Genomic DNA, 57,671 nt, shown 5'->3' on the forward strand with positions numbered 1-57,671 from the left:
ACAGGGGATAAATCCCCTGCTTAACACCATTAATCCCTACGGCTACCGTAGTAATCGTGCAGTTCGTTTTCCCATTCAACATCTTTCATATTGGGCCAATGGCCTTTGTCAAAACCCGGCGCCGTTTTGAGTCGCTCTAATGATATGTCCATGACAAAACATTTTTGCTCATGATTAAGTGTCAGCATCTTCCAAGGCACTGCAAACAGCTTTTCTCCAAAACCAAAATAAGTACTGAACGACAGTACCGCATACCCGACGTGGCCCGTTTCCACTTCAAGCATAATTTCTTTGATATCCCCTAAGGTTTCACCAGAATTATTAACAACATTATTGCCGATCAGTGTTTCAGCGCCCATCAGATATGGGCCGGGTCCTTGTGCCAATGATGGAGAAGCGAACTGTGGATTGTTGTAAATACCGTAAACATCGCGATCATGATAATTCATTTTGTTGACCTCTTTATTAGCGCAGCCCATGAAATTGGACAACGGAATAAGTGAAATACCAAACGTTGGTTTCGAATTGAACATGTCCGTCATTGGACATAAATTAGAGTATGCATCTCTACAATCACTCGCTCTGTTCGGCATACCGCTTATCAGGTAATGCGAATATAAACACATCGACTCGTCAGATCCCTGTAAGTGCGACACCGTACCGACATCCCATTTGCTACGGCACAGACTCATGTTACCCAGTGCAAAATTGCCCCGGTATCAGGAAGATTAGCCATGTCTATTGCGACTATTTTATTGATTATTTTAATTTTGTTATTTCTCGGCATGCTCCCCACTTGGCCCCATAGCCGAAACTGGGGTTATCGTCCTGGTGGACTTATAGGCATAGTGCTACTGGTGCTGATTATATTGCTGTTAACGGGACGCGTTAGCTAATGCCCCCATTTTTACTCTTTATCAAAAAGGATAATCTGATGAGAACAATTAAAATGTTAAGTATCTTCCTGCTGGCTCTAGGCTTAGTCGCCGTGGCCAGTTGCAGTTCTGCATACAACAAAGAAGGTACTGGCGAGTATTTAGACGACAGTGTGGTCACCACCAAAGTGAAAGCTGCCATTTTAGGTGATAAAAACTTAAGTGTGGCCGAGATTAATGTTGAAACCTTTAAAGGCGTGGTCCAGCTCAGCGGGTTTGTTAAATCGCGTGAAGATATCAATACTGCGGTAAAACTAACAAGCAAAGTCCCCGGCGTTATTTCAGTCAAAAACGATATGCAACTAAAATCTGGCGCACCTTCACCGCAACTAAAAAACTAGTCATTTAATCTCCATCATTCCGCAGCCCCGTTCTGATGCTGCGGCCCTTCTTTTTGCAGCAGATTTTCTGGTGCCAAGTCAATGCCACCACAGGTTGAACCGCTATGCCCACTCAACACCAAGACACATTAGCCCCACAAATTCAGAACCGATTAATCCGACATCTGCCAGTGGTGGAACAAGCAGATTTATTATCGCAAGCTGAATTAGTCCAACTTAACTTTGCCGACTTACTGTGCAAGCCTGGCGAGTCATATCAATATGTCTATTTTCCCTTAACGGCTTTTATTTCTTTGATTGCTAAACTCCCCAAACATCCGGCATTGGAAATGGGTTTGATTGGTTACGAAGGTATGCTTGGGGCGACAACCTTGTTGGGCACTCGGCAAGTGCCTTCAGAGGCGATAATCCAAGGTTCTGGTCAAGCTTGGCGGCTCCCCATTGAAACCTTTGAAAACTTACTCGCTCAAAATACCAATCTGAAGCAAATAGTAGAGACTTATCTATACACCTTGTTATGCCAATTATCACAAAATGCAGTCTGTGCCCATTTTCACTCCATTGAGTCTCGGCTAGCACGTTGGTTGCTAATGAGTCACGACCGAATTCAGACTGATGAGTTATATCTAACCCATCAATTTTTAGCCGACATGCTGGGTGTTAGGCGAAGCAGTATTACCGAGGCCGCAGGCAATTTACAGACCCGCGGCAGCATTTCATATAATCGTGGGCGATTACATATTCTTGATCGGCAAGCTCTACTTGCCCGATGCTGTAGCTGCTATCACTCAATGCGCACTTAAGTGCATATTTTCCGCTCAACGATTCAAAAAACCTGCCATTATGTTCGCTACCGTACATAGCATAGGTGTTTCTCGCTGTAACCTGAGTTAGCGACATCACCAAACAAGGACACGCTATCATAATGGACACACTAAAACTGAAATCTGTATCAGAGCGACCGCCACCGGAAACTCACTTCCCGCCAGAATCCAATCGGTTGTTATGTGAATTGCCAGAAGAAGTCAAACAACGTATCTTCCCGCATCTGGAACTGGTTCCATTAGAACTCGGACAAGTAGTCTGTGAAGCAGGCTCAAAGCAGCGTTATGTGTATTTCCCGCTGGACTCGATTATTTCGCTGCTATATGTGATGGAAAATGGGGCATCCGCTGAAATTGCTGTCGTTGGCAATGATGGTATGGTCGGCGTTGCCCTGTTTATGGGAGGAGAAAGCACCACGAGTCGCGCTGTTGTGCAAAGTGCTGGCGTTGCCTATCGCTTGTTTGGTCAGCGGCTTAAAGACGAATTTAACCGTCATGGCGCTCTGCTCCATCTGTTACTGCGTTACAGTCAGGTGCTACTGACCCAAATGGCCCAGACCGCGGTTTGCAATCGACACCATAGTATTGAACAGCAACTGTGTCGTTGGTTACTACTTTCGATAGATAGGCTGCCCGATGATCGCGTGCTGATGACACAGGAATTGATTGCCAATATGCTCGGCGTACGCCGTGAAGGTGTCACCGATGCGGCAGGCAAACTGCAACGCATGGGGGTAATCAATTACAGTCGTGGGAATATTGAAGTGGTCGATCGCGCGTTACTAGAACAAACCTGTTGTGAATGTTACACGGTCGTTAGACAGGAATCAGAACGGCTGATGCCACCTCAACAAGCGCAGCAAACATAAACGTACTGTGCACATAACGGATGGCTAGACCACTCGTACAACAGCCATTCTATCGTTATCCCATATGCCACTTCAGTACTAAACCCACACTGGTACTGCAGAGCATAAACAAAACAGGCAGTCATCAACCCTACACGCCAACATGGCGCAAACTGATGCAGCCTAATATCCGAAATATTACCCTTATAATCAATGCATTACTATTGACTGTATCGACCCACCCAGCAAACAAAAAACGTGCCGAGCGGCCAATATTGCCATCACTAATCCCATGCGCGCTAACGCACAGACGTTCAATATTTAGCAGGTCATGCACTCTTGCACTACACCGGGTTACTTGAGGTTTATATGAAAAAATTCACAGAACAACATAAATCCATCGATAACGATGCACAGAATTCCAACACCAACAAAGCCAATCCTCCCGTCGTAGCCCGCAACCGTCAGATGATCAAAACCACAGTTGCAGATAAAGCTAAACAAGACGTGGATACCAGTAAAAGCACACACAATAAGCGAGGTTGAAGAACTTAAATCAAACGACAAGGAAGGTAACTGGACTGAAAAAGAGCCAAATCATCACTCGTTAGACTAGGACGTGACGAACAAACAGGGAAAAGTTTCATTGATTAAGTGCAAAAACTAAACCTTGCAGTAACACACTGCGTTTAGCTCAAGCCGATGCAATCCTTACTGTGTCGGCCCTCTTTAACTCAGAGGAGTAGATCATGAATTTCCGTGGCGTCAAATTACTCACCATACCAACTGACTCAAAAATGGGGCTATTCACCAGCATATTGACTGTGCATGGTGGAATAACAAACCTAAAGACCACACTCGGTGCACTGTTTCCGAGAAAGGAATTTCAAATGAACATCAATAAAAATCAACAACCACAGCAATATCCAATCGGTCTACAGCGAGCCAAGCACTTCTTATTGGCAGGTTGTATTGCAACAGCGCTCGTGGGCTGCAGTTCAACGCCATTGACGAAGACCGCAGAAATGGAACGGGCTGAACACACCATTGCCCGCGCAGAGCAAGCAAGAGTCGGCCAATATGCCTCAAATGAACTGGCACAGGCCAGACTTAAACTTCAATCTGCAAGCAGCGCATTACTCAATATGGACACTGTCAGCGCCGATCGTTACGCCATAGAGGCGAGCCTTGAGGCCGAATTGGCCCAAGCTCGCGCTGAGCTGGCACAAGCCAATAGCGTCAATAATGAAATGAAAAACAATATCAGCATTCTGCAGCAAGAAATGTTGCGCCGTTCAGGAGGAATTCAGTAATGAAAAAACCTATCGTTTCATCGGGTCTGCCTTTACGTTTTAGCCATATACTGGCATATAGCCTACTCCTAACCACTGTAGCAGCTTGTAGCAGTACGCCCAAAATAGCTGAAGGCATCGGTGATATCCGTACAGAACTTAATAAACTGCAAGCGAATAATGAACTGGCAATTTTAGCCCCTGCTGCCATTAAACAAGCTGAAGAAGCCGTTCGCGCTGCTGAACAACCGGTAAAAGATGAGCAACAATCACAGCACCTAGTGTTTGTTGCTGATAAGAAAGTCAATATTGCCTTAGCTCAAGCGCAGAGCCGCTTTGCCGAAGATCAACACAAAGTCCTCGCCAAAAAACGCGATGACGCCAGATTGGATGCTCGCACCACAGAGGCCAATCAAGCCCATCAAGATGCGCGCCTAGCCCGTGCTGATGCTGCAGATGCGCGCCAGGAAACGACCGAACTGCAAGCCCAACTCACATTGCTGAATGCCCGTCAGTCAGAACGTGGTTGGGTCGTAACCTTAGGTGATGTTTTATTTGACACTGCCAAAGCGGATCTTAAGTCATCGACCAGTCAACATCTAACCAACCTAGCAAACTTTCTGAACAAGTATCCCGCGCGTGGTGCCATGATTGAGGGGTATACAGATAGCGTAGGCAGTGAACAATACAATCTGGGTTTATCGCAGCAAAGAGCTGATAGTGTTAGCCATTTTTTACAGGGAAAAGGGATCCAATCCAATCGGCTCAGTAGCCTAGGTAAAGGTGAAAGCTCACCTATTGCCAACAATGAGTCCGCCAGTGGCCGCCAGCAAAATCGTCGGGTTGAAGTCATCCTCACCGACACCGCACAGGCTCCACAGTAGCTATCACTTAATCATATTAAGATTTCAGCGTGATCCTTGCTGACATTTGAATCGAGTCTCATCGCTAATAAGATGAACAGCGCAGAAATTAAGGAGATCAGTAAAAAGCAAAAAGCCACATCTTTCGATGGGGCTTTTGCAATTTGGCGGAGCGGACGGGACTCGAACCCGCGACCCCCGGCGTGACAGGCCGGTATTCTAACCAACTGAACTACCGCTCCAAATTCTTCCATATCCAAATATTTGACAGGTATCTAACCCACTAACCCCAGCGTGACAGGCCGCTGATGTTAAAACGATAGTCTAACCAACTGAACTACCGCTCCAAATTTTTCCATATCCAAGTATTTCACAGGTATCTAACCCGCTAACCCCAGCGTGACAGGCCGCTGATGTTAAAACAGAACGATAATTCAACACACTTATCAAGGCTCTGCTTAAGATGCGAAGAATAATACGGTTGAGCCCTGCAGGCGTCAACCGTTTTTTTACTTCGATTTATCATTTGATTAAAAAAAAGCCAAGTCAATTGCAAACCTTGATTTATATCCCAAATATCGCTGCAACGTTCCAGTTCAAAGTCATAAATCAAACACATTAAGCAACGCTTGGCTAACGGTCTTTATCTGCCTCATCTGGCATAGTGAGATCGATTTCATCTAATGAAGGCGCTGCGGGTGGATTTGCAGATGCTTCATTCAATAAACGTAACTCCGCGGCAGCTAAGGCCTGCGCCAAACTTTGGCGCTTACGCCACACAATTAATCCCACCACGCCTAAGACTAATAAGATAGCGTTGACTGTAATGATCCAGAACATCGCATCTTTCTTCGCAAGCTCTTCTTCCTCTGCCGCTTTTTGTGCAGCAACAGCAGCCAACTCTTCGGCACTTGGTGGTGGTTCTGGTGGTTCAATTAAGTTAAAGAAAAGCTCAGGTAAATCCAGCACGATTTCACGACCAGTGACAGTCGTCGTAGCCACAAAACCTTTAATTCGATAACTACCAAACTCTGTCACTGTAGGTAAATCTAATTCAGAGTCAGGCTCAGTGAGACCATTAACAACCAAAGGCAGTTGCAAGCCAGCAGGACCGACTAACTCAAAGGAAAAATGCGTCTCAGCCAGCTGCAACACTGTCTTATCCACGTGTAACATGACTTTCCATTGCCCTGTTAGCGGATCGTCAGGGGTAATAACTTCTAGATTAATTGGCCGAGGTGACAATTTAAACGGGAATGAAACCTGCCGTTCAAACACATTATTACGTGCCTGCACGACAAACTCATAATCACCCCAAGGCTGCTTTATATTGATATTGCTGGTAAATACACCATCGTCGGGTTTTTCATCGTAATCTTCACCATTGTCTTTATAGGAACCAACAATAATGTCACCCGCGGCAAAGTTTTCATCGCCCGCCTTATGTTTACTCACAAAATGTGCCGTCCATTCGACTAAATAATCTAACCCAGGCATACGCACACGCTGCTCGTCACCCATTAACTGCGCGACAATTTTAACTTGCTCACCTTGGAAGATTGGCTGTGGTAAAGGCTGGACTTCGATTTCGAGTTTTGAGAGCTTTTTAAGGGTTGAACCTGAGACAACCTTGCCCACCAACTGCCAAGGTCCGGGCTGTGGTGACTCAATGTAAATAATATCGCCCGTTATACCATCAACCCACTTAACGGTTGCAGGATGACGATTGGCATACCATTTACTGCCATCGGGTAACACTATGACCACGGGCGCAGAGCCATATTCACGCTCCACTAATAAGGTCATATTATCGACCATATGATCAATACGAAAACGGTTTTTAAGCTCGGAAGCCGTCTCCAATCCTACAATCGGCGTAGCCTTGGGCGGCTTGACGACTTTTTTAGCGGGATCTAGGTCAGCGGCCAATACACTCGCCACACTAAATAACAGCGTAGTGGCAAGCAGGCAAAAAGCTAAAATGGGTTTATGGCGCGACATAGGCATAGTAATTCTTCTATCCTCTCCAGAGGCATTTACCTGATTTTGCGACTAAATCAAGGCGTTGTTCATGCATTGTCAGTTCATCGGCCGATGCGCCAATCACTTTAAGATTAAGTGATTGCGGATCAAAACGTTGAATCCCCCCCGCTTCCTGCCCCGCTTCTTCATTAGACAAATTAAACTTTGTCTGTCCGCCAGTCATGATCAGATAAACATCTGCGAGGATCTCGGCATCGAGTAATGCGCCGTGGTACTCGCGGCGAGAGGTATCGACGCCGTAACGCTTACAGAGCGCGTCGAGATTGTTTTTCTGGCCGGGATGTAAAAACTTAGCAATCTCTAAGGTATCGAGGATCTGACAAATATCAGCGGTTTTCGGACCACGCGGCTGCAGCAGTGAAAACTCATGATCCATGAAGTTCACGTCGAAGCTCGCGTTATGGGCGACGATTTCAGCGCCGTCGATAAAGTTGATAAACTCTTGAGCAATTTGATGGAAACGCGGCTCTTTAGCAACGCGCTCATCGGTAATACCGTGAACGGCGATGGCTTCGGGATCAATTGCTTGACCTGGATTGATATATTGGTGGTAATAACGCCCCGTCAAACGACGGTTCACCACTTCCACACAACCAATCTCGATGATCCTATGGCCTAAATAGATGGCGCCGCTGCCCTGGTTCATACCTGTGGTTTCGGTATCTAAAATAACCTGACGGCTAGCATTAGAGATAATATTCATGTTTTTATGCGCTTCTTATGACAATTTTTAGTTATACTCGGCCGAAATTCCCGGCTATGGTAACAATTTGATGACTGAACTAAAACTGATCCACATCTTCACCGACGGCTCTTGCTTAGGCAATCCCGGTCCTGGCGGCTATGGCATTGTAATGAATTATAAAGGCCATACAAAGGAGATGTCCGACGGTTTTGCGCTCACGACCAATAATCGCATGGAATTGTTAGCCCCAATCATAGCGTTAGAAAGCTTGAAAGAGCCTTGCCAAGTCGTGCTCACCAGCGACAGCCAATATATGCGCCAAGGCATAATGACATGGATCCATGGCTGGAAGAAAAAAGGTTGGATGACATCAAACCGTACCCCAGTCAAAAACGTTGACCTATGGAAACGATTAGATAAAGCCTCACAGATGCACACTATCGACTGGCAATGGGTTAAAGGTCATGCAGGCCACGCCGAAAACGAACGTTGCGATGTGTTAGCTCGCACCGCAGCAGAATCTAAACCAACCCAACCCGATTTAGGTTATCAGCCTTAACCCTGTGCCACTCAGTGTAAACTCGCTAAGTGCGAAAAAGTAAGTTCGATGCAATCACGCCTAAGTTAAGCACTTGGGCGTGATGATTTATTTCACTACTCATCTCACTGTCAGCTCACTATTTATGAGCCATTGCTATCAAACGGTTTATTTCAGTTCCACACCTGCAATATTGAAAAAATTCTCACAAAACAGCACAAAAGCTTGACCTAGGGATGTCGCCTGACGGCTCTTATGGGTGATGCGATAAAACTGCCGCTCGAGTACGAGTCCCTCAATCGTGACTAACGCCAATTCTTTACGACTGATTTCTTTCTCCAGCGCCAGCTCAGATAACACCCCAAGCCCAGCACCTTGTTTCACGGCCAATTTAATCGCATCCGGCGTAGTAAAGCAGAATTTAGCCTCTGGCTGCATATCCAACTCATTGGCGGCATTTACAAAATATTCGCGAGTGCCCGATCCTTCCTCACGTAGCACCCAAGACAGGCCTTTAACCGCCGCAGGTTTAACCACTTTCCCCGCCAGAGGATGCGCCGGATGACAAAACACCAGCAGCCTATCCTTATGCCATGCCTCGACACTCAAACGATTGTCAGTGCAATGGCCTTCAATAAAACCCATTTCAGAGCGGAACTGCGCAACCGCTTGGATCACATCTTGAGTATTAGTAATCGCCACATCCACATGGGTTTGAGTATGTTGCTGACAAAATGCCACGGCGGCTTTCGCCATTAGATAATTGCCGATTGTCGAACTGGCACTGATGCTTAAACGCCCAACCAGATCACCACCATGATAAGTAAATGCCTGCTCAATTTGTTCAACACGGTGTAATAGATCCGTTGCCAATGGCAGCAGTAAATTACCCTGGGAGTTAAGCTGTAATCGATTGCCAATACGTTCAAATAGGCGGGCATTTAGCTGCTTTTCTAATTCAGCCAAGGCCATAGATGTCGCCGGTGGTGATAAATTCACTTGTTCAGCCGCCTTCGCGACTTGGCCGCTACGTGCCACAGCCTCAAATACTGCCAGTTGTCTTAAGGTTATCCGCATATAAAAACCTGTACTTAAAATGGAAATGGCTTATCAGTTTTCCGAATGCTCTGATAAATGCCCCGAACGACCCGCGGTCGGCGCCGTGGTCCAATTTGTCTGCCGCACCTTACGTTTATCGCGAATAGGTGTGAGTGGCGACTCGAGTTTACGTGCCACAATCAAATACAAACTGCCCGCGCTAGGAAGCCATGACGCTAAACTCTGTTGAAAAAATCTACCTTGGGTAAACTCGCCCATTAATGGGTGATAGACCAAACGCTCATCCCCCACCACTTGATAACCTAATAAACCTAACCAATCTCGCACCCTCGAAGGCATAAAAAAACGGCCATTCCAAGGAAGACAATCCTGATATTTAGGCCATAACTTACCCAAAAATACCGGACTCAAGGGATTAAAACCGACGATAAAAAGATAGCCTCCGGCGATGAGTACCCTATCGGTTTCGCGAAGAATACGGTAAGGATCGGGTTCAAATTCGAGCAATAGACTCATTACCACCGCATCTATCGCCGCATTCTGCAGGGGTAAATGGCAAAAATCGCCTTCAATAGAGGCGCCTTTAGATGGCGAGAGTGAAAAATGATGGGCGACTGGCGATGCCATGCTCGACAATTCGGCACTCAAAGGCCCTAACTTTAATAAATGATAACCAAAGACTCTTGGCCACCAATCTTCAAGCTGTTTAGCGACGGCTTGCTGTAGTGCCTCACCATTGGGTAGGTCACTCCATTGTTCGGGCTTGAGCTCAGTACTAAAATGCGACACAGAGTTCCTCCGTTAGTTGGGTAGACAAGTATCCAATTGGGTCAAAGATGACCAACATTCTGCCACAGGGCAAAAGCGGCAAAGGTCGCCAAGGGCCGTTCACTCATGGATAATACCTTCATCTTCAAATTGAAATACAGACATAGGCAGTTCTATGCTCACTATAACAGCGATCAAAGCCTTTAATGACAATTATATCTGGGTGTTACAACAACAGCCCCATACTCAGGTTTATGTTGTCGATCCCGGCGATGCAAGTGTGGTCATTGACTACCTGCAAGCCAATCAACTCACGCTAGCGGGTATTTTACTGACCCACCACCACAATGACCATACGGGTGGCGTAGCAGCGCTTCAAGCCTATAGTCATAATAGACTCACGGTTTATGGCCCAGATAATGAGAAGATCGAAGGCATAACACATCCACTGCACGCAAAATCCAAGCCCAAATTCACACTGAAGTATCTCAGCGCTGATCTGCAAGTCCTAGATGTACCAGGCCACACAGCAGGACATATAGCCTACATTGTTGAAGATGCCTTATTTTGCGGTGACACCCTGTTTAGCGGCGGCTGCGGACGCTTATTTGAAGGCACGCCAGCGCAAATGCTCAACTCACTACAGCAACTTGCCCAGCTTCCCGCCGACACTCGGGTTTATTGTGCCCATGAGTACACACTTTCAAACCTCAAATTTGCCCTCGCGGTCAATCCCAACAATCGCGAGCTCCAAGACTATAACGAACGCGCGATGCAGTTACGTCGCCAAGACAAAGCGACTGTTCCCTCCACCATCGCTTTAGAGCGTGCCATCAATCCCTTTTTACGCCCAAGCGACACTGAAATTGTCGATAACATAAAACAGCATTTTAGCGGTCTAAATCACGCAAATTTAGACGAACTCAGCGGTTTTACCTTACTCAGACAGTGGAAAGATAATTTTTGATCACAAAAGCAATATTATAGATTGAAATTCAAACAGTTTTTCTCATTTTTGATGATGTAAGTCAAAAATGGCCTTACATTATGTACGATAATTAAGGGACAAGATCGAAAAGATCCCATAGAATGGCTCGTTTTGCGTGAAAACTTTGCGCGCTGCGTCGTCTTTATCTTCATATAAAACATACTGTTACTATAAAGAAAAGCGATGCACTAACAGAGGACTACCGTTTTCAATGAGAGTATCACTTTATGTTGTTGTAGGGGGATTTGCCCTACTCACAGGCTGTCAAACATTAGACAACCATGGCGTTAACCAAACAGAAGTTGAAGCCGTCACAACCGAAAATACAGTCCCAGAATATTACCTCGCAACCGAGGCTCCATCGGCGCAAATTACCGATGTGTGGGAGCGAATTCGTCAGGGCATGCAGTTACCGGTTCCAGATCAAAAATTGGTGAATCAATACCGTGATTGGTACATCAAAAATCCACAGCATCTGGCGATCATCTCGGAACGTGCTGCACCTTATATGTACATGATTGTAGAAGAACTTGAAAAGCGTCATCTTCCTATTGAGATAGCTTTGTTACCCATAATTGAAAGCGCCTTTGATCCATCCGCATCATCGACTGGCGCGGCATCGGGTCTGTGGCAATTTACCACACCTATGGCCAGTCATTTCGGTTTAGAAATGAACTGGTGGTATGACGGTCGCCGTGATGTCCCCGCATCAACGACTGCGGCGCTCGATATGCTGGAATACCTCTACGATAAAACCAATAACAATTGGCTTTATGCTATTGCTGCCTATAACTCGGGTGAATCACGGGTGCTCAATGCAATCAAACGTAACGAGAAAAAAGGCTTAAAAACGGATTTTTGGTCATTGGATTTGCCCAGAGAGACGGAGCGCTATGTGCCGCAACTGCTCGCACTGGCAGAAGTCATTAAACACGCTGATGAATATGGTATTTCTTTAGCGCCAATTGACAACAATCCCACTATTGAAGTGGTTGATATTGATAGCCAAATTGATTTAGCCATGGCGGCAGGTTTTGCCAATATGACCACGCTTGAGTTACAAAAACTCAACCCAGGTTATAACCGCTGGGCTACGTCGCCACTTGGTCCGCACACCTTAGTGCTACCAATTGATAAATCGGAAGAATTTAAAAAAGCGCTCGCTGAAACAGAAACCGAAGATAGGATCAGCTGGTTACGTTACACGATCAAATCTGGCGATAGCATTGGCAAGATTGCTACGCAGCACCATACGACCGTTGCCGCTATTCGCGCCGCCAACGGCATGAAAAGCAACACAATCGTCGCAGGCAAGCATTTGATTATTCCTGTCGATGCGCAAGACAAGCAGCTTTATGCCCTGTCAACTCAGCAGCAATTGCCGAAAAAATCACATGCTGCAGTTGAATCAACAAAAATTGCTTATCAGGTTAAGTCAGGAGACACACTCTCAGAAATAGCCCAAGCCCATAAAGTGACGGTGAAACAACTCAGCACTTGGAACAAATTGGCTAAGAATAGCAAGCTACAAAACGGTCAGAAGTTAGTGATCTTAGCACCAAAGGAGCTTGAGCAAACCGCACAAATTCGTACTGTTAGTTACAAGGTAAAATCCGGTGATTCACTTGCCCGTATCGCCAATAAATTTAACGTAACTGTTGCCGAGCTACTCGAGTGGAATAGCCTAGCGCAATCACAGTATTTACAACCAGGCCAAGTGATCAAATTAGTGGTTGATGAAACTAAGTTGAGTGCGTAGGGACTAAACTGGCACATAGTTCGAACGGATTAGTGCTATAAATCCTAAGCAAAATTGAGCCATAGATAACAAAAAGGCAGCAACCCTATCGGATTGCTGCCTTTTTCTATTATGAGAGGCGACGTTATTCCATCGTCAATAATAAAACAACAGGCGCCATAACAACGGCATCAGACTCTAATGCTTTAGCGGCAAAATGCGCTTCTAAGCGAGCACCATCTGCAGGTATTCCTGCAAATGCTTTAGGCGGAATACTAAATGAAGTCGTGATCACTTTCCCTGCCGCCAATTGGCTATCACGTAATGCTTGGGTAAACATCATATCATCCGACCAAGCCCACAGACGTTTGCCCTCTTGCGTTACCAACCACAAATCCGCCGTCATCCCAGAGTTATAACGTAGGCCGACTGCATAGGTTTGTGGATTTGTCACAGTCAATGTCGCCTTAACCGGCTGCTTAAAATCGATAAAAGGTTCTAGAGTTAATTCGCCGCGAAGCAAGCCTTGTGCCTTTTCTGCCATCACAGGTTCAGCCTTTAATGTCGGAGTGCTTTTAAGCCCAGAAACATCGAGCGCCAGATCGGCAGCGCGAATAATCTCAGGCTGAACGGCCGCAGCTGTTGTAGTCTCCCCCTTGGTTGACTGACTCGTGTCAGCGGCTTCGGGCGCCGAGCACCCAACAAGTTGCCCGCCGACAAAAGCACTCGCGCAAACAAGTAATGCGTAACGCGTTGAAGCAACCATTAAAAACCGCCTAGTTTTTTCAATAAGGAGTCTTTTAATTTTTCCTTAGCTTTGTCGGTTTCTTCCTTTAGCTGATTATTCAGTAAGGCTTTAGTATCCAAAGCATATTCAGGTTTTTGGAAAGTGCCTGTAATCGCCAACGGAATGTCAACTCCAGCCAGCGCATCTTTGTCGCTACCACCCTGACCCTTCAATGAATTCACTAGGCTAGCGGTTAGTCTGTAGTCCAAGGCTTCAGTCAATAAATTCGCAGTGCCTTTACCATCCAAACGCAGTAAAGGCGAAGACAAGGCAAGATCTGGATTCGTGGCAACGCCATTATCCAACGAGAAACTGCCCGTCAGACTCGAGAAGTCAGTTTTGCGCTCCGCCTTCGTTTCTGGCGATAAGTCGCCCTTTAACTTAGCTTGTGCGCTGCGGATCATCTGTGGAATATTTACCCCGTATAGAGCACCGTCATTAATATCAAAATGACCATTCGCTAACAAGTTTTTCTTTAACTGCTCAGGGATCAAACTCTTACCTTTCCCCTTCACATCAAAGTTGGCTGTACCGGCCAATAAATCCACATCCGCCGCATCTTTCAGCAAAGGACGAATTTGTACGCCCGTCACTTGTTTATCAAATTGATAACTCGCCACTGCTTGACGAGCATCAACCTGAGCGCTCACCAGCAACTGACCTTGATATAAATCCGCATTCAATTTCGTCAGATCTAACACGCCATTTTTAATGCCCACATCCATTAACCAATTTTGAGTCGACAGATTCGCGACCTTAATAGACTTAACAGTCAACTTGAGTTTTACATCAAGCTGCTTAAGGGCTGAGAGATCAGGCTCAACTGCCTGAGTGTTTGCTGCTGGCGCTTGTTCAGCGGTGGCGGTGGCCTCTGTTTTAGGTAACAGCGTATCTAAATCAATATCGCCGACTTGAAAATCAGCATTGATTTGCGGAATTTTTGTGGCGTAATTCACGCCAACTTTACCCGCAGCGGTAATGCTCGCCGCGGTAAGCTGCGCAATATCGACGGACAATTGCTGTTTATCAAGGGCGATTTGAGTTGCTAAGCTGACAGATGTTTCGAGTTTCTTGTTCGGAATACTCTCACCTTCCACCACAGTATCAATTTTCAGCCCATTGATAACGAGTTGTTTAAAGTCTCGACTGAGTTTTAGTTCACCTTTAGCTTCGCTACTTATCGTCATATCCGGCATAGTTGCACTGAATTCAAAGGCGATAGGCGCAAATTTATCTAAGGAAAACTCACCTAGGGTGAAGCTACTTAAGGTAAAGACTTGAGTCTGCTTATTAGCTTCGTCAATCAAATTAATTTGGGTATTGGTGATAGAAATGCCACCAATATTAATGTCGTTAAGTTTGGCATTCGATGAAGATTCGGCGGCAGCTGGAGACGCAGTTTTTGGGCTATTATCGCCGCTCAACCCATCGAAACTGCTAGTGCCATTTTTACGGGTGACTAAATTGATCGTTGCGCCATCGAGACTCAATTCTGCAATTTCAATTTTCTGACTAAACAATGGCATTAGCGCCACTTCAGCAACGGCTTTTTTGACTTCTAACATAGCCTTAGGCGTAAAGCCTTCAGGGTTAGATAAAGACACCCCTCCTAAATTAATACCTATGACAGGGAAAAATGTCCAAGATAAATCGTCAGTAATGACTAATTCACGACCCGTTTGTTTTTTTACGGCATCGACTATTTCAGGTTTAAAATCATTAGGGTCGAAAAAGACGGTGAGATAAACGGTAACTAAAAGAATGAGCGTCACCATTAAGGCTAAGAGCCACTTAATGAATTTCATATAAATATCCTTATCAAAAACAACTTGAATTTATAGCAACTAATGCATTTAGAAATGTTAATTTAAAAATGCAAAGTTCAACATTTCATCACTTACTGCAATACCATTTTCATCAGCATAGAGCATCATACCGGGCTTAACCGTCACGCCCCCCATATCGACAGCCACATTAATTTGGCCTTGACCTAACTTTTCGGTTTTTATCGGCATAGCCCCTAAGGCAAAGACACCTAAGCTGAAAGTATTTAATCTCGCCACATCGCGAACACAACCATTAATCACTATCCCTTGCCAACCATTATCTAAGGCGCTCTGCGCTATGAGGTCACCTAATAGTGCGCGGCGCAGAGAACCGCCGCCATCGACAACGAGCACTTTTCCATGCCCATCCTGTGCAAGTATCTCTTTTACCTTTGAATTATCCTCGAAGCACTTTACTGTGACTATCTCGCCCCAGAAGAGCCGTTTACCACCAAAGGGTTTAAATGCAAGGGGAAGTAACTGTAATTTAGACGGATAGTGGTCGAATAAATCTGGTAGTAGATCAAGCATTTGAATCTCCATGATAGTCTATAACTTTAGACTACTCATTATTGTAGACCCCGACAAGGTCAAAGCAAAAATCAGCGGAATTTTTTATTTCATTTTAACGTGCAAAGGCTTGGTGTATATTGGCATAAGCATTATAATCTGCGATAGTTAACGTCCTATGACACTCTTTAAAGTTTCATACATTTGTTCCCACACCTCTTTGTTATAAAGCGAAAACCAAATGACAACTGATCTTGATTTACAGAGCGCAATCGCAGCTCTTGATGAGTATGGATATGATAAGAAAGTCTCAACGGATCTTGAGCAAGCACGTAACAAGCAACAAATGGGTAAATATATTAAATCTCTCGACTATAGTTTACGTCGATTATTGATATTACAAGAAACCGTTAATGAGTTAGTTGAAGAAAAGAAACATCAATTAGCTCAGCAAGAGAATATTCAAACCTACAAAACAAAAATCATTAACTTGTCGAGAGAATTTAACATTTCTTACGATGAAGTATTAGCGCTGATGGCATCATCTAAATCTAAGAAGTAAGTTTATCGCCATTGTGCTCTATCACCACGCAGTTAAATTGTTTGATTAGCATCTGCATATGCCATATAACGAAATATATACTTTTTCGGTTATATGGCAGAATTTTCGGCTTATCATTATTCGCACAGTGTTAACGGTTTCATTTCATAAGTAACAATGCCAACTTATGTTAAGCTCACACTATACCTGTCTAGCGATTTAGCATAAAAAAGCAGAGCCTGAGCTCTGCTGATTTATATTAATATGCGAACTTATTTGCTCTGCATTAATTGGCGTATATATTTCACTGGTGCACTACCATAACTCAAGAATGTTTCGTGGAAGGTTTTAAGGTCAAAATCTTTACCTTGCGATTTTTTGTATTCTTCACGGAAATCATAGATTTCTCGATAACCTGAATAGTAACTCGTCAATTGTACTTGACTAAGAGTCGCACGGCGCCACTTGCCTTCAGCTTCAGCTTGCTGTTGGAAGGCTTCATTCATCATCAGGGCAATAGCTTGGTCTTCGGTCATGCCTTTCACATGAATACTGTAATCTAAAATCGTGTTAGAGATAACACGTAAATTCCACTTGTAGTACATCAACCACATTTCAGGCTCAAAATTGCCATAGCCTTCTTCTAACATCATACGCTCGGTATAAACCGCCCAACCTTCAACCATAGCGCCATTGCCAAATAAACTTTTCACTAAACTCGGAGATTGATTAGAGTAAACGAGTTGAGTATAGTGCCCTGGGATGGCTTCATGAATATTGAGGATTTGCAGGATCCAGTGATTATATTCACGTAAGTAACTCTCGGCAGACTCATCACTCATGCCATCGAGCGGCGTCACGTTATAATAAGTATTACCTGACTTCTCATAGGGTCCAGGCGCACTAATTGATGCACCGGCATAACCACGCATATATTCGGGCGTTTCACGGACAACGAGTGGCTTTTTAGGATCCAATGTGACTAGTTTTTTCTTATTTACAAATTCAATCAGCTCTGGAATTTGCTTACGCACTTCATTCACGAATTCATCGCGCTGAACATGCTGAGTCGATAATTTATCGATTAATTGGCGAATGGCGAGCTTACTGTCAGCAGGCTTTGGCGTAGTAAAATATTTAGGCCATAACTTATCGGTAATTTTAGCCATTTCTCCTTGAACACGATCTTTATCGGCTACGGCTTTTTGATATAGCTGTTTCGCCGTCATCCCCGCTTGGATATCAAAGGCAAATTTTTGCTCATATAACGCCTCGCCAATTCTAAAACTACGTGCCCCATCTTTTTTAAGTTGAACCACTAATTTGTCTAACCAAGCGATATGGCCGTTAATCGCGGCAGTTGCCGTATCGAAACGCGTTTTAAATAACGCTTTTTCCGCATCAGTCAAACCAGAGTCCGCGACCTGTTTTAATAAGTCATCGGAAAAAACCGAAAATGCACCTTGATTCTGCAGCACTGCTAACTCAGTGTGCTCCAATGTTGGTTTGCTAATGTTCGCCTGCGCGGCAGCATAATAAGCTGGCACATTTTCTAAACGCGCTAATACCGAACGTAATCTGTCATCTAATGGAGCGAAATTTTCATTGATGATTTGGGCAAAACCGCCCGATACGTTGTAGCTTGAAGGATCCCACTGCCAGGATTTAAAACTGTCAATTTCCCATGCCATGCTACCGAGTAAATTGTCGATCAGATGGTAATCAATCAGCTCATTCGGCGTTAGCGACTTTTGCTCGAACTGAGTCAATTGCGCTTGCTGCGCTTTCACAAACGCTAAGGTCTTTGCTCGACCTGCTGCATCGGGGATTTCAAGGTAACCATCGTTAACATGCTTGCCACTGTATAAGGCCCAAGTCGGTGATAATTCCCACAATGAATCAATAAAGGATGCTGAAAATTGCTCAAATGAGTGGGCTTTAACTTCAGGTGCGACTACGGGCGCAGTTTGACTCGTATGGGATTGACAACCAGCAAGGCTGGCCAGCGATAGCACTATCGCAAGGGAAATAGCGTTTTTTTTCATTATTATGGGTCCTTTGTTAAGATTTATCAGGCATACAAAAATTACCTCAGTTAATCATATTGCCCCAATAATTGCAGCTATGTTAGCCATGAATACATGCCCGGTTACAAAATTGTAAGTTCTCAATATTTTACCGCCTATCATTCGCCTATTCGACGTATAAGCCCCTCTTTACCAAACACACACAAATAATGATAATCGCCTATTCTGTTTCACCTCCTGCTATAATATCGCCCTGCTTCACTGTTCATGCTTTAGCGTAACAGTTTGCTTATACATTATTGACCTGACCCTTTACCTGAGACATTCAATGCCATTTTCCAAACTTGGATTAAGCGATCCGATTTTAAGAGCCATCACTGAGCTCGGCTATTCACAACCTACTTCGATCCAAGAAAAAGCCATTCCGGTGATCTTGAAAGGCAAAAACCTGCTTGCTGGCGCGCAAACAGGTACAGGTAAAACCGCCAGTTTTGTGTTGCCAATACTGCAAATGTTCGCCGACATGCCGAAAATCCGTGCTAAACGCGTTCGTGCATTAATCTTAACGCCAACCCGCGAATTGGCCGTTCAGGTAGAAGACAATATTGCCAAGTACGCAAAATACCTGCCGCTGACGTCTATGGCCATGTATGGTGGCGTGGATGCCACACCGCAGAAACAGCGTCTTATTGAAGGCGTCGATATTCTGGTGGCAACACCCGGTAGATTGCTCGATATGTACACCCAAAGAGCGATTCATTTCGATGAAATCTCGGTATTAGTCCTAGATGAAGCCGATAGAATGCTCGATATGGGATTTATCGAAGACATCAATAAGATCATAGAACGTCTGCCAACAGAACGCCAAAATCTGTTGTTTTCGGCAACCTTATCTAAGCAAGTGCGCTTTTTAGCGAAAACAGCGGTTGAAAACCCTGTCGAAATTGAAATTGCCCGCGACAGCGCAAATGCACCGCAAATCGACCAATGGTTGATCACTGTCGATAAAGATAAAAAGTCGGCCCTGTTAAGCAAACTCATCACTGAACAAGCGTGGGAACAGGCACTGATCTTTATCCAGACGAAACAAGGCGCCGCCAAACTGGTTAGCCAACTCGAAAAACGTGGCATTGCCGCCGAAGCCATTCACAGCGGTCGCAGCCAAGCGGTACGCGAGCAATTATTAGTGGATTTCAAATCTGGCAAACTACGCTTTTTAGTCGCGACTGGCGTTGCTTCCCGCGGTATCGATATCGACGCCCTCACCCGTGTGGTCAATTATGATTTGCCCGATGAAGCCGATGATTATATTCACCGTATTGGCCGAACCGGTCGTGCAGGCGCCTGCGGCGAAGCCATCTCCTTTGTTTCTAAAGATGATTTTAGGAATCTATGTGCTATCGAGCGGCGTCTAGGTCACCTCATAGTGCGTAAAGAAATTGAAGGCTTTGTGCCGAACAAAGAAGTGCCTGTGTCTATTCTCGATTTTGTGCCCAAAAATACTACGCCAAAAACCTTTAAAGCCCGGGCACCTGAGGCCAGATCCTCGCGCCCCGCGAAAGAAGGCTCCTTTGAAACCACCCATGCGAAAAAGCATCGCAGCGCGAAATCAAAGCCAGAGGTTAAAGCCAATGTAACACGGCCGCAATCTATTCAGACTGACAATGGTAACGAGACAACAGGTCACAGCGCGCCCTTTAATCCGTGGAATAGCGGCCCTAAAACTAAGTAATAACTCAGTACAAGTCGTGACTTATTAGATATAAAAACTCATTAAGATAGAAGATATTAGCATGATTACATTTAGCACCAATCTAGGCGACATCACTATAGAACTCGATTTTGAACATGCGCCTGTCAGTTCAAAAAACTTTGTCCGCTATTGTGAAGAAGGCTTCTTTGAACACACGATTTTTCACCGAGTGATCAAAGGCTTTATGATCCAAGGCGGCGGGTTTACCGCAAAAATGAAGGAAAAACCAACCCACGAGCCTATCGTTAACGAAGCCAACAAAGGCCTAAGTAACACCATAGGCACAATCGCTATGGCTCGCACCGATGCGCCTCACTCGGCCACCGCGCAATTCTTCATCAACACAGCCAATAATGACTTTTTAGACCATACTGCCACCACCAATAACGGTTGGGGCTACGCGGTATTTGGTAAGGTTACGGCGGGAATGGACGTTATCCAGCAAATTGAGAAAGTCAAAACCTCCACGGTCGCTGGCCACGAAGACGTGCCCCGTGAACCTATCGTCATCGAGAAAGTAACGATTAATATCCAAAGTTAATTTTTAAAACAATAATATTTTTTCGTTAATATGATTAATCGCTCAGTTTTAGTTGAGCGATTAATCATTTCCCCAAAGTTATTTAGTTAACTTTCCCGTACTATTCAACGCAAATTCATTTTATATAAACCTAAAAACACTAAGTCCCCAATACAAAATCACTTAGTGTAAAATCAACTGATGGATTATTTAATCGTTCCCATTATTGACTTAAGACTACTAAATATAAAATTAACCTCACAATATAGGCTTCTTTCAAACAATATAGCCCTCTTTCAAACAATGTTATTCATCATAAAAGCTGAAAAAACAGCAGCACATACCTGACATCAATATCTTAGACTAGCCGCACAAGTTGATAATATTAAAACAATACACCAACCATAATCCTTATGGTAAAAAGAGGCTTAACTTGCCATCTGATATAGATAAAAAAACCATTTCTGTATCTATTATCGTTTCTTGCTAATGCTTATTATCCCTATTTATTTTTAAGCCAGAATCATTGTTAACTTAAGCTACGAACCCTATTCAGATAAGCAGAGAAAGCTTGCTATAGTGATCAGAAAATGATGTTTCTATTGGATTCTAATGAGCTATATCGTAACTTCTGTGCCTTTGTTGATGAAACCAGAACTCTCATGACAAAATTTTTGACTAGAGATAGCGTCTAAGCATTTAGGGAATTTATTTTGAATAATAGAAAAGGTAGTCTGTTTATGGTTGCTGCGATGGCAGCATTTTCTATTGAAGACATGCTGATCAAATCCGCAGCAGAAACCACCTCTATCGGCCTCATTTTAGCGCTATTTGGCCTAGGTGGAATGTTGATTTTTATACTGTTAACCTGGCGAAAGGGTGAAACTGTACTTCATCCTGCAGTCTTGTCTCCCCCCATATTGGTACGTGCACTATGTGAAATCGTCGGCCGATTCTGTTTTGCTTTAGCCATCACGTTAACGCCACTCTCAAGTGCATCCGCTATTTTGCAAGCCACACCTTTAATCGCCATGCTTGGCGCGGCATTGTTGTTCGGTGAACAAGTGGGTCACAAGAGATGGCTTGCAGTATTGATTGGTTTTATGGGCGTGCTGATGATCATTCGTCCAGGACTTGATGGTTTTGAGGCCACATCTTTATTCGCCGTTATCGCTACCTTAGGTTTTGCAGGACGCGATTTAGCAACACGCGCAGCCTCTCCCGTGTTATCTAATATGCAGCTTGGAGTGTATGGTTTTTTTGTGTTGATTCCTACAGGCTTAGCGATACTGATTTACCAAAATGAAGCAATACAGTTTAGTGCTACCGCAGCAATACAAATAATTGGAGCAATCGTCTTTGGTGTAGTTGCCTATAATGCGCTGACAATAGCTATGCGCACTGGAGATGTATCGGTGGTAAGTCCCTTTCGTTATACACGTTTACTCTTTGCCTTAGCTTTAGGAATATTTATATTTGGAGAATCCCCAGATTTGCTGACTATTCTGGGAAGCCTACTCATAGTATTAAGTGGCGGCTATACCTTAGTTCAAGCGCGTAAAAGAATGACGACGAATAACATGCATAATGCGGCAAAAACCTAAGGACTCGCAAAAAATAGCTAATCGAGTGGCAGAAATGCTTGGTTTTACCAAGGACACTGAAGGAGAACAAAACGGCAATTTTGCCCAGATGCAACAAAGGGAACCAGTAAGATACTGATTCCCTTTGCTTTAATGAGAGAGGGAGTCTACTTAGCAACGTAATATGTTGATAAAAATATATAAATATATAATTTAAAATATTAGCATTACATTTGGCATTACCTTAAGCATTACTTTATTCCATCATCATAAACTGTATGGAGAACAATAAGATACGCCTCCAAGCAGGTTCCCAATCAGCGAACAGGAATGACTTCACAACTCTTTGTATTTTAAGACAATTTACATTAGTTGATTTTTCCATTAATTCAACTAAATTTTTCAAGTTTGGACATTAATTGTAACTTTATCTCCGTTCTAATAAAGATAAATGGCATAAGAAATGACCTAAGTTTGAAAAGATGTTTGCAAAATTAATCCGCAACATTGATTCTGATAGCAAAGGAATAAAACAACAGACTAATCACCGTGACCCAGCAATTGAAAAGTGAGATATCACTTCAAACGCTAAATGAAAAACTTGACGAATACTGTAGCCGTTACTATCGATTTAGTGATTTATTTCACTGTGGTGAAACTTGGCACAAGACCAAATGTGATAACCTGCCCATGCAAACGCAAAGCTGGGAAGCCTACAAAAAGCTCGCACAAGAAATACTCGACCCTATCACAAACCACTTTGGCCCAGTACAACTCACGTTTGGATTTTGTGGGCAACAACTTAGAAGTTTAATCCGCAAAAATCCTTCCCCAAGAATAGCACCCACGTTAGACCAACATGCCGCCTATGAGCTTAATACCAAGGGCAAGCCTATCTGCCCTCGCCTTGGTGCAGCAATTGATTTACGGGTAAACAACACCTCATCGCAAGCTGTTGCAATTTGGGCCACGAGCTATTTACCCTTTGATCGACTTTATTATTATGGAAATGACAAACCCATCCACATTAGTATTGGCCCAGAAAAAAGTTCGCAAATCATTTGGTTAAATACAATTAATAACAGACGTATACCTAAAAAGCTCACCCTAGATGCGCTAATAACACTCCCCAAAAAATGAGGTGAAAATGATAACAGCAACTGCATTTTTACAGGATGTCGAAGCCTTATCTGTGGGCAAAAAGCTCCCCGAAGCCATTTACTTACATCGAGATACGCTTGCGATTGAAAACGCCCAGCTCTATCAGTTTGCCTTGGCAGTTGCAGGTGCGCTTAAAATCGATAATAACGCCTGGAACATCATCAAACTTTCAAGGCGTCAGTTTGCGCTATCACTGCTCAATTACCCCACTTTTTACACTGACGCCTATCCGGCACTCAACTCAAGTATCAGTGTTGACTTGGGTAAACTCAGTCACAGAGTGGTTGACTATAGTGATTCTGACAATCCACCCATCCTGCACCGTAAAGAACTTTTGGTGTTAGCGGATAACCCGCATTACAACACCTTTAAGATGATTACAGTTGAAGGGGAAACAGCAGGTTTATATGAAAACACGCGGCTTATTGGATTTAAAAGCTCTTGGGAAGCGCACATAACCAAACATGGTTACGTATTAATGGATGGACGATTATTTAGGGCCTCAATGTTGCCCGAAACTGATCAACACGACATCGACCGCCATAAAACCGCATTGGTACGCCATTCACTTTCGTCACCAATGAAATCATTAGCAAAACACGGATTTCTTAACGGCAATTACTCACTATTCGATTACGGCTGCGGACGAGGCGATGATCTTCGCGAGCTACAATGCCATGGTTTAGATGCATTCGGTTGGGACCCAAATCATTTTCCTGAAGGTGAAAAAACGTCAGCCGCCATAGTCAACCTCGGGTTTGTACTCAATGTGATTGAAGATAAACACGAACGCTTAGAGGCTTTACTCGGTGCCTGGGAATTAACAGAAAAACTGCTAGTTGTCAGCGTGATGCTTGCCAATGATGAGTTTATTGCTCAATTTACGCCCTACAAAGATGGCGTCATCACCAGCCGTAACACCTTCCAAAAGTACTATCAGCAAGCTGAAATAAAATCTTTTATCGAGCGCAGTTTAGATGAAAGTGCCATCGCAATCGCGCCTGGCATTTTTTACATTTTTAAAGATAAGGTTGAAGAACAACAATTTTTATCTCGCCGTTATCGCCGTAACCGACAATGGAAGCAACTCTCCAGCCCTCCGAGCATTACGCAAGGTGATAAGGCGCGTCTTTTAGTTGCCAAACACCAAGCGTTATTTGCAGCATTTTGGCAAACGGTACTCGACCTTGGCAGACTACCCCAAACGGATGAATTTGAACAACTTACCAACCTTAAAACCATTGTAGGCACGCCAGCTAAAGCCCTAAGAATTCTACTTGAGATACAAGGACAAGAAGAATACGACCAAGCAGTAGAGCAACGCACCCAAGACCTGCTGCTATTTTTTGCGATGGCCCAATTTGAAAAACGCAAACCCTATACGCAGCTACCTGAAAATATAAAGCGGGATATCAAAGTGTTTTTTGGCGAACATCAAACCGCGCTAAGGCAAGCTTCAGAGCTGTTGTTTAAAATTGCCGATACTGCAGCGATTGAACAAGCCTGTAATGAAGCACATCAGTGCTTACCCGCCTCGTTACTTAACATTGGACACTCGATAATTCTGCACAAGAGTCATATCACAGCACTCCCGTTACTCCTCAGGGTTTATGTTGGTGCAGGGCTACAGCTCTATGGTGAATTAGACGACATTGACCTGATCAAAATCCATATCACCTCAGGCAAGCTCACGCTCACAGGTTATGATGACTTTGAAAAATCAGTCCCCTTTCTAAGGGAACGCGTGAAAATAAAAATGGCCGAGCAGGAAATCGACTTTTTTGACTACATTAATGAAGCAAAGCGACCGCCTTTGTTAAATCGCTCACTCTATCTCCACCAACACAGCAATCATCTTCAAAAGCAGCAAAGCTTTGATAAACGTCTAGCAAAACTACTTGGAACAACAAACACCGAAGAAACCTTAATGACCAGAGCCGAATTTGAACAAGCACTTAGCGAAACATCTAAGCGTATTCAGGGGTTTCAAATCGTATCAACCCATGCAGTATGAGCAATTGAAAATAACAAACTCAGCGTCACTTCAATTACTTTTTAATTGCAAGGTATGTCATTAATGACATACCATTACGTCATTAATTAGTTGTATGGCATACTTCACATGATTGACTCCGACTCAGGCTATTGCTATTCATTTCCAGCTGTCAGAGGAATTCAGGCTGGCCGACCATTTTATATAGCGACTTGCCCGCTACGAATCATTCCTAAAATATTTAGCTACAACGAAGCCGACGTGCCTCCCGAGCTTCGTGCTCAGCGAACACTTAACAAAACCCGGATTCCGGAAATGGTAAAGTACTTGCTGGAGAATCCCAAAGATTACGTTTTTTCGGCACTAACGGCGTCTGTAGGCGTACATATCTCTTTTGAAGAAACCTTAACAGCCCCCAATTTAGGACAGTTAAAGATCCCCATGGATGCGCAGATCCTCATTAATGATGGTCAGCACAGACGCAAAGCCATTGAGCAGGCGCTAGAAGAAAATCCAGATCTTGGGCAAGACAACATAGCCGTATTATTTTACGTAGATGAAGGTTTGACTCGAAGTCAGCAAATGTTTGCAGACTTGAACAAATATGCAGTTAAACCCAGTCCCTCTTTAGGCACCTTGTACGACCATAGGGATGAAAGCTCCTCATTAGCCAGATACCTCGCCTCTGAGTGTTTACCTTTTAAAGGGCTAACTGAAATGGAGAAATCTAATATTTCTCCAAAGTCTAATAAGCTATTTACCCTTAGCAGTATCAAGCAAGCAACCAGAGCCTTGCTCGGTAAAGGCCCAAAAGATGGCTTTACTGAACAGGAGCAACAATTAGCCGAAGCATTTTGGTCAAACGTCAATGAACACATGAAGGACTGGCAATTGGTGCAACATAAAGACGTTTCACCAGCTCAACTTCGTCAGCAATATTTACATGCTCACGGGGTAGGTTTACATGCTATTGGTCAAATGGGTCATGCCTTATTGTGCGCGCATCCTCAAGGATGGCAATCGAAATTACCTGCATTAAAAACTATCAACTGGCAAAAAACCAATCCAGAGTGGATCAAACGCGCCATGCTTCATGGTAAACTCAGCAAAACGAACACATGTATCCAGTTAACGTGTAATGCCCTCAAGCTGCACCTTTCACTTCCTCTTACACCTGAAGAAAAAACACTGGAAAAACAGGTAAATAAATGAGCATTACAATACTCTCTGATGATCTCCCAGAGGAATACCAGAACTTTATTAGCCAAGAAACTTTCGCCAATAATAAACTGAGCCATTACATCGCAGATGTACAAAGAGTTTACCTAGCAGATAAAAGACCATGGGTTATAGGCTACAGTGGCGGCAAAGACTCATCCGCAGTAATGTCACTGGTTTATATGGCATTACAGGGCTTGGACAAAGAGCAACGGACTAAACCTATTTTTGTTGTCTCTTCAGACACTCTGGTTGAAACGCCAGTCGTAGTGAATCACATTTCCAACTCTTTAGATGCAATAGGTAAAGGTGCCAAACTTGATCAGTTGCCTATATCTGTGCACAAGGTCACGCCAAAAACAGAGGCTACTTTCTGGGTTAACCTGCTAGGCAAAGGTTATCCGGCACCGACCCGCAGTTTCCGCTGGTGTACTGAACGGATGAAAATTGATCCTGTCAGCGATTTCATCAAAGAAACCGTATCCAAATATGATGAAGTAATAGTGGTATTAGGCTCTCGTAGTCAGGAGAGCGCTTCGCGTGCACAGGTTATCGCCAAACATAAAATTGATGGCTCACGCCTAGCTCGACACACAACATTAGCCAATGCCTTCATCTATACGCCCATAGATACTTGGGGTGTGGATGATGTCTGGAAAATACTCCGCATGTGTAGTCTAGAGTCGAAGGAAACGGCCTACGGCATCAAAAATATTTGGCGCGATGATTATGAGTTAGAGTGGGAAAATCCTTGGGGCAGCAAAAACCTAACCCTCTGGAACCTTTATAAGGATTCCTCTGGCCAAGGTGAATGCCCTATGGTGATTGACGAAACAACACCTTCATGTGGAAATTCACGTTTTGGTTGCTGGACTTGTACAGTTGTCACCCGCGATAGAGCAATGGAAAGCTTAATTGCCAATGGTGAAACCTGGATGGAGCCATTGCTAAAATTCAGAGATGTGCTGGCTCACACTTCCATTCCTGAAAACAAGGATATTTACCGCAACTATAAGCGCCGAAGTGGAAAAGTAAGTTATCAATACGCTAAAGACGGTGAAGATATCACTGTCGAGCGTAAGCATGTGCCAGGGCCCTATTGGCTCAAATACAGACAAGAGTGGCTCCATCAGCTACTGCAACTAGACAAGCAATTTAGAAAAGAAGGTCGCGAGATTGAGCTTATCACCGTGCCTGAATTACATGCTATTCGGCAGCATTGGTTAAGAGATCCGAACGAGCCTGATTGGAATGATACCCTGCCACAACTTTTTAGAGATGTGTATGGCTATGATCTCGATTGGGTCATAGATGACAGCGCTTCTTTTGGAAAAGTCGAAGCCAAACTGGTTAACGATTTAAGCCAAGAATATTATGTATCATCAGAAATGGTGATGAAGTTAATCGAAATGGAAGTATCCCTCGATGGTCTCAGCCGTCGTGTAGGCGTGTTTGACAAGCTTGGAAGCATTCTCAAGCAAGACTGGGGAAGCCTAGAAAATATCAAAGTCAAACATACCAACGTACAAAGCCGCATAGAATTGGATTTGTATAAAGAGCAAATGGACGAATACAACAAAGAACTAACCGAGCTTGACCGATTGTTAAGTGAAGAGTTTTAAGGTTTTTATGATTATTACACGTTTGACACTTAACAATTTCCGAGTATTTCGTGGAACCCAGGAAATTGACCTTGCCCCCAGAAGTAAAAAAATTGGGACATCAGGCAGTGCCCAACATCATCGCCCAATAGTACTTTTTGGTGGCCTCAATGGTGCTGGTAAAACCTCAATTTTAACCGCTATTCGCTTGGCGCTATATGGACGTCAGGCCCTAGGTAAAAACATTTCAGGAACGGACTATATCCATCAGCTAAGTGAACTCATTCACAAAGCCAGTGGCCCAGGCACTCAGGCAGAACGAGCTAGCATTGAGTTGGAGTTTATTTACAACCAACAAGGCAGTGCGCACACCTACAAGATCATCCGTGGCTGGAAAAGAGGGCAAAAAGATAAATTAACACTTGAGAAGGATGGCACAGCTCTGTCAGAACTCAGTTATGACCAATGTCAGGGTTTTTTGAATGAACTTGTCCCCACAGGTATCGCCGACTTATTTTTCTTCGATGGTGAAAAAATAGCGGAACTTGCCGAAGATGAATCGGGTGAAGTTCTGCAAACCGCTGTTCGTCGTCTACTTGGCTTAGATGTTATCGGTAAACTGAAAAGTGACCTTAGTATTTTTCTAAAACGAAAAGGCGTTGAAGGTGCCACCCAAAGCGTACATGCAGAGTTAAAGTCACTTGAACACAATTGTGACGCGCATAAAGCACGTAGCGAAAAACTTCGCCACATAGCTGATCAGCTAAAAGTCCAAATCACCTCGATACAAACCGATATTTCAGCAAAAGAAGCTCAGCTTTCAAGCCAAGGCGGCGCATGGGCACATTCCCGCGAGGCAGCCCAAAGCAAAGCCGACTTTTTAATAAAAGAAAAAGCTGAGCTTGAAAAACTCATTCGCCATGAGATGGAAACGTCACTCCCCATCGCCATCGCCCCCAAAGCCGTTGCCGCTTTACTATCGAAGTTAGAGCTTGAACAAAAGAAAAAACAGCAATTGCACTTTACAGAGGAACTTAATGGTTTCCTCGACACCTTAAAAGCACGTCTGAGTTTTGACTTGAATACCACGGCTCCAGTCGCAATGGCGGCCATTCATGACTGTTTTTCTGATTACCAGTTACAGATCCCTAACGACAAATTACTGTTTGATGTTTCAGAGCGTGAATTCAGAGAGCTAGATATTAAAGTGAATAGTGAAGCCAAAGCCTCTTACCGCCGCTTTACGCAAGCTCGTACCCGCCTAAGTAAACTCGAAGAAGAACTAGCACAAACTGCGGCCAATATTGCAAGAGCGCCAGCACAGGAACAGGTAGAAGGCCTATTCAATCAAGTCCGTGAGCTCGATAAGCAAAAGCAAAAGATCGTGATGGACTACCGCAATGTGCTCAATGAAGCGAAACAAGCACTGCGTGAAGCACAGGACATAAATCGTAAGATCCAGAAACTACAAGAAAAACACACGGCGCAAAGCAATGCTACCGAGGGCGTTGAAAATGCCCAAAATACTCTGATGATGCTCGAAGCGTTTGCAACCCGCCTCACAGCACTACGCGTTAGCCAATTAGAAAAAGAGTTTCTCAGTTCTTATCAGCGCCTAGCCCGCAAAGAAGATCTGCATTACCGTGCATCGATCAACCCCACTTCATTTGATGTGGAATTGATTGATGACAATGGTAACGTTTTGAACCGTAAAGCCATGTCTGCGGGAGAAAAGCAGATTTATGCTATATCTATTCTTGAGGCCCTAGGTAAAACATCAGGTAGAAATCTGCCAGTGATTATCGATACCCCGCTAGGACGTTTGGACTCAAAGCACAGAGATAAACTGGTCGAGCACTATTTCCCAGAGGCCAGCCATCAAGTAGTTATCCTCTCTACCGACACTGAGATTGATGAGTCCTATGTCGATAGTCTTAAAGACGATATCTCACATCGATTCGAAATCAGTTTTGACAGTGTCAGCCAATCCTCAAAAGTCGTTGAGGGTTACTTCTGGGGCCAGCAAACAAAGGATGCAATTTAATGCTACCGAATCGCATGAACCTGAATCAAACCACTGAAGAGCAGTTAAAAAAACTAAAGGCCAATACAGGAGTGACCCCGAATGTCTCGGCCAGAATTGCATTTTTCTGCTCGATTGAGTCTGATTTTCGCTATGCAGGCATAGAAGCCAAACTTAATGGCAGTTTAGTGCTTGATAAAATCACTTGGCTAGGCGATACAGCTGAGCTCACGGAATTACTGCTTAAAATGTACTACCCAAACCTAGATGCTAAACAATTACAGCAAGCTTGGGCGGCACATGTTGAGGATGGAATTGCAGGGTTGAGGAATCATAAGACACTATTAGAATTTGGGAATAATTTATCGAATAAACAATTAATTGCAGGTTAGCGGCATTGTATAATCTATACGCTAAAATGCTAGTTCACTAACTAATACGTAGTATCTCAAACTAGATCTGACAATTATCCTTTTTTAGTGGCGTCTGTCAGGTTAGATTTGTTAAATCAATTGAAGCTGGCTTTGTTTACGATAAAAGCCAACAAGTGCAGTTAAACGGTACGTTAAAGCTGGAAAAAGCCACCATGCTGGTATGGCCCAACTTACGACAGAGTAGCTGTTAAAGCAGCGTTATCTAGGTTTTCACGATCATGAGCTGTTGGTTACTTGGGCAGCTCACGTTGCCGTAGCGATAATATCTGAAAATAACTTCAGTTCTAATTCTCCAAAAATTAAGGTCTAGAAATGCCTGAACAAGTTGTAAAAACAGATAGCCACTTTCATAACAATGTTATTATTGCAGATAAACATACTTCGGAGCATCAAGATTCTGCCTCGAAAGAGCTGATTATCATAAAAAGCGAGCCGCAGAGCTCAAAACCATCATCAACAATTTGGGGTACTGATATAACTGCTGTTGGTTCTTTCTTAACCGTTATCTTTTCACTAGCTGTTGCTCTCTCAACAATTAGAAAATATTCAAAAGACTCCAAGCACCAGATTCAATTATTAGAACGTGACAAGCATTTAGACAGAGTGGCAAAGGCAAAGGAAAAGATTGAAAAGTTCTATGGGCCTTTAAATTCATTACTGGAAGAGTCGAGAGTTATTTACTCCTACTTTGCGTTAGAAGAAAAGAAAGAACTTAAAGCAGAAGGTAGTTACTTTAGAACATTAAGATTTCTTACTGATAAACCGGATAATACACAGCAAGGCTTGGATAGATTCAAAAAAAGTGATCAAGAACTCTTTAAACATATACTAAGCATTTCAGATAAGGTGATAAACCTTATTGAATCTCAAAGTGGTTATGTAGATAACCCAGCTTTGCATATTCTACTTGGAAAACTTGCAGCACATTATCGAGTAATAAAAACTGCGGCTGAAGGAAAACTTCATGGCCAAAGCGAAGCTCTGGAAAGTATTGTATTCCCATTAGAAATAAATGGTGCGATTAATAGTGAAATATCAAAGCTTTTGAGGTTAATAAAAAAAACAGATGACAAAAAACCAAAGGTTTTAAAAAATAGAACTATCGCTTTTTATGATACTAACGCAACTAGTTATTTCGACTCGACTATCGCGCTAGATATGGAAGAGATCTATAAAAAAGTACGAGCTTACGTCCCAAACGGTGGCAGTGTGCTAGATGCCGGTTGTGGCGTAGGTAGAGATACTCAATACTTTATCCGAAAAGGTTTTAAAGTTTTGTCATTCGACGCTTCATCAAAAATGGTTGAACTGTGCAACCAATACCCCTTCTCATTTTGTGAACAAAAGAACTTTACTGATATTGATTACCCATCTACCTTTGATTTGATCTGGGCATGCGCTTCACTACTGCACTTGAAACCATCCGAGTTTGAGGCCGCAATATCTAGACTATTAAGTGCATTAACATCTGGTGGGCATTTTTACTTTTCACTGAAAAAGCAGATTGATAACACAAAGGCTGCAGAGCGAGACTTTTACACGTATAGCAGTGATTATATACATGAGCTACTAGTTACCAGATATAAGTTAGTCAAAATTGAAGTATGGGAATCAGGTAGTATATTGAGTAACAATGAAACTTTTGTAAATTACTTATACAAAAAGCCCTCCTTATTAGGAATTCTTTAGCATGGGGCTTATTTTCATAGTGATATTTTATAATTCATTGTTAAATAAAATAATTATGATAAAAACAAAATCCTCTAGAACAAAGCAAAGCGTCAAGTTGTTCTTTTTTAGCTTTCGTTTGAGGATAATGGCCCGCCAAGGTTAAAAGTTGTGATTCTGCGAGCGCAACTTTGTTTACGATCATAATACATAGTATCAGCTATTAGATCCCATAAAATGTAATGCCAATCTTTCCTCAATAAATCTAAGTTGGCAGTTAAATGAATACTGACAGCGTCACCGATACCTAATCCACGTCCTAACAAAACTAAAGTTGCTTTTGCAAATACCCTTTTCCCTATAGGCCGAAATAACTGATAATTATTGTTAAGCTGGTATGTAGTGGGCCCTTGTGTCAGGATTTTTGTCACCCCTATTTTAAAGACACAGGGTGCGGCAAGAGAGTACGATATGGCTCGGTATTCACCATAACGTAAGGACTCGAACCTTAAAAATTATTACCGCCACACAATTTAACGTTCGCAAAGGTTGCTCGGGAAGAAAGCATTGCGGTGCTAAACTTGTATCGTTGGCGAGATAAAGCCAGAAAAGAAGGTCATCCCGTGTGCAATGGTCTAGAGTACATTCAAATATCTACTTATAAAGATATAAGATGTACTCTAGGTCAATGAAACTTATTCACGACTATCTAGTGAAGCAACTTTTACTACCTTAGCCCCTTGCTCAACAAAACCTCCTTCGTTCATATGCAAGCCCACAGATATACATTCGCCTTTTTTTAACTTGGCGAGCTCGTCCAACCATACTTTCCGACTAGTGCCTGGTACAGCTTGTTCTAGTAATTTTGCATAAGTCTGTATTTCAGTCTCAGCTGGTGCAAAGAAGAGTTTATGTGACGCTTGAAAAAGTCTGTCTTGCTCATCTTTGGATAACATACTTAGAGTTTGAGTGGCCAGTATCAGGGAAATACCATATTTACGACCTTCTGTAAGCATTTTCCCCAACGGACTTTCTAAGCGATGATCTAAGTTCTGTACCTCGTCTAGAACAATCGGGATTGGCTTAGACTTATTGCCGTAACTACAAGCATAAGAATATAAATCCCATAAGGTGAACTCTGTAGCTAGCTGCATGATATCTCTTGATAGCGATGCAAGCTGAACAATATTGGTGCGTGATGTACCATCATTAAAGATGGTTTGCCAATTCTGAGAAGTATCATTGTTGAATAATTTCGACTTCACCATAGGTGATAGTTTGTTGGCTAACGCTTCCCCCGTTCGTCCTGCTTCTCTCAAATCATCTAGCATACAGTCGAAATCATATTGTTTTCCATGGCGATGGACACCATCTTCTAACACATTAATCAATGTGGCTAGCTGCTGCTCCCCGATAGATGAATAGACTTGATTAAAGACGGAAGCAATACGTGCCGCAACGATATGGTCTTGTTCTTCTAGTATTACACCACCAAAATCTTGTTTCTGCTTTCTGAACGGCGATATTCCTAAAGGTTTTTGTGCAAGAAAATGGGATTTGGGGTTAACGAATCCATTGAACTCACTTTCCAAATGATTGGGCAGGAAGCCATTGGTATAATCTATGACTAAAGAATTGCAATTAGCTTTAGCCATTTCCATCAATAACCCTTGAATACAATAGGTTTTTCCTTGGCCAGAGCGGCCGAAAACGATTAAATGTCTGTTTGCTAAATCCTTATTACCATATTCCCAATAAACAGGCTTTAGGTTGTCAATTGCTCGCCCAATTAGGATTCTACAATCTTCAATATTAATATTATTTGCAGAATAAGAAGTTAATTCTTGTTCAACCATTTCAATATTGCTAAGTGGCTCACTATCATTTTTATTGTGTAAGTCTGATTTCTTAATGTCACTTAATGAAAAGGTACTAAAACCATCGGTCCGATTCGTTATTGATACTTGGTCAAAACATCTCTTTAATATATGTTCATGAATACATAGTTTATTTTTTGCGAGCTCAATAGCTTCAGCTCTTGTCGATGCTATACCTAATAATTCCCTGCAAATTTCAGCAAGCCCTGAATATCCGATTTCCCGCTGAGATACCAAGTTGTGCGCAAAGAAATAACTTTTTTTATAGTTTAAAGCATGAGTTTTCAATAGTGATAGATAGAAATATTTATTATTTTCCTTGTCTAAATGTCTATTCAAATAAGACTGAATTTTTTCACCCTCTATAATCCTCGATTCACTATCTACAAAACTAAAAGCAAGTTGTAATGTTTCCTCTATATCTATTTCCGTGAATGCGTTATTGATGTGTGAATAATGAGTTTCATCAACCCTTACGATTACACCGTCGGTTAATAATTTGTCTAAGTAGAATGCGGCATGTCCTAAAGATTGGCTCCTAATTTTAGAAGCTATTTCTATTTTAGATAAAGGCGAAAGGGAATGCTCGAAAAGTTCAATCAATACTGTTTTCTGAGACGCTAAACTAAAATTAGAAGCCAGGCTAACAGTATCAGCACCTGATTTACCATTAAAAAATATTCCTTCTGGCTCACCGTAAGCTCTTACGATATGCCTTACTAAAAAATAATCATCGGACAAGTTAGCTCGTTGATAAATATCAACTGATAAGTTGACTGATTCTCTTCCTGCATGTTTGCATTCATTTAACTTTGATAGCACTACACTTAAAATCCGCATTTTATCATCTTCGTTGATATTTAAGTACTTAATATGTCGATATGTGCCTCTACCACTTTGGTATACATATTCCTTATCTACGGCTCGCATGAGATTGGGTTCAAGTCGCTTTTCAGAATATTGAGAACTCGCTATCGACTTTGCATTAGCATGGGTTTGAATATTTGCCCATACATCTCCATTAGGGAAATCTAAAATGGCGTTAGTAATGCCTGGTACTTTTGCTAACGCTAGTGGTTTTATTTGATCATTTTCGATTAGTTGCAAGACTCCGTCTTGAATCCAAGTGGATATCTGGTTCTCTGCAACTGCAAGTTCAACATTCATGTTTTCATGTAAATGCCAAGATAAGTCTTCAATACTTGCAGGTGATTTGTTCCAAGCCCAAAACTCTTCCAATTCTGTCTTATTTAGATTGGGCGTTGTTACCTTTTTAATTTCGTTTTCATTGAGACCACAACAAACTTCTAAGAATGAATAGAAACTTCTGTTTGAACCAAAGTATGATCTTAGAGATGGGAATAGTGGCGATCTTAATTCGCTCAAACTACTTTTTGTGATGGCCCAGATAACTCTCGGGGATATGCTTAACTTCGCTATAAAATTTTTCTTAGCTTTATACTCGATTTGTCTAATTCTTTCTCTAGTAATGTCATAGCTTTGCCCAATCTCTTCCAAAGTTTCACTATTACAGTTAACTCCTAATCTTCGAGATAAAATGTCATTTTCTCTCGTTTTATCTTGTAAAAAATAATTTTGAAGATCACTAATTAAGTAATTTTCTAATTCATCTAATGGCAAATCAAAATCTTCGATTGCTACTATTTCGTCCGTTGAATTTACAGAGAAATAGTTTTTCTTTAATTTCTCGATAAACTCAAGAAACTTTCTTACCTTTCCTCTTCCAAATCCATTTATATTTTCTAGGGTTGGTATATCTATTTCCAATGTTTGGTTAATACTTAAATTCTCCCCAAATTCCCTAAGTAAGGTATTAACTAAAGCCCTATATTCACTAGTAACGTTTACCAAATTTAACTTTGATGAGTCATCATTTGTTGGTGCATGTGGAATAGTATTTTCGACATTATGATTTGATAGGAGATCTTTGAGACGGTAAAAAGATAATAAATCAGAAGATTCAAAATTCTCGATTTGTTCAAGATCATTTTCAGATAAGAAAAGTACGTCTGAAACGGAAATATCACGTTGGTAGAGATTTAGTAACTTTCCAACTATATCTGTTAAATGTACAGGGTATTCAAATTCAGCTTCTGGCCCCCTTTTACTTTGCTCAAAATTTGGTTCAATTGACTCACAACTTTCTATCGATGAGGAAGTTGTAGAGCACTCATCTTCATATTCACTCTTTTTTTCCTCGACTACGAAACTCTTCAATTCACTATTAAGTAAACTAAGCTTGCTTATTTCTGGATAAGCTGATCTATCTTTAAATTTTGAGAAAAGAGCTTGTATAGACTCTTCATGAAGCATTTTCACAAAAGCTTGTGGGAGTCTAACCTTAAGTACATTTAGTTCTTCATCCAACTCACTTTCTATTCGCTGACGCTCCATACCTTCATTAAAAGCTAAGGCAATTCCTTGTGGATAGTTAGAGATGTCACAAATATTGTAATTCCCCATCAACAAAGAGTCAGAGAGCTCATGTAAGTTTGAAAAATAACTTTCTGGAAAAACATTATACAACTCAAACTTATCGACTTGAGTAAGTATTTGCTGAATAAAAAGCGAGCGATATACCTTCCCTTTGAAAGTTTTTGGCCCTAACAACCTTTTCATGTGTTCAGATAACGCTTTCGCTTGTTGTATAGCTTTAGCAAAGTCAGTACCTGTTTTTCTTGATTTAACCTCAAGAGGAAGTAATACAAGTTCCTCATCCCTAATACCTACAAATAGTATATCGTCAGAAAGAGCTCCTTTAGACTTATTATGCAATCTTGCCGAAAAATCATGATCTCTTATTTCAAGACCGAGGTTTCCAGTAACCCTCAGCATTTCTCCAACGGATAAAGGAACCCAGGTAAGATCACTTGATAAGAGCAAGCTAGATAAAAACTTATAAGCAGCAACAATTCCTTGTTTTTCTTTAATTTGTTTTTCTGTGTTATCAGTTTTTTTCTTGCCAGACTCTTTAACTATATTCAATAACCATTGCCCATTAAGTGCATTGAAGGAATTGATCAATTCATCCGACTGGCTTTGCAATAAGTCTTTGTATAATCCAACTCGTGAAGATACCGTTATCGCATCATAGGCAACTGAGTTAGTGTATTGATCTGCATAATGAATTAATATAGTTTCTTTTGTATCAAAGAATTCCAACGTAACTTTAGGGTCGATAATACAAGTCCATATGCTAGTGTCATATGACTTAGATAAATGATGTCTAAAAGTATCCTGGACAGCAAGCACAGGAACATTGCCATGGATATATTTACCCGCCTTATCTCGATAAGCTAGCAACAACTGGTTGTATAAGGAAGCTAGTCGTATTGTAAAATTGTCTACTTTTACATTTTTCAATCCAAAACCAGTATAAAAAACCTCATTTTCTAAATATGAAGCTTCACCAGATAAAATGCCGTTACAAACAATCCCAGATTTCCCTGCACTTACATTATTTGAGCGCAATGTAACTTCTTCGATATTCTTAAAAAAACTTATATGAGCATAATCGTAATTATCGAATTCTCTCACTTTATGTACTGTTAGGTTTTTCCTGACTTTGAATATTAAGTCATCCAATACGGCTTCTTTATCTGAGTCGCTCAAACGAACCAACTCTCGTAATTCTTCTATTTTCCTCGACTCAGAAAACTCTTCAAATGCTGTAGTGAAGTACTTGTCGTCATACACATTCACTCGAATTTTCTTTAGCTTTCCTTTTGCTTTTTTATAGTAATTTAATATTCCTTTAAATACTTGTGTATTTTTCTGGTTATTTATTGAATTGATGATTAGAGGAGCATCTTCACTTTGCTGAAATAACATTTCAAAACATGTTACAAAATCCTGAACTTTCTCATATACTAAGGACGAAACATAGCTATCACCTGATTCTAATTGAGGTGCTATTTCAAGCCACAATTTGTTATGACTTAATGCTTGAGTTCTCACAAAACTTGAGTGTTCATCAAATAACACAGGCAATAAACCTCCTGCATTAAATTTATCTATGGTTGTCGCTGGTATCTGGCTAAACGAGTTGCCTTCATCCGTCATTCTTAGTTTTGCAAACTCAAAAGCATACGAGAGGCATAGCGGATGAAAAGGAGTAAAAAACTCTTCATTCACTTTGCGTATAATACCTATTTCAAGTAATTTTCGAGACTTATGAGCTAATGCTCCTTGAGGAATATTTATTAATGCGTCTTGAATGCTAGCCAATATATCTTCAACAAGACTAAGTAAAGACGCTGGCCAATTAGTAATAGAAATGAGAGTCTCATGCTCAGACAACCAAGAAAATAGAGCTTTATATGCCTTAGCGATACGAGGAAAATCATCTTCAATATCAGTAACATATAAGGTATTCGAAGCATTCTCATCGAAGAATAAAACTCCCCCGTCGAGCATTTTATATTCGAAGGAGCATAACTCTTTTGCTTTTACTGATAACTCTTTTTCTCTTCCAGATATTATCACTCTAGATGTTGTTGGCTTATATTTAGGAATTCTATCCTGACTAAATATATCTAAGCCTCTTTGGCTATCAAATAAACTTGGAAGTTTAACATTTTCGACAACTTTTGAACCAGTAATAACCATGGGCAGATGATATTCACCTGAAAGTAACTCAAAATCACCAATAACTTCATTTTCATCAGTATCGCGAAAATCGATGCACTGAAGGTCATCGCAATTGATTTCAGTATCAGCACAAGAAAAGGCATGAACGATGCTGCCATTTGGATTGATAAGCATCTTACCCTGAACATTTTCAAGAATAAGCTTCCCTTTATTTCTCTTTATTTCGACTTCTAACTTTTCAAAATAATTTTTTATATAAAATCGTTCTTTTTCGACAAAGCAACAATTGAATTGAAAACACTCTCTTTGAGATGGTCGATAAAGCTTTATTTGAATAAATATAGGTTGCCCATCAAATGGGATTCGCACATTCAGTGTTGAGTGGAGTTCGTGGTTAGAAGTATTTATTTTTATTTGATTCTGTTTTAAATCGCCATGAATTATTACTTCCTCAGCTTTGAGTAAGGGTTCACCTCTTAACATTTTTATTTTTAAATCAATATCCCTCAACTCGACTTCACCGATTAAGGATATATTTTTTCTAGCAGACAAGCTTCCAGAAAGTCTCTTCCATTCTTCTAGCTTACTCCCGTTAAGCTCAATTTCTGTAACATCTAGCTTCCTGTCTTTATTTTTTTCTATTTCAGCTTCAATATTTGAAAAGGTTTCATTTTTATACTTATCTCTATTTTGACGTAGAAAGTTCTCTGCAATATAACGCTCGCTTAAGCCCACATCTTCTAACTGCCGTTGAAGTTCAGCTGGGTCATCATTAAAGTCATTAACTCTTGAGCGTATTACTCTTGATAGACTATGATTTTTATCTAACTCTTTCTTCAACTCTTTTTCATTGTGAATATCTGATAATCTTGGTTCAAGAAATAATCCATGTTCTCTCAAGTCGATCTTGTCTTTATCAATCGAATAATAAAGAGGTTGATATCCAAATATACTTAGATTCTCATCTCTAATTTTCTGCTCAACATTGGCAACTAGGTATTTAAAAATTAATTCGTCTTTGTGACCTGAGCCTAATTTCACCAGAGCTTGATTAACATATTGTGGAGTGAACACACTTTCATTTAAGCTTACATCAGTGAATGTAGATGTCAGAGTCTCTAAAGAACTATTATTTATTACAAAGAGAACTGCATTATCAATATCATTGATAGCGTCCCTTACTCCGGCAATATAATCCTCATGGCTGCTATTTTTGTCTTGATCGCCCAAGTGATGAAGCATGACAATAATTTTCTTTCCATTATCGGTTTCAATATATTTTAAGCTTAAATCCCCAATAGTTATCGGTTTGAAATTAAGGACTTTAAAACCGTTGTACAACTGAAGAGATTGAGCAGGATTAGAACTAACAAAATGATATTTGGTATCAATAGAGTTTGATGCTTCTATATATTGACAAAATAATCTGGCCAAAAATTCCTCAAATAGTAGCTTTGACATATACTGCATCCCCGCTGTCACTTAGTTTTTCTATATTCCCGACATTTTCATAAAATTTCAGGAGTGCTTTCTTGGATTTTAAATCTAGCCAAATACCGCGCTCTTTTAACCCTTCAATTACATCATCAATAAGTAGTTTTTTTTGATTTGAGCAGCCAATTATCATGTTAGTAAGCAAGAGAAGGATGCTTGAATTTACCACGAAGTACTTTCCTGCAGCTTTACGATCAGCGATAAAGCCAGCTGCAAATTTTTTTTCAAATATTTCTATCACTCTTTTATTTGCAGTTTTACGAGAGCCTTTTTTAGAATTTTTTAATGATTCTTGAAAAATTTGTATTTGAAATGCAGCACCTGTATTTAGAGCCTTCTCAAAGGAATCATCAGGTTTATACTCTTCCCCAAATAAATGAGCCAACTCAAAATTAAATTTGTTTACTTTAGATGTATATTCGGTACTTTCTTCTTTGATAATCTCCCAGCTGGGTTTGCCAGATATTCGACTTAAGTAACCTAAAATAGGGAAAAGATTCGATGCAATTCCTCTTGTGCTGCTGAAAAAGTAATCATACCCATACTGATTGCATTCATGCCGTTCTCTACTAGCTCGTTCTGTTTCTAAAATGAAAAATAAGGGTTTAGATGTAGGGATGTTGTATCTATTTCCTGGCAGGCAAATATGAATGGTTAACTGTGTCAAATAAAGAAAACTATAAAGTTTTATAAAACTTTCCAGCTCGCTTAAAAAGTAACTTGGCTTAGTTGCTAATGTATGGAGGTCTTTAGTGAATGCTTCTGCTAAAAATGGCAAGTAAGTAGTTCTTTCTTCTTTGAATGGTATATGAACGCTAAGTTGATTTACTCTCTCTATTAGAAGTGTTTCTAATGCATTGTTGCCACTATGATTAGGTGCTTTTGGCAGTGAAGAAATTAATAAGCCACGAACAATGTTAATCATTGTCTCAGTTCTAGATGTTAATGTGTCTTGAGCTGCAACAAGGTAAGCTAAAGGAGTGATTTTTCTAATGGCGTTTGAGGATAAATATAACTCGTCAATAATATCCACTAGCTCTCTGGTATCCCTTGCACTACGAAAACCGTCTAATATCTCTTCCCTTAGTTTTTCTTTATCACGATCACCCATTGACAATTGGAAGAGATCTTCCATCAAAACTTGATATACACGCTCCCAATCCAATTTGTGATCTTTTAAGGTTTGAGGACCAATTGGTAAATATTGTTCTGCTTTGTTGCTATAGGCGGAGTCGTTGTTGTCTTCTATGCTTTTTTTTACAAACGATATTGATGAATCTATAATAGTGAAATTATCCAAACTATACCTCTACAGTAAATCTTTGTCTATTCTTATTAATTGATACTGTTTTGTCTCTACTGACTAATTTTAAAGATTCTGATTCAAGTGTTCTATCGACAATATGTGCTAAGAGTTCCTCGAATTTTGCTATGGCTTCAATGTTTTGCCTATTAGGCCTAAATCCATTAGATATGTAAACAGCTTGAACTAAAGTTTTTAAATCTAAGTTGAAGGTATAAACAGGTTCATTATTAATAATTAATGGGATGGGAATAATATCGTTAGATATCAATTGATGCCGCTCTATCCATTCGATATCAGCTTGAATATTAATTTTATTACAAACTGAATATTCATTCAGTTTACGACTTACAATATAACCATCAACCTGAACAGGAAGCTGCCTATTAGCATATTCAAGTAACGACTTAAGGATTAAGTCCTCTATTATATTTAAGCAATCATCTTCATCTCTTACCGACAATTCTACCGCTTCATATACACTAACTAGTCTTAAGTAATGTTTTAAAGCAATTTGTAAGTATGAATCTTTATAGAAGTCGGGTAATGTTGACTTCAGATTGTGTCCGTTTAGAAGGTAAGCACCACGAACCAATCCCTGAGGAGACAAACTACAGCCAGTAACTGTATTTAGCTGACTAATGTCATAGGCCATATTTTCAGATAAAGTATTGGTTGCATATTCGAGGTAAAAGCAGTCTAACTCAGCGCTTCTATAGTTAATAGGATCTACCCTTCTAAAGCACTGACTAAATTCATTATCCAGGTCAGAAAAAACGTTCCCAATAATCCCGTCTTCATGTTCTTTAGTGACAATTTGAAAAATGAAGTCTACAAAAATCCTGGGGATTAAAAACTGCTCCTCCAGCAATCTGGCTAAACAAAACAGCTCAATTAATTTATTTTGAAAATGCAGCGATGACAACACTTCAAAATTTCTTGCCACTTTTGAATCTGTTTTTTCTTCTAAAAGGTAATATTCGTAAAATGGATTTTCTATCGAAGGTTCAGTTAATTTTTTTAAAAAATCAGATATGAAACTAGAAGTTACAGTCTGTTCTGAAAAACTCAATCTCGGGTAGCATTCAAAATCATAAAAACTTACATTCTTATGCCTATAGCCCTTCATATGTCTGTTTGTAAAATAAGCTTCAAATGAAGATTTAATATCATCATGACGCTCAGCCCCTTGTTTGATGAATTTTTGCAGCATCCCGACATTAATGCCTATAGCTAAAGACTTACTATTCTCCTTGAATTCATCAAAGCGCTCGTCTAAACAATCAATTGCTGATCTATGCTGCTGACTACTATGAGTTGCATCTAAATGAAAATCTATGAAACCACTGAATTTTTTATATAACTTAGTGAGAATCTCTGATTTTCCATCACCAGAGCTTCCACATAAGCAAATAATATTACCACCCAAAGATTGCTCAACAGCATCATCTAATGCTTTTTCAAAGTCGTATTGAATTTGCGGGGGAATATAAAGGTAATCTTTGAGAGACTGCAAGTCATCTACTATTTGTTCAGTTTTCAATGTTGATACTGAATATTTTGAAGATTTAGATAGTACACCTAAGGCCTCTTTGAGTCTCAATTTCAGTTCCTTTTTCTTATCTATCATAATCACATCCCATACAACAATGCTATTACATATTTCTTCACTTGGGAACCTTATACTCACAAAATATTTATGAGATTCAAGGTCTTCTTCACACTCTGAAGGTCAACACGATGCATCATCTCGGCGGAGTTGTTCAAAACATTGCTTGGATAGTAACGACCCCTAGCTATTGCTCGGTTTAGCCCCCCCCTCGCAAGGTATGCTCAAATTCAGCATCGAGTCCATTGCTTTAACTCCAGATAGGGCTTTGCTGTCTTGGGCCTTGCACTTCTCAGACTTACTTTTGGGATAGTCAATTGCTTTTATCGATAAATTGCCTTATCTATCAGCGTCCTCTGACCGTAATCATGTTGCTTTTTCATTCCGATTAACGTATCAGCTAAAGAGCATCTATAGTTTAAGTCGTGACAGTAATTTTTAACTGGTCCTCCAGCACACTGCGATATCGAAATCCTTTCAGATATATAAAACCCCTGTGCATATCAAGATTTAGCAACCTTGGAGACGCTATGCACAAAGTAATTACCCTACCCAGTAATAGCTGGCCACAAACCTCATCGCAAATCTTAGAAACCGCAGCTGGTATCGTCGCCGAGCGCTTTGTGCGCGGCGGTGCCTTTTGCAACCGCAAGCAACCATGGATTTTCTGCGCTTTAAGCTCCACCAGCATCAACGTGAAGTGTTTGCGGTGATGATGCTCGACAGTCAGCACCGACTGATTGAATTCAACGAGATGTTCTTTGGCACGATTGACAGTGCAAGTGTTTCTCCGCGAGAAGTGGTTAAGGCTGTACTGCTATGTAATGCTGCGGCGGTCATTTTCGCCCACAACCATCCTTCAGGCTGCGCCGATAGACGGATCACCGAGCGCCTTATTGCGGCACTGGCCACCATCGATGTACCTGTTTTGGACCACATCGTTGTCGCCGATACCTGTGTGTCATTCGCCGAGCGTGGCTGGCTCTCTAATCAATAACTGCATAAATGGCTCCCCGAGTGGGAGCCCTTTATGCGTGGGGGTTTATCATGATTGAATTTACCGATAGTTTTCTCAGGCAGCAGTTGCGGAGGCCTGCTCGGCCTGCCTAGCCTTGCTTGAGCGTATCTGCTTGGAATTAACCCCGCAGGTATTTGTCCGCCCAAGGAGTGAATACGGAATATTCATTCCCAAAGTGGGGTTTTCGATAATGAGACTTTTGCATGGCATGAAGATAAAATGGATCGAAGTTTATGAATATTTTCGGTTAAAAATTGCATGAATTTGTTCTTAAAGAATGGCATAGCGCATCTTATTCGTTGCAAATAAATTGAACAATGCTTGTAATGCTTCTTCCGACTCTGGGTTATCAAATCCACGCAGCCATCTAACTTCAAAGCCCATATAGTTCGCCCAAGCAACCCCTTTCTTCATCTCTGCGTACTGGTTATTCTTAGCGCAAGCCTCTATATACTGGTTTACAAGCTTATATTGATTGGAACCAGCCCGATATTTTGCATGCATAAAGGCGTCTTTATAATACTGATAAGCTTTTATATTATTTTCTTGACGATAATAGTAATTGGCATAACACCAATTACTTAGCCAAGCCAAACTAGGCCACAACCCTATTTTTTTAATTTCAAAAGAAAACTCATCAGCTAGTTTTAAATCGGTTATAGAGTTCTTGAGCTTCATTCCCATGCTAAACATTTGTGTAAATTCGGTGGGAATTATGAGCTTGGCATTTATTCTTTGCTGATCTAACGTCATATACGCATTTATGGGACCAAAAATACTCAAATAAATTCGGTATTTAGCCCTATCGTTGATATTGTCCAATTCTCTTTGCGCCGCAAAGTACTCAAAATAGCGGCAACTTTCCCCAGTTATGGCAGCATAACGCTGCCACCAAAAGGTGACAAACTCATAAAGGAAGTAATCTTGGGCAAAAGGTAACTCGCGTTTTTTAAAATCTAACGTCGCAAACTCCTCACAAGACGCTTGCCATACCAGAGAGTTATGCCGACTGACTCGTTGTGAAAATTTTCTTAGATAGTTAGTCGTTTCACATACCATCTCAGGTCCATAGCACTTATTTAACGCTTGAAAAAAGTATGTTGAAACTCGTGCCATAAAAAGCATCAAATTAAAACTGCAAATTTGCTTATCTGTCAGTTCTAGCGGTTTTTTTCGAGGCAAAGAGAGAGAATGTTCCAAGTTAACATAAAGGGACTCTATACTTGGTAGTTGGCTTCCGCCACACCAGCGTTGTGCATTTTCTAGGTTTTGCCTTTCTCTATAGTCACCATCAACCCCTTTAGGATTATGAAATTGTGACTGGGATGTATTTGTTACTGTGTAGAAATGCTCCCAAACAAGAGCTAACGGCCAACGTACTTTCTCTGAGGTAGATATTTTAGGTAAAAGCCACTGCAAAACCATTGGAATTGGCAATTTCAAACTAGGCACGTTATAAACTAAGAAATTTTTCGCAAATGAGATAACAATTCTACTGAGAAAACTTGTTGCGATATTATACTTTGTTGTATCAATTTTTGTTAGATAAGTTCCCTCTGTGCGTAAGCAATCTTTATAAACCATCAGAATCTCATCTATAGCAGCCATAAATACATTAACTAATCTCTCTTCAATTAACACCGCTTTTAATAACGCTTGTAACTGAAGCATTAGCTCATCTAGCTTGCCATCAATTTTCGAATTTTCATCCGCTAATCTTTTTAATTGCATCTGCAGCGATTTCTTTTCCGCTCCAGACAAAAGGGAACTCTTCCCTTTAGTCGGCAATAATCCTGTACTATTAAAAATTACGCGAACAAGTTCTCCAATTGAGGGATAGCAAAAATCTTTATCATCCATAATCGCATACTGCCCCCGTAGCCAGGGGCAAACTCCTTAATTATTTTTTAGACGGTACCGGAATAGCATTTCCACGATTTGCGCCAGATATACCACCAGTTTTTGATGGCCAGTTACCACCAGGACCTGGATGACTTGAAACTGGGCGAGATGAACCTGATGAACCTTTAGATGCCATGATACATTCCTCTGTAAAGTGATTAAACAATATACACAAGCTGCATTGAAAGAGCTTGCTTGATACACAATGTAAAAACTTCTGGAGTAGATTTATGCAGGCATTTTGGCAACAGAGTTATTATATTGAAAAATAATAAATTATTATTCATCACACTGCGAAATGTAAATCTCGATCCTGAATACGTTCCAATATCCATTCTTGCACCTCACTCTCAACCCATGCTGCCCCTCCTATAATACCGGCTTAGGAAAGGCTCCTTCTGCGATGTATTTGTAGGTTGTGGAACGGGCTAAGCCAGTGAATAAGCTTTATGTTTAGTGCCATGCTGAACTCTTGGTAATGGTTTCTTTCCATTACCTATGCCAGTAATTTTTAACTTTTCCAAATATTTTCAGATATATATCACTCCTGTGCATAAGCCCATTAATGCTTTCAAGGAGCCTGATATGTCAACAAAAGCGATACCCACAAAAGCTGAACCTAACAACTCGATAGACCAGCCGATCAACCAGTGGCAGCAGACTGCCGAAGCGATCCTAGCCTCTGCCGCCAATATCATTGCCGAACGCTATGTGAAGAAGGACGCCTATACCAACCCTCAAGCCACTAAGGATTATTTAACTTACAAACTGGGCGGTTATGAGCGGGAGGTGTTTGCAGTGATGCTGCTAGATAACCAGCATCAATTACTGGAGTTTAAAGAGCTGTTCTTTGGCACTTTAGATGCCGCCAGTGTTTATCCACGGGAAGTGGTTAAGGCTGTGTTGGCCGTCAATGCAGCAGCGGTGATCTTTGCCCACAACCATCCCTCCGGCGAATCTGAACCTTCAACTGCAGATAAGAACATCACCAAACGGTTAACCGATGCATTAGCACTTATCGATGTGCGCGTGCTTGACCATATCGTGGTGGGCCGCTTGCCAGTGTCCTTTGCTGAGCGCGGCTTACTTTAGCCAGCGTTTAAACCTGCCACACCAAATCAAGGAGTCCATCATGATTGAATTTACCGATAGCTTTTCTCAGGCCTGTGTCGCCGAAGCCTGCGCCGCTTTTCCTGAACTGCGTAACCGCTTAACAGTTGAGCTGATTTTGCCGATGTTTGTGCGGCCGCTCAATGCCATGGGCCAAGTGATTGGCAAGCCAGTCGTTGCACCACACCGCGAGCTACATAAAACCGTATTATTTGTTTTTCACCGTGATGTGGTTGAGCACTTGCCCAAGGAGATCAGCTTTTGCCGCTATGTTTGCCCCTGTGACAGTTATGGTGTGCCAACAGGTGAATGGCAGCGTGTGATCAACGGTGTGTACTTCAACCATGGCAGCAACGAGCAACCGAATTGGAGCGTACACACCTAAAGACCGTTACATGTCATCACCCACTCCACTAATCGGCTGTATTAACCGCTCTAACTAGCACTGGTATTTATCACTACTCTCGCTAGTCAGCTAACGAGCACCCTACTCCCTAAAGTTCTTTTCAACCATTGAGGTCACTATGACAACTCTTAAACTTTTCGATATTGAGCACGCCTGGGGCTTACCCCGTAAAGTGTCTCCCCGCTTTGGTGCAAGGCTGATTTTACGTGGTCTGCACTTGGATTATCTCAATGACCGTGCAAGCTTTGTCGGTGAATTTCCACCAGCAATTAAACAACAATTTATCGAGGCCTTTCCCGCCATGGTTAAACAGCTTGAACGGCTGGTGGCCACCGGCGAGATTGATGCCACTGAGCAGCACTGCGTCACCATTGAGCACGTTGGCTTTACCTGTGAGGCTGACACCTTAGGCAGCCACGGCTATTTGTATATTGCGATTTATCAAACCGAAACTAAACCAAAGCTAAGCCACTGACCACCAGCAACCTCGCCCTCACTCGATAACCCGTTCATTATCGTAAGCCAGTACTAATCCCGTTAAACATAACCACCAAACTTTAATCTCCCAGCTCAAAAGCCTTAGCAAGTAGCCCTTAGCGACTCACATTAAACCACTTAGCCAACACTCGTTCTATTAACCAAACCGCATAGACAGCAAAAGCCAAGGCGTGACTGCGCCTTGGCTTTTGCGTATGCCCGTTTTTAAATAAGGAATATTCCATGACATTAACTATCAAGCGTAATCAACTGCCAGCGATGCCTGATCGTTTTTACCAAGTGATTGAAAAGGAACTGACTGACGTCACACCAAAAGACGCCAACGCCATCACCCTTAATTTTCGCGATCCAGACTACAGCGCCGAAGCGGGTGGCTTTCATCCCGTCGAAGTGCGGCTTGAGAAACAGCAAGATCACTGGCGTTTCGTTTACGTCACCGACTTTGCTTTTCGTGGCCATCCCTTCCCTGAACTGGTTAAAGACATCGATATCTGCTTTAACAGCAAGCAGGTCTATAGCCTGTTTAGTGGCTGGATTACTGAGCGGGAATCACAGGGGCTGATTAAGTTGTTTAGCGATAACTTTGTCAGTTACTACCAGATGGAAGCCTATCAAGTGCAGGTGAGCTTAGATTAACTCGCCTCGCCCTCATTTTGTGCGAACATCCTAACCATATCTACCGGTTTCAGTTCTACCCTAATCAAAGAGCTAAGCCCATCACACCCGCGCCCTTGTAACCTAAATCATTACGACAAGCCCCTGTCGTTAACAACAACCAACCTCGCCCGCAACGCCCGTCGTTAGCGGGCTTTTTGTTTTGGAGTCCATCATGAACATCTACCGCGAAACCATCCTGCCACTGCCAGAGCCTTTTTATGAGTTGTTAGAACGGCAACTGGCCGCACTCAATAACCCGAGTCTCAACATCGTCACCCTAAACTACCGCGATCCCGACTACAGTGCTGAGAGAGGTGGTTATCACCCAGTGGAGATCAACCTCTACCGTCAGGGGGATTGCTGGTATCTCAATTACTTTACCGACTTTGCTTACTGCGGCGGGCCCTTCCCTGAGCTTGAGAAAGAAATGGAAGTGCGGTTTCAGGAGAAGCAGGTCTACAACAGCTTCTTTGGCCGTTGCTACCTCGAGCATGCCGACAGCCTGGTACGGCTGCTGCTGGAGAACTTTTGCAACTACGTCGAGATGGAGGTGTACCAGGTTCAGGTCAGCACCGACTGAACTTGGTGCCCACAAAGGTATTTTGGGAACCAAGCAACGCAGGCCCGATGCGGGTTTGCGATGTGCTGGTGCCCACATTTATCACATAGCCAATTGAGGGAACCAAGCATGAACGAAGTCGAAGCGGTCAAGAACCGCGACACCATCAAGCTTATCAGTTACCTGCTCGAACGTCACTTTGGTGAGCAGATGGCCGATGTCTGGAATATCGGTCTTAACCTGGCCCTTAGGATCTCTGACTTACTGGCCATCAAGTTCAGCGATATCGACGGCGACCGCTTAAATATCATTGAGCAGAAGACCGGTAAACGGGCCAGCATCAAGCTCAATCCGAAGACGCTGGCGTTGATTGAGGCGATTCACCAGCGCCACCCTGAGCATATCTACCTGTTCCAATCCCACCGCTCGAGCCAAGCCAAAGACCGGCAGGCCCCCGCGAAACCACTGACACGGCGCGCGGTAGCCAAAGCGTTTGCCTTTGTCGGTGACGATATCAAGTTAGCCCTGGGCACCCACTCGATGCGTAAAACCCGCGGCTATCACCTGTATCAAGCCTGCAAAGACATTGGCCGGGTGATGCGCATGCTGCGGCATCAATCGGAAGCGGTCACCCTGCGCTACATCGGCATTACTCAGCAGCAAATCGATAAGGACTTTGTCGAGCTGGAAATCTGAGTCAATCAGCACGTCCATTTCGTCCTATTCAACCCATTAGCAGATGCGACCTAGGGGTATCTGCGTTGTTTTTCTTGGAGTACATACCATGTATACATTTCATCCCGGTGATCATCTGGTCACCAATATTGATCCGCTTGGCTTAACCGAACACCACGGCCTTTATGTGGGCCATGGAAATATTATTCACTTATCTAAACAGGGCATCATCGAAGAAATCGACCTGCAGCAATTTGCTGGTGGCCAAAGTATCAGAGTGAAAAAGTCCACGCTGTTTCCCCATCAGGCCATTGAGCTAGCGCGCTGTCAGTTGGGTCGCACTCCATACGACGTTGCTACCAATAATTGCGAGCACTTCGTCAATGAATGCTTAGCGGGAACCAGCACCTCCAATCAAGTGAGTAATCTTACCCACATTGCGCTGCAAGGCTCTGCCAGAGCAGGCTTACTGGGGAGCACTGCGTCAATGCTGGCCTCGAGGACTGTCGCAAACGTCGTGTTAGCCTCTACCGCCATCAAAATGACCGGTGAATACCTAGGGCTACCCGATAACGTCAACACGCTACTAGGCACTCCTGGAGATCTTGTGGCTAAACCTGCCGAATGCCTAGTAAAAGGCACCACGCAAACTCTAGGTGAAACTTATACTTGCTTAAGCCAAGGAGAGATTACAGATGCGGGGATCAAACTCGTCACCGGCAGTGTAGAAACTGGCTTAAACATCGTGTTGACGACAGCAGAAGTGGGCATCAATGGCGTAAAAGCTGGTGCTGGGCTGATAGCCGATACATGGCATTGGCTTAAGTCTTAATACTTCAGCTACGGTATTGAGTGCTAAGTCCCCCATTAGCCAACCCCTCTAAACGAAGCGGCATCACTTGCCGCTATCGTTTTTATCCCTCTTGCGATTACGTTGAAGATTAGCGTGATGACGGCGTAACAGGTTTGCCCAGTTAAGTAATACAAACTATCTTCTATCATCCTTGAGCTTATGGCGTTGCTCATGCAGGCAAGTAAACGTGTAATCATTATTTTTTTGTACTACGTTATGCTAAGGTATTACCTAGTAGTACTAAGCATTACCTTTGGAGTAACAGATGAGCACAATCAAACCCGTGTCGGTTAAATTAGATGCCGATATTAAAGCCAGAGTCGAGCATTTAGCCGAAACTCGCAAACGTTCATCACACTGGATGATGCGTGAAGCGATCCGTGAATACGTTGAGAGAGAAGAGAAACGCGAAGCGTTGCAGCAAGAAGCGTTACGCGCATGGGAAGAACACCAGACATCAGGCTTGCATGTCACCGGTGACGAAGTGGTGAGTTGGCTGGAGTCCTGGGGAAGTGAAAATGAAAAGGCTGCCCCTTCATGCCACAAATAATCTTCACCGCCACTGCATTACGTGATTTAGAACGCTTACGTGAGTTTCTTCGCACTAAAAATCCCCCTGCCGCACAACGGGCTGCCAGCGCCATAATCAATACCATTAGAAAACTGGAAAGCTATCCAGACATTGGTCGGCCTATCGATGACAATGACTTTAGCTTTAGGGAACTACTGATCGACTTTGGTGACACTGGCTATCTGGCAATGTACCAGTATGATGGCGGCGAACGATTGACCGTATTGTGTATCCGCCACCAAAAAGAAGCCGGATATTGATAGAGATGCATCAGCAAAGAGGTCTTCGCATGGATGAGCGATTATGAATATACTGCTACTCTCAATAAACACAAAAGCAAGGGATTTGAGCCCCTTGCCCTTTACTTTCCTATTTGTACTAGCAGCAATCGTACAAAGTAAGTTAATCATCAACTTGTAGCCTACCCAATAATCGACTACAGCCATAATGACGACGTCCATCACCATAGGTCTTACTGTCAACTTTGGCAAAGTAACTTAACCGCAGAAACAACGCACGTAAAGTATGGTTCAGGTGAATCCGACCACGCTCTAATAGATAGCAAGGCGCTTTGGGAAAGTGAACTAAGCCTTGTGCTGCAACAACATCCAACGCTAGCGCACTCGCCCAAGCTTTAACGATTCGGTTATACAAATTAGGTCTACCAAGTTCAAATACACCTAAACTTCTATAAGCATTGCCATTAAAAAACAAACAAAGATGGTAGTGTGATCGGTTAAGTTCCCCAGTTTCCTGCACCCAGATATACAGTACTTCACTTTGATGCACAAATCCTTCAGTATTTTTACACTTTGCATTATAATTTGCGTTAATTTTCGCTTTTAGAGATTCAATAAACCGCGTAACATAACGGTTATTATCGGTGTCAAAATAGTCAGGAAATCTCAAGTCAACTCTCACAGCGAAAACCTTTGCATACCTATTTAATGCGTGATAGATAACGTTAAAGTTATTGTGCAAATACTCCCCATAGACTCCATTTTTAAATTGAAGAATTGGCAGTCCACTAAACTCTTTGGCATTTAATACGGTTAAGTTTCTATTGTTATACTGAGACACACCATACCAACCTTAAAGTTATAAAAATAACAACCCTAGATTATCAATATAATATTAACAACCTAGGAGTCGCAGCAATTGAAAACAAACGAGCCCCTCACAGAACAAACAGTCTGAAATAAAATATGCTCGTCAAGAAGCAGATGTCAAAACTATACAATATAAAAACCAACTCTGATTTTATATGCAGAAAACAATCAAGCTACACAGGACCATTTTGATTGATATTAAACAGGTTCATATCACGTTCAAAGATAATTCTGTCATAAGGAGCTCCAGGATACAAATCAATAACAACCGTGGTATTATAATCAAAAACATCAATAAGTCTATTCGATAAAAGTTCGTTCAACGCATCATTTAAATTCTTGCTTTTCCTTAACATAGGAGGGCCAAGTTGTAAGACCTTATTCTTTTTAATATACCGATACCCTCGATCACGATATGAATTTAACCATAGAGCTAGCTTTTGCCCCAAAATGACCTCCATAGGTGGTGGGCAAAAATTATTTAAAAAGTGAAAAGAGTAATAGCTCACCAAGTCAATTGCTGTTCTTAATGACTCAACTGATATTTTAGAGTCAAAATTATGTCCAAAATAGTGAATATTTGCTGCAGTTCTAGCAATAATTTCTGCTAGTTTTGAAGCATGATCTCTGGCATTCTCGTAAATTCCCCCAGGAGCCATTTTAAATTCAATATCGTTAGATATATTTAACCATAAATCTTTCGCTTCATCTGAAAATATTACTATTTTACGTTCCATTTATTTACCCTCTAGTAATTCTTCTATTCTTTGATTGAATTGATTGATAAATTCTTTCTCATACCTGATCCCATTGGTTTTCCGACCACCGCTAAGAGGCATTGGGAAGCACACTAAAAAGCGAGAAAGATAACCATTGCCTCTTACAACATCCTGTGATTTATCCATAAATCGTTTCAATGCTTGAGGCTGGATCATGATATGTGTAGTTAACCTAACACCTGAAAGCGTATAAGAATCTGTTGTTTTTCTTGCAACAGTGACATCATCTCCACTCCAAATGGCATTAAGCACAGGTGTGTTTGACATTAAGGCACTATTCATTAGCACACCGCCCTCACTTGACCCAAGATACGCATGTGGTGAGTCATTCTTGAGTCCAAACGTAAGCGCCGCTATCGTACTATCCTCATACATAATTCTGAAAGCCTTTGGCCGTTGTGGTTGTTTTGCTTCATGCTCGATCAACTCTTGTAAAGGATCATTTATTTCATTTACTTCACTTACTTCATTTTCTGTGTTCCTAGATTCCTGCATTTCTGAGCAATCTTTTTTTAAGCGACTTGGATTTAGCATCATGTACCTCTCTCAAAATCTCATACTTAATTAACTGTTCTTTACAAGATAATTCACGCTTTTTTTGGTAATTTTTAATCCCTGCCATTAATAAATTTTCAACCGTAGATTTTCGCTCACCTGAATCAGCACAAGTTAATAAGTTAAGCGAGATTGGACAAATCTTCCCTGTTGGTAGTTCAACATCTATATGCACCTGTAAGGCGGTAGAAATAGCAGCAAGTGCTGTACTGGCAATTAAGGGATATGCTGCTTTAGTAATTAAATGAGTTTCAAGTATCGTATTACCTAACAGAGTACCTTCTCCTATTCGAGGAAAAACTCCATTAGATACTGGAAATGTAATATATATATTTTTATTATACCGCCGCGGAGGTAAGTTTTTATTTTCAAAACGTTCAGACATATCAGTTTTCCTTTGATAATAAGTAATGGGATTAGTGAACAAAAAATCTTTAATCCATTACTGAACTCTTATTGATTTAAGCCATGCTTCAACCTCACCGAAATACCAGCCTACCGCTCTGGCACCAAGTGTCACCTTTTTAGGGAAAGTCGGATCGTATCGCGGAGAACGCGGGTTTTGTTTGTCATAGATAGTAGAGCGTGATAATCCAGTTAACTGAATAACGTTAACAAGTCTAATAATTGAATAGCTAGGCTGATTGTCATTCATAGTTGCCCTCATCGGTTGTTGAGTTGGTTGATTTCAGGCAACTTTATACGAAAAACAAGGATAAAATAGGAGGGTAAAGGAAGGTCGACTCACCAAGCAATAAGTAACACACTGAAAATATTAGATTTACGACCTCTCCAAATCATTTATTTTACTTTTAGATAACGAACCAATAACTCTCCATACTTGCAGTTTTCGTGACGAAATCCGCATGTACCCAAAAACTCGACCACTTCAGAACTAACTTTATTATCACAATCACTTTTAAAAAATTTGCTAATTCTAAGTGCTTCAACTAAAAATGGAAACTGGCAATTAGGGTATTTATCATTAGATGCAACTGACGCATGAGAACCTTTTATACCACCAGGTTCTGCATTAATAAAAAATGCGGCTGACTCTGCCATAGTCTGTTTATAACCAAGCTTATTTTGCAGTATTATTGCCAATTTATTTGAGTTTATCCACTTGTTGTTTAGAGCTTCAAACAGTAAAAAACCAATCACAGCCAATTGATCAAGCTTGGAACGACCACGTAATTCAGTGGGAATATAATAAGGACTATCATCAGGGATAGAATCTAGATCATTGTGTATAAATTTGAGAATATCTGCCTCATAGACAGCTAATGAATCGAAGGTGACATCAAATCCAACTATTTGATTTAATGTACTATTATCTTCAGCCCAATGTTCAACAGTTTTATGGGTAAATACAATTTCGCTACAAGAGACTGAAATCAAGGCTGAAGGACTCAGCATTGAATAATCTTCAATCGAATTCATATTAGGCTTTAGGTTAATTTCTGGAGCTAAAATCAACTCACCACTCGTGTCAAAAGTCATTATCACGCTTAACAAGTTGATTATTAGTCTTTTTTGTGCAATAAGCACTGGAAGATCTACTGCTTCAAGACAACCGTAGCAGACCCTATTTATTTGCTTTACCTCATTGATTAAATTACTTTTATTTTTAATCTGTTGTGTCATATCCCTGCAATGAGTTACTTTATTTGCATTAGATAGGATTTCCTTCATTAAGTCCTTTAAATGATACTCATCCTGTCCACGTTTGATAACCCACGCATTCTTATTATCAGGCACCCTGAAAAATATCGGCCTATCCTTATCCATCAAAAATTTTATGACAGAGGCGGTACTTTTATTCAAATTGACTGACGATAGCTGAACCACTCTTTCCATAGACTTATATCCTTAACTGTTTGCTATTTCTGCTACTAATAGCAGAAATAGCAAACAAGGTCCCTGTGTGTCAACCTAAGCCTGAGCCAATTGATTTTGAGATAACATATAAATCAGGGTACTCAGGATAACGAAAATACCAAAATCAGCCACCGCAGCCGATCCCAAGGTTGAGCCAATACTCAAGCTGGAAAAGTGGGGACTAGAGTAAACATGAAGAAATCACTGAATGCAGTAAGGCTAACTTGTTGAATGGATGTTTTGACTAGGCAAAGAGTTAACAATGCTAAACTTGATGGCAACACAGACGAGAGCTTAAATTCAAAAGTGTAATAAACACAAACACCCCAGTCTTAGGTTTTAAGCAAACAAGTTCACTTTAGTGATTTTCATTTTTAACTTATATAAAAGCCAAGAGGGCCCCATTTAGCCCTTCTTAAGCGATAACCATTCCAACCCCTGCTCTGCAAAGGCAAATAATCTATCGCTATAACCTTGAGAGATCACACTGCGGATGATCTCAGGGTCAATATTCAAATGATCATGTACCAGTGCATTACGCAGGCATATCACTTTACGCCAGTCATTTAACTCATCGGCTGGTTGTGCACCTCGTTGACACAGGATCTCAAATGCTTGGTAAGCATCCTGCGGACTATATCCAGCCAGTGCTTTAGCCCAATGTTTTGCAATGCAAATGCAAGCTTCAATAGAGACCTGTAGTATTCGCTCTGCTGCTCGATATTCGAGATTAGATAAGGAACGCTGGCTAAGTAATTGACGTAACTCTCCAAACTCGGCTTGGTACTGGCTAAGGCTTAAACTCAATGACGTGATATAGGCATTATCCAAAATAATAAAGTGGCTTGGGGCTGAATAATCGAGTTCCATTTGCGACATAATGCGAGACTTTTCTTGCATTCTTCGACCTTCATCTCGACTAAAGATAAGTTTGTTGGCATTAATGATTCCGAAAGCCAGAGGGATAGGTGCTAGATTGATATCGACAACGGAAAGCTTCCCTTCGGCTAGCCCCAATGCCCTTTGCCAATCCATAGCGAGCAGTTCGGCTCTAATACGAGTATCAAGCACACTGTCCGCCTTTACCGGGTCGAATGCGACGGCTAAATCCCAATCGCTATGCTCGCTAGCATTTCCTTTCGCCTGCGAACCATAAAGCCATAATACCGCCACCTCAGAATGGCTTGCAGCTAAAGCGTTTAGTTGGTGCAAATGCTGGTTCTGGTCAATAGTCATTGGCTTGGCTTTAGGTTAGTCATGAAGTAAGAGTAACAACCCTGAGTCGGACTTAACAGGTTAGATTCGTTTGTCACGTCCCCTAACCTTTTGACTCAGGGAGATAATCTCTATTCGGACTTACAGGTCATGCCCCTAATTTTCTTGAAGTAGCTGTTACTGACAAAGAGCCAACTGCTGCAGTGGCAATATGGTTGCTCCACCACTCCATTAACTTGGTCCGTCGCTCTAGGTAGGTCGTGCGATTATAGGCACTGCGGATTTGGTTTTTATCAACATGGGCTAACGCTGCCTCAATAACATCACCATCAAAGCCTTTCTCGTTTAAGGTAGTACTCGCCAGTGAGCGTAAACCATGCCCCGTTGTTCTTCCCTTTAATCCCATTCGCCCTAATGCTTTGTTG

50 protein-coding genes, 1 tRNA gene and 3 pseudogenes (1 of these 54 running past the window's edge) are annotated in these 57,671 nt (G+C 41.8%); 31 read left to right on the forward strand and 23 right to left on the reverse strand.

The features are described 5' to 3' along the window. Positions 1-29 precede the first annotated feature (29 nt). Positions 30-449 (reverse strand): PRC-barrel domain-containing protein, encoded by a 420-nt coding sequence (locus ACHA99_RS00975; protein ID WP_028760076.1) that lies wholly within the window; start codon positions 447-449, stop codon positions 30-32. Between the two features lie 285 nt (positions 450-734). Between ACHA99_RS00975 and ACHA99_RS00980 the strand changes: the two genes are divergently transcribed. The 7 genes from ACHA99_RS00980 to ACHA99_RS01010 all read left to right on the forward strand — a co-directional run bounded on the left by ACHA99_RS00980 (position 735) and on the right by ACHA99_RS01010 (position 5,124). Beyond that, positions 735-896 carry a DUF3309 family protein gene (locus ACHA99_RS00980; RefSeq protein WP_081729035.1) on the forward strand — a complete coding sequence of 54 codons (162 nt, stop codon included), beginning with the start codon at positions 735-737 and terminating at the stop codon, positions 894-896. Positions 897-934: 38 nt separating this feature from the next. Continuing rightward, a complete protein-coding gene (locus ACHA99_RS00985) occupies positions 935-1,276 on the forward strand; it encodes a BON domain-containing protein (RefSeq protein WP_028760077.1) in 342 nt (113 codons plus the stop codon). Positions 1,277-1,380: 104 nt separating this feature from the next. Then, positions 1,381-2,079, forward strand: coding sequence for a Crp/Fnr family transcriptional regulator (locus ACHA99_RS00990; RefSeq protein ID WP_219250480.1), 699 nt, complete (start codon positions 1,381-1,383; stop codon positions 2,077-2,079). 122 nt (positions 2,080-2,201) lie between these two features. Next, entirely contained in the window at positions 2,202-2,969 is a 768-nt protein-coding gene (locus ACHA99_RS00995) for a Crp/Fnr family transcriptional regulator (RefSeq protein ID WP_393940456.1), read from the forward strand. 348 nt (positions 2,970-3,317) lie between these two features. Further along, a complete protein-coding gene (locus ACHA99_RS01000) occupies positions 3,318-3,494 on the forward strand; it encodes a hypothetical protein (RefSeq protein ID WP_263161017.1) in 177 nt (58 codons plus the stop codon). 203 nt (positions 3,495-3,697) lie between these two features. Beyond that, positions 3,698-4,261: a DUF4398 domain-containing protein gene (locus tag ACHA99_RS01005; protein ID WP_393940460.1), complete on the forward strand. Its 564-nt coding sequence runs from the start codon at positions 3,698-3,700 to the stop codon at positions 4,259-4,261. Continuing rightward, a complete protein-coding gene (locus tag ACHA99_RS01010; RefSeq protein WP_330147004.1) occupies positions 4,261-5,124 on the forward strand; it encodes an OmpA family protein in 864 nt (287 codons plus the stop codon). Before ACHA99_RS01005 ends, ACHA99_RS01010 begins: the two co-directional genes overlap by 1 nt. Before the next feature lie 144 nt (positions 5,125-5,268). Here ACHA99_RS01010 and ACHA99_RS01015 read toward each other — a convergent pair. The 3 genes from ACHA99_RS01015 to dnaQ form a co-directional block, all read right to left on the reverse strand. Continuing rightward, positions 5,269-5,345, reverse strand: a tRNA-Asp gene (locus ACHA99_RS01015). A 391-nt stretch (positions 5,346-5,736) separates the two neighbouring features. Beyond that, positions 5,737-7,110, reverse strand: a complete 1,374-nt coding sequence (locus tag ACHA99_RS01020; RefSeq protein WP_393940463.1) for a TIGR03503 family protein — start codon at positions 7,108-7,110, stop codon at positions 5,737-5,739. 10 nt (positions 7,111-7,120) lie between these two features. After that, entirely contained in the window at positions 7,121-7,849 is a 729-nt protein-coding gene (dnaQ, locus tag ACHA99_RS01025; protein WP_173245144.1) for a DNA polymerase III subunit epsilon, read from the reverse strand. 70 nt (positions 7,850-7,919) lie between these two features. Between dnaQ and rnhA the strand changes: the two genes are divergently transcribed. Next, positions 7,920-8,390 (forward strand): ribonuclease HI, encoded by a 471-nt coding sequence (gene rnhA, locus ACHA99_RS01030; RefSeq protein ID WP_006081489.1) that lies wholly within the window; start codon positions 7,920-7,922, stop codon positions 8,388-8,390. A 147-nt stretch (positions 8,391-8,537) separates the two neighbouring features. Here rnhA and ACHA99_RS01035 read toward each other — a convergent pair whose 3' ends face one another. Both ACHA99_RS01035 and ACHA99_RS01040 read right to left on the reverse strand, forming a co-directional pair. Further along, positions 8,538-9,446 (reverse strand): LysR substrate-binding domain-containing protein, encoded by a 909-nt coding sequence (locus ACHA99_RS01035; RefSeq protein ID WP_105252337.1) that lies wholly within the window; start codon positions 9,444-9,446, stop codon positions 8,538-8,540. Between the two features lie 33 nt (positions 9,447-9,479). Further along, complete coding sequence (locus ACHA99_RS01040; RefSeq protein ID WP_105252336.1) at positions 9,480-10,217, reverse strand: class I SAM-dependent methyltransferase; 738 nt, start codon at positions 10,215-10,217, stop codon at positions 9,480-9,482. Positions 10,218-10,371: 154 nt separating this feature from the next. Between ACHA99_RS01040 and gloB the strand changes: the two genes are divergently transcribed. Continuing rightward, on the forward strand, positions 10,372-11,163 hold the full coding sequence (gene gloB / locus ACHA99_RS01045) for a hydroxyacylglutathione hydrolase (protein ID WP_393940470.1): 792 nt from the start codon (positions 10,372-10,374) through the stop codon (positions 11,161-11,163). 232 nt (positions 11,164-11,395) lie between these two features. Beyond that, positions 11,396-12,943 (forward strand): LysM peptidoglycan-binding domain-containing protein, encoded by a 1,548-nt coding sequence (locus tag ACHA99_RS01050; protein WP_393940474.1) that lies wholly within the window; start codon positions 11,396-11,398, stop codon positions 12,941-12,943. A gap of 124 nt (positions 12,944-13,067) precedes the next feature. Here ACHA99_RS01050 and ACHA99_RS01055 read toward each other — a convergent pair whose 3' ends face one another. From ACHA99_RS01055 to ACHA99_RS01065, 3 genes are read right to left on the reverse strand one after another with little or no spacing between them, the layout of a single operon-like run. After that, positions 13,068-13,688 carry a BsuPI-related putative proteinase inhibitor gene (locus ACHA99_RS01055; RefSeq protein WP_263161005.1) on the reverse strand — a complete coding sequence of 207 codons (621 nt, stop codon included), beginning with the start codon at positions 13,686-13,688 and terminating at the stop codon, positions 13,068-13,070. Beyond that, positions 13,688-15,514, reverse strand: a complete 1,827-nt coding sequence (locus ACHA99_RS01060; RefSeq protein WP_263186747.1) for an AsmA family protein — start codon at positions 15,512-15,514, stop codon at positions 13,688-13,690. The genes ACHA99_RS01055 and ACHA99_RS01060 overlap by 1 nt, the downstream gene beginning before the upstream one ends. 57 nt (positions 15,515-15,571) lie before the next feature. Continuing rightward, entirely contained in the window at positions 15,572-16,066 is a 495-nt protein-coding gene (locus ACHA99_RS01065; protein ID WP_028760092.1) for a putative 4-hydroxy-4-methyl-2-oxoglutarate aldolase, read from the reverse strand. A gap of 220 nt (positions 16,067-16,286) precedes the next feature. Between ACHA99_RS01065 and ACHA99_RS01070 the strand changes: the two genes are divergently transcribed. Further along, complete coding sequence (locus tag ACHA99_RS01070; protein WP_028760093.1) at positions 16,287-16,607, forward strand: hypothetical protein; 321 nt, start codon at positions 16,287-16,289, stop codon at positions 16,605-16,607. A gap of 251 nt (positions 16,608-16,858) precedes the next feature. On the opposite strand, the gene ACHA99_RS01075 is transcribed toward ACHA99_RS01070, so the two are convergent. Next, positions 16,859-18,631: a DUF885 domain-containing protein gene (locus tag ACHA99_RS01075; RefSeq protein ID WP_393940479.1), complete on the reverse strand. Its 1,773-nt coding sequence runs from the start codon at positions 18,629-18,631 to the stop codon at positions 16,859-16,861. Positions 18,632-18,941: 310 nt separating this feature from the next. Between ACHA99_RS01075 and ACHA99_RS01080 the strand changes: the two genes are divergently transcribed. The 10 genes from ACHA99_RS01080 (at position 18,942) to ACHA99_RS01125 (ending at position 32,588) form a co-directional block, all read left to right on the forward strand. Then, entirely contained in the window at positions 18,942-20,345 is a 1,404-nt protein-coding gene (locus ACHA99_RS01080) for a DEAD/DEAH box helicase (protein ID WP_393940482.1), read from the forward strand. A 61-nt stretch (positions 20,346-20,406) separates the two neighbouring features. After that, positions 20,407-20,907 carry a peptidylprolyl isomerase gene (locus tag ACHA99_RS01085; RefSeq protein WP_113939585.1) on the forward strand — a complete coding sequence of 167 codons (501 nt, stop codon included), beginning with the start codon at positions 20,407-20,409 and terminating at the stop codon, positions 20,905-20,907. Positions 20,908-21,599: 692 nt separating this feature from the next. Further along, positions 21,600-22,490 carry a DMT family transporter gene (locus ACHA99_RS01090; RefSeq protein WP_393940485.1) on the forward strand — a complete coding sequence of 297 codons (891 nt, stop codon included), beginning with the start codon at positions 21,600-21,602 and terminating at the stop codon, positions 22,488-22,490. A gap of 528 nt (positions 22,491-23,018) precedes the next feature. Further along, positions 23,019-23,609 carry a hypothetical protein gene (locus tag ACHA99_RS01095; RefSeq protein WP_393940488.1) on the forward strand — a complete coding sequence of 197 codons (591 nt, stop codon included), beginning with the start codon at positions 23,019-23,021 and terminating at the stop codon, positions 23,607-23,609. A gap of 7 nt (positions 23,610-23,616) precedes the next feature. Continuing rightward, positions 23,617-25,644 carry a DNA phosphorothioation-associated putative methyltransferase gene (locus tag ACHA99_RS01100; RefSeq protein WP_393940491.1) on the forward strand — a complete coding sequence of 676 codons (2,028 nt, stop codon included), beginning with the start codon at positions 23,617-23,619 and terminating at the stop codon, positions 25,642-25,644. 108 nt (positions 25,645-25,752) lie between these two features. Further along, positions 25,753-26,835 carry a DNA sulfur modification protein DndB gene (dndB, locus tag ACHA99_RS01105; RefSeq protein WP_393940494.1) on the forward strand — a complete coding sequence of 361 codons (1,083 nt, stop codon included), beginning with the start codon at positions 25,753-25,755 and terminating at the stop codon, positions 26,833-26,835. Further along, the gene (locus ACHA99_RS01110) at positions 26,832-28,463 is read left to right on the forward strand and encodes a DNA phosphorothioation system sulfurtransferase DndC (RefSeq protein ID WP_219233671.1); all 1,632 of its coding nucleotides are present in this window, start codon (positions 26,832-26,834) and stop codon (positions 28,461-28,463) included. Before dndB ends, ACHA99_RS01110 begins: the two co-directional genes overlap by 4 nt. A 7-nt stretch (positions 28,464-28,470) precedes the next feature. After that, positions 28,471-30,486 (forward strand): DNA sulfur modification protein DndD, encoded by a 2,016-nt coding sequence (gene dndD, locus ACHA99_RS01115; protein ID WP_393940497.1) that lies wholly within the window; start codon positions 28,471-28,473, stop codon positions 30,484-30,486. Then, a complete protein-coding gene (dndE, locus tag ACHA99_RS01120; RefSeq protein ID WP_393940500.1) occupies positions 30,486-30,857 on the forward strand; it encodes a DNA sulfur modification protein DndE in 372 nt (123 codons plus the stop codon). The genes dndD and dndE overlap by 1 nt, the downstream gene beginning before the upstream one ends. Positions 30,858-31,211: 354 nt before the next feature. Continuing rightward, complete coding sequence (locus ACHA99_RS01125) at positions 31,212-32,588, forward strand: class I SAM-dependent methyltransferase (RefSeq protein WP_393940503.1); 1,377 nt, start codon at positions 31,212-31,214, stop codon at positions 32,586-32,588. 674 nt (positions 32,589-33,262) lie between these two features. On the opposite strand, the gene dptH is transcribed toward ACHA99_RS01125, so the two are convergent. The 3 genes from dptH to dptF are packed head-to-tail and all read right to left on the reverse strand — an operon-like array spanning position 33,263 to position 43,482. Continuing rightward, the gene (gene dptH / locus ACHA99_RS01130) at positions 33,263-40,516 is read right to left on the reverse strand and encodes a DNA phosphorothioation-dependent restriction protein DptH (RefSeq protein ID WP_393940505.1); all 7,254 of its coding nucleotides are present in this window, start codon (positions 40,514-40,516) and stop codon (positions 33,263-33,265) included. Next, positions 40,497-41,849, reverse strand: a complete 1,353-nt coding sequence (gene dptG, locus ACHA99_RS01135; RefSeq protein WP_219233676.1) for a DNA phosphorothioation-dependent restriction protein DptG — start codon at positions 41,847-41,849, stop codon at positions 40,497-40,499. The genes dptH and dptG overlap by 20 nt, the downstream gene beginning before the upstream one ends. Position 41,850: 1 nt before the next feature. Continuing rightward, positions 41,851-43,482 carry a DNA phosphorothioation-dependent restriction protein DptF gene (gene dptF / locus ACHA99_RS01140; protein WP_393940509.1) on the reverse strand — a complete coding sequence of 544 codons (1,632 nt, stop codon included), beginning with the start codon at positions 43,480-43,482 and terminating at the stop codon, positions 41,851-41,853. Positions 43,483-43,991: 509 nt separating this feature from the next. On the opposite strand from dptF, the pseudogene ACHA99_RS01145 reads away from it, so the two are divergent. Then, a pseudogene (locus tag ACHA99_RS01145) lies at positions 43,992-44,458 on the forward strand (JAB domain-containing protein). A gap of 291 nt (positions 44,459-44,749) precedes the next feature. Here the strand turns inward: ACHA99_RS01145 and ACHA99_RS01150 are convergent. The 3 genes and pseudogenes from ACHA99_RS01150 to ACHA99_RS01160 form a co-directional block, all read right to left on the reverse strand. Beyond that, positions 44,750-46,339 (reverse strand): hypothetical protein, encoded by a 1,590-nt coding sequence (locus tag ACHA99_RS01150; RefSeq protein WP_393940512.1) that lies wholly within the window; start codon positions 46,337-46,339, stop codon positions 44,750-44,752. A gap of 40 nt (positions 46,340-46,379) precedes the next feature. After that, on the reverse strand, positions 46,380-46,517 hold the full coding sequence (locus ACHA99_RS01155; RefSeq protein ID WP_393940515.1) for a hypothetical protein: 138 nt from the start codon (positions 46,515-46,517) through the stop codon (positions 46,380-46,382). A gap of 150 nt (positions 46,518-46,667) precedes the next feature. After that, positions 46,668-46,819: pseudogene (locus tag ACHA99_RS01160) on the reverse strand (helix-turn-helix transcriptional regulator); the annotation flags it as partial. A gap of 147 nt (positions 46,820-46,966) precedes the next feature. Here ACHA99_RS01160 and radC point away from each other — a divergent pair. The 9 genes from radC (at position 46,967) to ACHA99_RS01205 (ending at position 51,970) form a co-directional block, all read left to right on the forward strand. Beyond that, positions 46,967-47,473 carry a DNA repair protein RadC gene (radC, locus tag ACHA99_RS01165; protein WP_393940518.1) on the forward strand — a complete coding sequence of 169 codons (507 nt, stop codon included), beginning with the start codon at positions 46,967-46,969 and terminating at the stop codon, positions 47,471-47,473. 40 nt (positions 47,474-47,513) lie between these two features. Continuing rightward, the gene (locus ACHA99_RS01170; RefSeq protein WP_028760119.1) at positions 47,514-47,876 is read left to right on the forward strand and encodes a hypothetical protein; all 363 of its coding nucleotides are present in this window, start codon (positions 47,514-47,516) and stop codon (positions 47,874-47,876) included. Positions 47,877-48,015: 139 nt separating this feature from the next. Further along, on the forward strand, positions 48,016-48,372 hold the full coding sequence (locus ACHA99_RS01175; RefSeq protein ID WP_126492067.1) for a type IV toxin-antitoxin system YeeU family antitoxin: 357 nt from the start codon (positions 48,016-48,018) through the stop codon (positions 48,370-48,372). Positions 48,373-48,617: 245 nt separating this feature from the next. After that, positions 48,618-49,031 carry a DUF2787 domain-containing protein gene (locus ACHA99_RS01180; RefSeq protein WP_393940521.1) on the forward strand — a complete coding sequence of 138 codons (414 nt, stop codon included), beginning with the start codon at positions 48,618-48,620 and terminating at the stop codon, positions 49,029-49,031. 193 nt (positions 49,032-49,224) lie between these two features. After that, positions 49,225-49,632: a DUF2787 domain-containing protein gene (locus ACHA99_RS01185; protein ID WP_317519669.1), complete on the forward strand. Its 408-nt coding sequence runs from the start codon at positions 49,225-49,227 to the stop codon at positions 49,630-49,632. A 108-nt stretch (positions 49,633-49,740) separates the two neighbouring features. Continuing rightward, positions 49,741-50,307 (forward strand): site-specific integrase, encoded by a 567-nt coding sequence (locus ACHA99_RS01190; protein WP_249559032.1) that lies wholly within the window; start codon positions 49,741-49,743, stop codon positions 50,305-50,307. 88 nt (positions 50,308-50,395) lie between these two features. Then, a complete protein-coding gene (locus tag ACHA99_RS01195) occupies positions 50,396-51,118 on the forward strand; it encodes a lecithin retinol acyltransferase family protein (protein WP_393940525.1) in 723 nt (240 codons plus the stop codon). A gap of 286 nt (positions 51,119-51,404) precedes the next feature. Then, positions 51,405-51,689 (forward strand): CopG family ribbon-helix-helix protein, encoded by a 285-nt coding sequence (locus ACHA99_RS01200; RefSeq protein ID WP_115014944.1) that lies wholly within the window; start codon positions 51,405-51,407, stop codon positions 51,687-51,689. Beyond that, positions 51,677-51,970, forward strand: a complete 294-nt coding sequence (locus tag ACHA99_RS01205) for a type II toxin-antitoxin system RelE/ParE family toxin (protein ID WP_076500099.1) — start codon at positions 51,677-51,679, stop codon at positions 51,968-51,970. Before ACHA99_RS01200 ends, ACHA99_RS01205 begins: the two co-directional genes overlap by 13 nt. Before the next feature lie 142 nt (positions 51,971-52,112). Here ACHA99_RS01205 and ACHA99_RS01210 read toward each other — a convergent pair whose 3' ends face one another. The 7 genes and pseudogenes from ACHA99_RS01210 to ACHA99_RS01240 form a co-directional block, all read right to left on the reverse strand. Then, on the reverse strand, positions 52,113-52,790 hold the full coding sequence (locus ACHA99_RS01210) for an inovirus Gp2 family protein (RefSeq protein ID WP_203431823.1): 678 nt from the start codon (positions 52,788-52,790) through the stop codon (positions 52,113-52,115). Positions 52,791-52,992: 202 nt separating this feature from the next. Beyond that, positions 52,993-54,135, reverse strand: a pseudogene (locus ACHA99_RS01215) (DUF3987 domain-containing protein). Then, positions 54,080-54,538: a DUF3987 domain-containing protein gene (locus ACHA99_RS01220; RefSeq protein ID WP_115014957.1), complete on the reverse strand. Its 459-nt coding sequence runs from the start codon at positions 54,536-54,538 to the stop codon at positions 54,080-54,082. The pseudogene ACHA99_RS01215 and the gene ACHA99_RS01220 overlap by 56 nt, the downstream one beginning before the upstream one ends. Positions 54,539-54,595: 57 nt before the next feature. Beyond that, a complete protein-coding gene (locus tag ACHA99_RS01225) occupies positions 54,596-54,820 on the reverse strand; it encodes an AlpA family phage regulatory protein (RefSeq protein WP_330147027.1) in 225 nt (74 codons plus the stop codon). Positions 54,821-54,954: 134 nt separating this feature from the next. Further along, positions 54,955-56,010: a hypothetical protein gene (locus ACHA99_RS01230; RefSeq protein ID WP_393940530.1), complete on the reverse strand. Its 1,056-nt coding sequence runs from the start codon at positions 56,008-56,010 to the stop codon at positions 54,955-54,957. Between the two features lie 426 nt (positions 56,011-56,436). After that, entirely contained in the window at positions 56,437-57,267 is an 831-nt protein-coding gene (locus ACHA99_RS01235) for a HepT-like ribonuclease domain-containing protein (protein WP_393940533.1), read from the reverse strand. Positions 57,268-57,394: 127 nt separating this feature from the next. Beyond that, positions 57,395-57,671 carry the 3' end of a tyrosine-type recombinase/integrase gene (locus ACHA99_RS01240; protein ID WP_393940585.1) on the reverse strand. 959 nt of this gene lie beyond the right edge of the window, so the window shows 277 of its 1,236 coding nt (coding positions 960-1,236); its start codon lies beyond the right edge, outside the window — the gene reads right to left on this strand; its stop codon occupies positions 57,395-57,397.

This window comes from Shewanella sp. S23-S33, assembly GCF_043359565.1.
GTDB lineage: Bacteria > Pseudomonadota > Gammaproteobacteria > Enterobacterales > Shewanellaceae > Shewanella > Shewanella oncorhynchi.

Bases quoted from the DNA above. Each gene is read 5' to 3' on its own strand.
- ACHA99_RS00975 (WP_028760076.1), bottom strand. From the start codon at position 449: ATGAATTATCATGATCGCGATGTTTACGGTATTTACAACAATCCACAG.
- ACHA99_RS00980 (WP_081729035.1), top strand. From the start codon at position 735: ATGTCTATTGCGACTATTTTATTGATTATTTTAATTTTGTTATTTCTC.
- ACHA99_RS00985 (WP_028760077.1), top strand. From the start codon at position 935: ATGAGAACAATTAAAATGTTAAGTATCTTCCTGCTGGCTCTAGGCTTA.
- ACHA99_RS00990 (WP_219250480.1), top strand. From the start codon at position 1,381: ATGCCCACTCAACACCAAGACACATTAGCCCCACAAATTCAGAACCGA.
- ACHA99_RS00995 (WP_393940456.1), top strand. From the start codon at position 2,202: ATGGACACACTAAAACTGAAATCTGTATCAGAGCGACCGCCACCGGAA.
- ACHA99_RS01000 (WP_263161017.1), top strand. From the start codon at position 3,318: ATGAAAAAATTCACAGAACAACATAAATCCATCGATAACGATGCACAG.
- ACHA99_RS01005 (WP_393940460.1), top strand. From the start codon at position 3,698: ATGAATTTCCGTGGCGTCAAATTACTCACCATACCAACTGACTCAAAA.
- ACHA99_RS01010 (WP_330147004.1), top strand. From the start codon at position 4,261: ATGAAAAAACCTATCGTTTCATCGGGTCTGCCTTTACGTTTTAGCCAT.
- ACHA99_RS01020 (WP_393940463.1), bottom strand. From the start codon at position 7,110: ATGCCTATGTCGCGCCATAAACCCATTTTAGCTTTTTGCCTGCTTGCC.
- dnaQ (WP_173245144.1), bottom strand. From the start codon at position 7,849: ATGAATATTATCTCTAATGCTAGCCGTCAGGTTATTTTAGATACCGAA.
- rnhA (WP_006081489.1), top strand. From the start codon at position 7,920: ATGACTGAACTAAAACTGATCCACATCTTCACCGACGGCTCTTGCTTA.
- ACHA99_RS01035 (WP_105252337.1), bottom strand. From the start codon at position 9,446: ATGCGGATAACCTTAAGACAACTGGCAGTATTTGAGGCTGTGGCACGT.
- gloB (WP_393940470.1), top strand. From the start codon at position 10,372: ATGCTCACTATAACAGCGATCAAAGCCTTTAATGACAATTATATCTGG.
- ACHA99_RS01050 (WP_393940474.1), top strand. From the start codon at position 11,396: ATGAGAGTATCACTTTATGTTGTTGTAGGGGGATTTGCCCTACTCACA.
- ACHA99_RS01055 (WP_263161005.1), bottom strand. From the start codon at position 13,688: ATGGTTGCTTCAACGCGTTACGCATTACTTGTTTGCGCGAGTGCTTTT.
- ACHA99_RS01060 (WP_263186747.1), bottom strand. From the start codon at position 15,514: ATGAAATTCATTAAGTGGCTCTTAGCCTTAATGGTGACGCTCATTCTT.
- ACHA99_RS01065 (WP_028760092.1), bottom strand. From the start codon at position 16,066: ATGCTTGATCTACTACCAGATTTATTCGACCACTATCCGTCTAAATTA.
- ACHA99_RS01070 (WP_028760093.1), top strand. From the start codon at position 16,287: ATGACAACTGATCTTGATTTACAGAGCGCAATCGCAGCTCTTGATGAG.
- ACHA99_RS01075 (WP_393940479.1), bottom strand. From the start codon at position 18,631: ATGAAAAAAAACGCTATTTCCCTTGCGATAGTGCTATCGCTGGCCAGC.
- ACHA99_RS01080 (WP_393940482.1), top strand. From the start codon at position 18,942: ATGCCATTTTCCAAACTTGGATTAAGCGATCCGATTTTAAGAGCCATC.
- ACHA99_RS01085 (WP_113939585.1), top strand. From the start codon at position 20,407: ATGATTACATTTAGCACCAATCTAGGCGACATCACTATAGAACTCGAT.
- ACHA99_RS01100 (WP_393940491.1), top strand. From the start codon at position 23,617: ATGATAACAGCAACTGCATTTTTACAGGATGTCGAAGCCTTATCTGTG.
- dndB (WP_393940494.1), top strand. From the start codon at position 25,753: ATGATTGACTCCGACTCAGGCTATTGCTATTCATTTCCAGCTGTCAGA.
- ACHA99_RS01110 (WP_219233671.1), top strand. From the start codon at position 26,832: ATGAGCATTACAATACTCTCTGATGATCTCCCAGAGGAATACCAGAAC.
- dndD (WP_393940497.1), top strand. From the start codon at position 28,471: ATGATTATTACACGTTTGACACTTAACAATTTCCGAGTATTTCGTGGA.
- dndE (WP_393940500.1), top strand. From the start codon at position 30,486: ATGCTACCGAATCGCATGAACCTGAATCAAACCACTGAAGAGCAGTTA.
- ACHA99_RS01125 (WP_393940503.1), top strand. From the start codon at position 31,212: ATGCCTGAACAAGTTGTAAAAACAGATAGCCACTTTCATAACAATGTT.
- dptH (WP_393940505.1), bottom strand. From the start codon at position 40,516: ATGTCAAAGCTACTATTTGAGGAATTTTTGGCCAGATTATTTTGTCAA.
- dptF (WP_393940509.1), bottom strand. From the start codon at position 43,482: ATGATAGATAAGAAAAAGGAACTGAAATTGAGACTCAAAGAGGCCTTA.
- ACHA99_RS01150 (WP_393940512.1), bottom strand. From the start codon at position 46,339: ATGGATGATAAAGATTTTTGCTATCCCTCAATTGGAGAACTTGTTCGC.
- ACHA99_RS01155 (WP_393940515.1), bottom strand. From the start codon at position 46,517: ATGGCATCTAAAGGTTCATCAGGTTCATCTCGCCCAGTTTCAAGTCAT.
- radC (WP_393940518.1), top strand. From the start codon at position 46,967: ATGTCAACAAAAGCGATACCCACAAAAGCTGAACCTAACAACTCGATA.
- ACHA99_RS01170 (WP_028760119.1), top strand. From the start codon at position 47,514: ATGATTGAATTTACCGATAGCTTTTCTCAGGCCTGTGTCGCCGAAGCC.
- ACHA99_RS01175 (WP_126492067.1), top strand. From the start codon at position 48,016: ATGACAACTCTTAAACTTTTCGATATTGAGCACGCCTGGGGCTTACCC.
- ACHA99_RS01180 (WP_393940521.1), top strand. From the start codon at position 48,618: ATGACATTAACTATCAAGCGTAATCAACTGCCAGCGATGCCTGATCGT.
- ACHA99_RS01185 (WP_317519669.1), top strand. From the start codon at position 49,225: ATGAACATCTACCGCGAAACCATCCTGCCACTGCCAGAGCCTTTTTAT.
- ACHA99_RS01190 (WP_249559032.1), top strand. From the start codon at position 49,741: ATGAACGAAGTCGAAGCGGTCAAGAACCGCGACACCATCAAGCTTATC.
- ACHA99_RS01195 (WP_393940525.1), top strand. From the start codon at position 50,396: ATGTATACATTTCATCCCGGTGATCATCTGGTCACCAATATTGATCCG.
- ACHA99_RS01200 (WP_115014944.1), top strand. From the start codon at position 51,405: ATGAGCACAATCAAACCCGTGTCGGTTAAATTAGATGCCGATATTAAA.
- ACHA99_RS01205 (WP_076500099.1), top strand. From the start codon at position 51,677: ATGCCACAAATAATCTTCACCGCCACTGCATTACGTGATTTAGAACGC.
- ACHA99_RS01220 (WP_115014957.1), bottom strand. From the start codon at position 54,538: ATGTCTGAACGTTTTGAAAATAAAAACTTACCTCCGCGGCGGTATAAT.
- ACHA99_RS01225 (WP_330147027.1), bottom strand. From the start codon at position 54,820: ATGAGGGCAACTATGAATGACAATCAGCCTAGCTATTCAATTATTAGA.
- ACHA99_RS01230 (WP_393940530.1), bottom strand. From the start codon at position 56,010: ATGGAAAGAGTGGTTCAGCTATCGTCAGTCAATTTGAATAAAAGTACC.
- ACHA99_RS01235 (WP_393940533.1), bottom strand. From the start codon at position 57,267: ATGACTATTGACCAGAACCAGCATTTGCACCAACTAAACGCTTTAGCT.